Origin of the sequence: Vibrio sp. 10N.261.55.C5, from assembly GCF_041470505.1 — a bacterium.
Taxonomy (GTDB): Bacteria; Pseudomonadota; Gammaproteobacteria; order Enterobacterales; family Vibrionaceae; genus Vibrio; species Vibrio crassostreae_C.
The window spans coordinates 1-57,671 of record NZ_JBFRMS010000044.1 but is presented as its reverse complement, the minus strand read 5'-3'; the positions used below and the strand labels follow the sequence as shown (position 1 = coordinate 57,671).

Here is a 57,671-nt window from a genome sequence, read left to right as displayed (position 1 = left end):
GCCTTCGATTAGTCCTGGGATATCGGCAACAACGAAGCTCTTTTCAGGGACAACACTTACCACACCCAAGCTTGGGATCAAAGTAGTGAACGGGTAATCAGCCACTTTTGGTTTCGCAGCAGATACTGAACGAATAAAAGTAGATTTACCTGCGTTTGGTAGGCCAAGCATACCAACGTCAGCTAATAGAAGAAGCTCTAAACGCAGTTCACGAACTTCGCCTTTAGTACCCATTGTCTTTTGACGAGGAGCGCGGTTAACAGACGATTTAAAACGTGTGTTACCAAGACCGTGCCAACCACCTTTACCAACCATTACTTTCTTGCCGTGTTCAGCAACTTCAGCAACGATTTCGTTGGTGTGGATATCAACTGCACGCGTACCAACTGGTACTTTCAGCGTAATGTCTTTACCACGTTTACCAGTACAGTTACCGCCGCGACCATTCTCGCCACGCTCTGCATTGTAAAAACGTTGGAAACGGTAATCGATCAGTGTGTTTAAGTTCTCATCCGCTTGGATGTAAACATCACCGCCGTCACCACCGTCGCCGCCATCAGGACCACCTTTAGCGACGAATTTTTCGCGCCAAAAGCTAACTGTACCATTACCGCCATCACCGGCTTCTATTTTTACTACCGCTTCATCAACGAATTTCATTTTTTAACTCCGCACTTACGTTGCGTTACCACTCATCAAGGAGTGATATAAATTCTAGCAGATCCGTGTTTAGATCGATCACCTAAGATCTAGGCCGACCTGCAACCAAGGAACAAATAAGGAGAGGTTCTTTGCTTCTTATTTCTTAAAAACAAACGACTTCTTAAAAACTAATCTGTTTATCAAAAAATAAAACGGCTTCTCAAAACCAAAACAAGAGCGTCTGCTTTTTTATTCTTGCTATAAATAAAAAACCCTGCCGAATCGGCAGGGCTTTTGAATTCAGCTTGAAAGCTAATAAAATAATCTAGTTAAAGATTAAATTACTCAGCTTCGATGCTTACAAACTTACGGTTTTTAGGACCTTTAACAGCAAATTTCACTTTACCTTCAGTAAGAGCGAAAAGAGTGTGGTCTTTACCGATGCCAACGTTTGTGCCAGCGTGGAACTTAGTACCACGTTGACGAACGATGATGTTACCTGCAAGAACAGATTCACCACCAAAACGCTTAACACCAAGACGTTTGCTTTCTGAATCGCGGCCGTTATTAGTAGAACCGCCAGCTTTTTTATGTGCCATTGTTAAACTCTCCTAATACTTAAGCGTTAATGCCAGTGATTTTCACTTCAGTGAACCACTGACGGTGACCAGCTTGCTTACGCGAGTGCTTACGACGACGGAACTTAACGATTTTTACTTTATCGCCACGACCGTGTTGTACTACTTCTGCAGTAACCTTGCCACCTTCAACAAGAGGTGCACCAACAGCGATTTCTTCGCCGTTAGCAACAAGAAGAACTTTATCAAATTCAACAGTTGCACCAGTTTCAACGTCTAATTTCTCTAAACGAAGTGTTTGACCTTCGCTTACTCGGTGTTGTTTGCCACCAGATTGGAAAACAGCGTACATATTTTACTCCGCTTTTTCCGCACAGCCTATGGTTGTTAATTGTACAACTCGGGTGTGCGCTAAACTAATCAATAGGGCGCAGATTCTACGGGAATCATGGCGCTATGACAAGCCATATTTTTAAAAAATTGGCGAAAACCTGTTCGCCAAAGAAAAGTGTGGCAATCATGCCCTTTAGCGATGTATTAATCAACGTTTTTTAGTGTATTATTCAACAATTGAATACAACGTATAAGCCTTACAGGGTCTAACTTCAGCCGGATGAACAATGGATTTTAAAGCTATCCAAACGCTTACTGCCAATGATATGGCAAAAGTGAATGAAACAATTCAAGCCCAACTTAATTCTGACGTAAGTTTAATCAACCAGCTTGGTTTTTATATCGTTAGCGGTGGTGGAAAGCGCCTACGCCCTTTGCTTGCTCTTTTATCTGCCCGCGCACTTGGTTACCAAGGTGAAGCTCATATCACCTCTGCAGCCTTTATCGAGTTTATTCACACCGCAACCCTGCTTCATGACGACGTTGTCGACGAATCGGACATGAGACGTGGTAAAGCGACGGCCAATGCCGCTTTTGGTAATGCCGCTAGCGTTTTGGTGGGTGACTTTATCTACACACGCTCATTCCAAATGATGACAACGCTAGGATCCTTAAAGATCCTTGAGTTAATGAGTGAAGCGGTAAACGTGATTGCCGAGGGTGAAGTTCAACAATTAATGAACTGCAATAACCCAGACACCACAGAAGAAAGCTACATGCAGGTGATCTACTCTAAGACTGCTCGTTTGTTCGAAGCTGCGACCCAAATCGGCGCGATTCTTACTGAGTCATCACCAGAGATCGAAACAGCAATGCAGAACTATGGTAAATACCTAGGCACCGCATTCCAACTGATTGACGATGTGATGGATTACACTGCAGATGGTAAAGAGATGGGTAAAAACGTTGGTGACGATCTTGCCGAAGGCAAACCAACGCTTCCTCTACTTTACGCAATGCATAATGGCTCTCCTGAACAAGCAAGCATGATTCGTGAAGCGATTGAGAAAGCGAACGGCATGGAACGTCTTGACGACATTATGGCTGTAATGAAAGAGACAGGCTCTTTAGAGTACACAACAAATAAAGCCTACGAAGAGGCCGATAAAGCCATCGCTGAGCTTTCTGTACTTCCTGACTCTGAATATAAGCAAGCGCTAACCACGCTCGCACACTTAGCTGTTAAACGCAGTAAGTAAGCAGGTTAATAGACAACTCGCTTCTAGCTTCTAGCTTCTAGCTTCTATATAAATAACAAAAAGAGCCTCAGGGCTCTTTTTTTTGGTTTTCAACAAATATTTGTAGGTGAGCCAAATTCAATATCGACTGGCTTCTAATGATAACGGCAGTTGTGCTTCAATCTCTTCAAGCTCTTCCATTGGCACCGCGTACTGCTCTTGCCCGTTGTAAGTCTCTACTAGCGCGTACTGCTCTTGCTCATCAATTACCAATACTTTTCCTAAGTGCCCCAAATATTCGACATTCATACCCTTCTGAACAGTAGCCATAACATTTACCTTCACATTAATTGTAAAGCTAAATACGAGTAGCTTGAACTTCAGGATCAAAAAAGCCGATCATAATGACCGGCCCTTATTAATTAGCTTAAGTCTGAGTTAAATAGCGTTTCGCTTATTTAGCGAATTCAACACCAATCTCGATGTCACCATTTAGCGTTTCAAGCATGCTATCTAAAGCGTTACGTTCGAAGTCACTTAGCTCACCGTAGCTAAGGATCGCTTCAGCGCCCTCTTTGCCTAGTTTAACTGGCTGTGCGAAGAATGGAGCGTGCTCGCCTTCACCTTCAACGTATGCACATTCAATCACGTTTTCTTCACCTTGAAGTGCTTTAACTAGTGCAAGACCGAAACGACAAGCCGCTTGACCCATAGACAGTGTCGCACTGCCGCCGCCAGCTTTAGCTTCTACTACTTCAGTACCTGCATTTTGGATGCGAGTCGTTAGCGCTGCAATTTCTTCATCAGTGAACTCTACGCCTTCAACTTGAGAAAGTAGAGGAAGAATCGTTACGCCTGAGTGACCACCGATAACAGGAACACGGATGTCGCCTGGATCTTTGTCTTTTAGTTCAGCAACGAACGTTTCAGAACGAATCACATCAAGAGTCGTAATACCGAATAGACGACGCTTGTCGTAAACGCCCGCTTTCTTCAGTACTTCAGCCGCGATTGGCACTGTTGTGTTTACTGGGTTAGTAATGATACCAACACAAGCAGTCGGACAAGTAACTGCGATTTTCTCTGCAAGAGACTTAACAATGCCAGCGTTCACATTGAAAAGATCCGCACGATCCATACCAGGCTTACGAGCAACACCCGCTGAAATAAGTACAACATCCGCACCTTCTAGTGCTGGTGTTGGATCTTCACCCGCGTAACCTTTGATCGAAACAGGCGTTGGGATATGGCTAAGATCGGCAGCAACACCCGGTGTTACCGGAGCGATGTCGTAAAGTGCAAGATCTGAACCAGCAGGTAGGCGGTTCTTAAGTAGTAGGGCTAGGGCTTGACCGATGCCACCAGCGGCACCAATAACAGCTACTTTCATTGTTATTCTCCTTGAGAGCTTTCTCTTATAGATTCTTTGTAGGGTAATTCTTGAGCTAAATCTAAGTTAAAAAACTATATTAATCACAAAGTGATTACAATCAATTAACGCTAGCTTTGCGACTTCGCGCAAGTCAATAAAACCGTGCTACACAGCAAGTTCGCATTATGGCGATAATCGACTGAAATAACAAAATAAGTCGTCGCAAATAACACATTATTCTATTAAATATTTACAGTGATATGACTAACAAATTACAGGGATGTTTTGGCTAAAATTGAATATGTATGCGAGAATATGCAAACATCTTTGTTAATGAATAAGAATGACATATGCGCAATACAGAAAAGCAAGACAACTTAGTTCGTGCATTTAAAGCCTTACTAAAAGAAGAACGTTTTGGCTCACAAGGCGAAATTGTGGATGCCCTAAAACACGAAGGTTTTGAAAGCATCAACCAGTCTAAAGTCTCGCGTATGTTAACCAAGTTTGGTGCCGTTCGAACTCGTAACGCAAAAATGGAGATGGTTTACTGTCTTCCTGCTGAGCTAGGTGTTCCGACCGTTTCTAGCTCTTTACGAGAATTAGTACTAGATATTGACCACAACAATGCATTGGTGGTGATACACACAGGTCCTGGTGCGGCGCAGCTGATTGCTCGTTTATTAGACTCACTAGGTAAGTCGGAAGGTATACTGGGCGTAGTCGCAGGTGATGATACTATCTTCATTACCCCAACGTTATCGGTTACCACTAAGCAACTGTTTGATTCAGTGTGTGAACTGTTTGAATACGCAGGATAATTGATCGCTGTTTCATAACTATCAGCCTTATTAATGGATCACGAGTATCTATTTGCTTCGTGATCCAAATCACATCCTAGAATATCCATACCTCCCTTCCAAAATCACACTAAACCATTGATTTTAAAAACTCAGTAGCAAATCAAACACGAGATCAAGACATCATTTGTTAGATTTTTTAGCTATATCTTTTAACATTCGAGTAATTTTCTGCCAATTTTTGATATTATTCAGCCACTTTTTCATCACATGGATTGAAAAAGGTGCCGTTTCCAAATAGGAAACTCCTGAAGCAACTACACTTGTTTCAGGGTTAATAATGAATAAAGGAAGGGAAATTCATGGCATTTACCAAACTTATTAAAGTTGGTGCTATTGCAGCTGCTGTAATGGGCGCTGGCGCTGTTAACGCTCAAGAGTTCATCACGATTGGTACTGGTTCAGTTACGGGTGTTTACTACCCAACTGGTGGTGCGATTTGTAAGCTAGTGAACAAGGGCCGCAAAGACCACAACATTCGTTGTTCTGTAGAGTCTACTGGTGGTTCAATCTACAACGTTAACACCATCCGTGCTGGTGAACTAGATTTCGGTGTTGTTCAATCGGACTGGCAATACCACGGCTACAACGGTACAAGTAAGTTCAAAGATCAGGGCGAATACAAGAAACTTCGCGCGATGTTCTCTCTACATACAGAACCGTTCAACATCATCGCTCGTACTGATGCTGGCATCAACAATGTGTCTGACCTAGCAGGTAAGCGTGTAAACATTGGTAACCCAGGTTCTGGTGACCGTGCAACGATGGGTGTTGTAATGGACGCTATGGGCTGGACTAACGACAGCTTCAAGCTTGCTTCTGAACTTAAAGGTTCTGAGCGTTCACAAGCACTTTGTGATAACAAGATTGATGCATTCATCTACATGGTTGGTCACCCGAACGGATCAATCAAAGAAGCAACAACGTCTTGTGATGCAAAACTGGTTTCAGCAACAGGTCCACAGATCGACAAGATCGTAGCTGAAAACCCATACTACGCTTACAGCACAGTTCCTGCTGGTATGTACCGTGGTACTGACGCTGACGTAAACAGCTTCGGTGTTGCAGCTACTATGGTAACAACTTCAGACGTTTCTGAAGAAGTTGCATACAACGTTGCTAAGGCAGTATTTGAAAACTTTGACACTTTCAAACGCCTACACCCAGCATTTGCTAACCTGAAAAAAGAAGACATGGTTAAAGCGGGTATCTCTATCCCTCTTCACCCAGGCGCAGCAAAATACTACAAAGAAGTGGGCCTTCTAAAGTAACTCTACTTTAAGCCTACTACACCAATAAGGAGGCTAGCCCTCCTTATTGGCTTTTCACGTTTTATAAAAATAATTTAAGTGAAAAGAACAGCCCTTTAAGTTTCTCCAATTTGGAGGACTTACCTTCGTATCAAGCCTAAGACAAAGACGAACAAAAAACGCATTTCCCTATCCATTCACTACACTAGATAGGAAATAAATAACGTTTGGTTGTTCGTAAGAAAAGGCAGACCATCAATAATAAGGATAAAGTACATGACGCAGACAACATCACCGTCTCCAGATGTGCAAGAAATGGTGGCACAATCAGATACTGGTGCGCGTAGCCCTCGTGGTATCCAAGGCCGTATTTTATGGTTTGTGCCTCTATGTTGGTCACTGTTCCAACTTTGGTATGCATCTCCGCTGCCGTTCATTTTTAACTTCGCAATTTTAAACGACACTGAAGCTCGAGCAATTCACCTTACGTTTGCTATTTTCCTAGCCTTTACCGCTTATCCAGCCATGAAGAATTCGCCTAGGGATCGCATCCCCGCAGTCGATTGGATATTAGCGCTTGTAGGTAGCTTTTCAGCTTCTTATATCTATATTTTCTATACTGAACTCGCTGAGCGATCGGGCGCACCAACAACATTCGATATTGTTGCGGCTGTATTCGGTATGGTTTTACTGCTTGAAGCAACACGACGCGCTTTGGGTCCACCTCTTATGGTTGTGGCAGCAGTATTCCTACTTTATACCTTTGGCGGCCCTCACATGCCGGACGTTATTGCCCACAAAGGTGCGAGCCTGAACAAGGCAATGTCGCATCTGTGGCTAACAACTGAAGGTGTATTCGGTGTGGCACTTGGCGTATCAACGTCATTCGTATTCTTGTTTGTACTGTTTGGTGCAATGCTAGAACGTGCTGGCGCCGGTGCTTACTTTATTAAAGTTGCATTCTCACTGCTTGGTCACATGAAAGGCGGCCCAGCGAAAGCAGCCGTTGTCGCATCAGGTCTGTCTGGTTTGGTATCAGGTTCATCTATCGCGAACGTGGTAACCACGGGTACCTTTACTATCCCGCTAATGAAGCGTGTTGGTTTCCCGGGCACTAAAGCAGGCGCAGTAGAAGTCGCGGCTTCAACCAATGGTCAATTAACACCACCTATCATGGGTGCAGCAGCCTTCTTGATGGTTGAGTATGTGGGCATTTCGTATGTAGAAGTAATCAAAGCCGCGCTACTGCCCGCTCTGATCTCTTACATCGCTCTGATTTACATTGTTCATCTAGAAGCATGTAAAGCAGGTATGACTGGCCTACCTCGTCGCCACACACCAACTATCGTACAAAGCTTACTGTCTTTCACGGGTACCATTTTAGGTCTGTGTGTCATCAGCGCCGCGGTTTACTACGGTGTGGGTTGGACGAAAGATGTATTTGGCGATGCGGCAACACCAATCGTAACTGTGGCGCTATTGATCGCTTATGTTGCTCTGGTTCGCGTATCTGCAAAATACGCAGCTGAAGGCGGCATGGAAATCGATGCTGATCTAAAAGAAGTTCCGGATCCAGGCCCAACGATTAAATCAGGTTTACACTTCCTACTGCCTATCGTAGTGCTAGTTTGGTGTCTGACGGTTGAACGTTTCTCACCTGGTTTATCTGCCTTCTGGGCCACAGTATTCATGATCTTCATCTTGATCACCCAGCGTCCTTTGATGACTCTGATGAACAAATCAGACGATCTTGCAGAGCAAACCAAAGCTGGTTTCGTTGACCTAGCAGAGAGCTTGGTTTCAGGCGCACGTAACATGATTGGTATCGGTGTCGCGACAGCGGCTGCAGGTACGGTTGTAGGCGTGGTGACTCTAACGGGTATCGGTCTAGTAATGACGGACTTCGTTGAGTTTATCTCAGGCGGTAGCATCATTCTTATGTTGCTATTCACTGCAGTAATCAGCTTGATCTTAGGTATGGGCTTGCCAACAACGGCGAACTACATCGTTGTATCAACGCTGATGGCTCCGGTAATCGTGACCCTAGGCGCTGCGCACGGCTTGATCATTCCATTGATTGCGGTTCACTTATTCGTGTTCTACTTCGGTATTCTTGCAGATGACACACCTCCGGTAGGTCTCGCGGCGTTTGCAGCAGCGGCAATTGCGAAATCAGATCCGATTCGTACTGGTATCCAAGGCTTCACCTATGATATCCGTACCGCAATTCTACCTTTCATGTTCATCTTCAATACTCAACTACTACTGATGGGCATTGATTCTTGGTGGCACTTAGCACTAACGATTTTCTCATCTGTGACTGCGGTACTTATCTTCGCAGCTGCAACACAAGGTTGGTGGTTCACCAAGAACAAGTGGTGGGAAACGGTGCTGCTTATTGCATTAACCTTCACTTTCTTCCGCCCTGGCTTCTGGTGGGACATGATTTACCCAGAGAAAGTTCTTTCACCTGGAGTTGAGATCGCTCAAATCACAGAGAATCTATCTGTGGGACAATCACTTGAATTGAGAGTAGGTGGTGAAAACTTAGAAGGTAACTATTCTGAGAAGACAGTTCGCCTTCCGTTTGAAGATTCTGCAACAACAAGTGAAGACCGTATTGCTTCAATGGGCTTAATGCTGACACAAGCTGACGACAAAATGATTGTTGATATGGTTGAGTTCGGTAGCCCTGCAGAAGCCGCTGGTATTGACTTTGATTGGGAAATTAAATCCGTTATCCAAGATGCAGATCGACCAATGAAAGAGTGGGTGTTCTTGCCTGCCCTACTGATTTTGATTGGTTTAGCAATGAACCAAAGAAGGCGTGCTCGTAAGGATGAGATTAGCGCGTAATGGATAGAGCCAAGTAGCGCTCTACTCTATTTGGCTTTTTTACTACATGGAAAAGATAATTACAGCGTTTGGTGTTTACTTAGCGCTGCTCAAAAAGAGACGAATACATGTATAGACAGATCCTTGTTCCCGTAGATCTTAATGACAAAGGCTTTTCTGATAAGGCAGTCGAACTGGCGGTATGGCACGCAAAACACAGCAATGCTGAAATCCACATTCTGAACGTACTACCAGGCATTCACATGTCGATGGTGGCGTCTTACTTCCCGAAAGATGCAGCGAACCAAATGAAGCTTGATGTTAAAAATCAGCTGAAAGAGTTTGCTGACAAGCACATTGACGATGAAGTGGTTTACAAAGTTCATGTTGCTGAGGGTAAAACCTACGCGACGATTCTTGATTACGCAGAAAAGCTTGGCGCCGACCTTATCGTGATGCCTAGCCATAAGCGTTCAAAAATCGACAAAGTGGTACTTGGCTCGGTTGCAAGCAAAGTAGTACAGAACTCACCAATCAATGTATTGGTGGTTAAACCGCAAGGTTAAGTCATTTAATCGACACACAATCTAAAAAGGTTGGCCTACAGGCCAACCTTTTTTGTTTTGCGTTCGCACCATTTAATTCTTTAATCAACTCACTAAGTTCTGCGGATTACCCTCAACAAACCCATCAATATTATCGATTAAGATATCAGACAGTTTTTGAATTGAGCTGTCACTGCCCCACGCCACATGTGGAGTGAGTAATAAGTTCGGTAAGTGGCTATTAGCCAATAGTGGATTTGAGTTGTCGGCTGGCTCTTGTGTAAACACATCCATACCTGCGCCTGCAATCTCATGTTTTTTCAAAGCCTCAACTAGGGCTTGTTCATCTACTAGACCTCCGCGCCCGGCATTAATTAATACCGCGCTCGATTTCATCATTGTGAGCTCTCGCTCTGAAATCAGATTTTGGGTCGCATCAGTCAATGGGCAATGTAGACTGATCGCATCCGCTTGCTTCAATACCGTATCAAAAGGTAGATACCCTTCTCGACAAGACTCTGCTCCTTTTCGCTCGGCAAACATCACCTTCATACCAATCGCTTTGGCTAACATTGCGGTGGCTTGCCCTAAACTGCCACTACCAATTAAACCCAATGTACTACCAGCCACATCTTGAATAGGGTGAGTAAAGAAACAGAACTGCTTATCCTTTTGCCACTCGCCGGCTTCAATGTCTTGATGGTAGCCAACAAGATTTCGTTTTAGCGTAAACAGCATAGCAATCACATGTTCAGGTACCGACTGAGTCGCATAGCCTTGCACATTAGCCACTGCGATATTGTTACTCTTGCAGTAGTCGACATCGACATTATTGACGCCTGTCGCTGACACCGCGATCAGCTTGAGTTGTTGTGCTTGAGCTAAATTATCAGCGTTGAGCACAACCTTATTGGTGATAACAACATCCGCTCCCGCAACGCGCTCAGCAACGAGTTCTGGAGCAGTAAAGTCATACTCGACCCACTCATGTTCAAAGCTGAGAGGTTTTAAATGGATTTGAGATGGGATGGTGGCTCTGTCGAGAAAGACCACTTTCAACTTCGACATTGTACGTCCTTGAATTGGTATTGATGACTCCATTCTAAGCTTTTAGCTTACTGTAGTCTGGAAGCTCTGGCGCAATTTCAAAGTGCTGTTCGATTTGTGGGGATGCTTGAGGATAAAAGTCACAGGGAACAAAGGCTTTAAACAATTGATTATTCGCTGGATGATAAAAGCTCAGCTCACACGCATGCAAAGCCAACCTATCACTGTATTCAAATGCTTCTGATGTTGCGTAAAACTCATCGCCCACAATCGGTGCGCCTATTTCCATGCAATGCACTCTCAATTGGTGAGAACGCCCGGTAATTGGCAGTAACTTAAGTAAAGTCGTTTGGAGTTCTTGCTGTTCTACCACATAACGAGTCTGTGATGATTTACCATCCTCGAAACACACTTTTTGCTTCGGCCGGTTTGGCCAATCGCAAATAAGAGGGAGGTCAATCAAACCTTCTGCTTCTTCTACTGAACCCCATACTCGGGCGTAATAGAGTTTGTGTGTCAGTCGATATTGAAATTGCTTCTTCAAATGACGCTCAGCTTGTTTGTGTTTAGCGAGCAGCATCAAGCCCGATGTCGACATGTCTAATCGATGCACGACTTGAATCTCTGGAAATTCGACAACCAAGCGACTCCACATACTGTCGTAATGCTCAGGTAACCTACCCGGAACAGAAAGCAGGCCTGCAGGCTTGTTCACCACAAGAATATCGTCATCTTGATAAACAATATCAATCCACGGTTCACGTGGTGGTGTGTACTGTTCTAACGCCATTGAAGCCTCTTAATTGCTAGTGAACAAATAATTCACGGTTTATTCGTTTATAAATAAATACAATTTTCAATATTTTCGTACATAAAAGTTGACGGCCTTACAAAACATGGTATTGATAGGGTAACAGATAATAAGAAGTCAGCATCAAAGGAAAAACGATGGACAGTACGGTTAAAACCACCAACACAAAAACACCAACCTCAGCTCCCCTATCAAGTTTAATTAAGTCTCTTGGCCCAGGCATTATGATGGCCGCAGCGGCTGTAGGTGGTTCTCACTTAGTCGCCTCAACCAAGGCGGGTGCGATTTATGGTTGGCAGCTTGCCGCTCTCATTATCCTCGTTAACGTATTTAAATATCCATTCTTCAGAGCCGGCATCCAATACACGCTAGGAACGGGTCAAAGCTTGGTGGAAGGTTACTCTAACCTAGGCCGCCCATACCTTGTGATCTTTTCGATCTTGAGTGCCATATCTGCGGTCGTGAATACCGCTGCCCTGCTATTATTCAGTGCAAGCCTACTCAGTTACTTTGTTCCTTTCGATTTAGCCACTAGCACCTTGTGCATGATCGTTTTAGCGACCTGTTTGATCATTCTGTTTGCTGGCCATTATCGTGCTCTAGATACACTATCTAAAGCGATCATGGCGATCTTAACCATCACAACCTTAGCTGCAGTCGCCATTGCTATCGGCTCTCCAGTCGAACCTGATGCTGCTTTTGTTCCACCGTCGCCTTGGTCATTGGCTGCTATTGGTTTTATCGTGGTGACCATGGGTTGGATGCCTGCGCCTATCGAAATATCAAGCATCACCTCTATGTGGCTAAAAAGCCAAAAAGAGAAGCAGGAAGTGACCGCACAATCAGCGCTGTTCGACTTTAACGTTGGCTACATTGGTACGGCGCTGCTTGCTTTAGTATTCGTTGCGTTAGGCGCGCTAGTACTTCACGGTTCGGGAGTTGAACTGTCTCGCTCCGGTGTTGGCTTTACTCATCAATTGGTCGGCATCTACGCTTCGACAATTGGTGAATGGTCTCGCCCGTTAATCGCTCTTATCGCTTTCTTCTGTATCTTTGGTAGCACCATTACCGTTATCGATGGCTACTCACGCGTGCTTGCTGAATCACAACGTCTATTATTCAAAAAAGATTCAAGCCCAAGAATGCTGCAAGGCTGGATCATCATTGTCTCTATCGCGGCATTGGCTATTGTGATGTTCTTTAGCGCTGCACTGATGCCAATGCTTGATTTTGCGATGGTGCTTGCCTTTGCGACTACGCCATTCTTCGCGCTGCTTAACTTCATCTTAGTGAATAAGGCTAAGCTTCCAGAAGCACTAGCCATCGGCAGCAAACTAAAATGGTTGTCTGTAGCAGGTCTTGTTTACCTATTTGGTTTCCTAGCGGTATTTGTTTGGTGGAAGTGGTTAATGTAACCAGCTACTTGAATTGTTAATTAAGCTACAGATACAAATAAGGCCTTCATAATGAAGGCCTTATTTCGTTGAAGCATTTCGCTAATTCAAAACTAGTTGTGAGAAACCACAATCAAGCGTAATGAATCTAGCTGAACCTGAGCTTTGCTGATGTAACCGGTCAGTTCATTGATTTGAGCTTCGATTACCTCTAGCTCTTCATCACGAATATTAGGATTCACGGCTTTAAGCGCTTGTAGACGCTCTAATTCACCGTTCAGGTTAGTCTGCATATCTCGTTGAGCTTGTTCACGCACTTCTTCCACTTTAGGAAGTACGTGCGTCTCACCCGCTTCGATTAGCTTGTGAATCTCACCTTGTACCGAGTTAACTAGCTTGCTCGCTAAGTGACGATTTACAGGGCTTAATTGACGGTTAAAGCTATCGAACTCAACCTGAGCTGATAAGTCATTACCACGGCCATCCATCATCAAACGAATTGGCGTCTTAGGTAAGAACTGGCTGATACCGCTGCGTTTCGGCGCTTGCGCATCCACAAGGTAAACCAACTCAAGCAGGATAGTACCCACTGGCAGCGCTTTGTTTTTCAGTAGCGAGACCGCTGATGCACCCACACCTTCACTCAGTAGCAGATCGATACCGCCCTGAATCATTGGGTGTTCCCAGCTAATGAAGTTCATGTCTTCACGAGAAAGCGCAGTATCACGATCAAACGTGATGGTTGCGCCTTCGTATGGTAAGCCTGGGTAGCTTGGTACCATCATGTGCTCAGATGGTGTCACAACCAGCGCATTTTCACCTTTGTCGTCTTGGTTCAAGCCAATCGTATCGAACAGGCTCAATGCAAACGTCACTAGGTTAGTGTCGCCGTCAGTCGAGGCAATCTTCTCTGCAATTTCATGCGCTTTGTCGCCGCCGTTTGAGTGCATTTCTAATAGGCGATCACGGCCTTTTTCTAGATCTGATTTCAGGCTTTGATTTAGCTTGGCAGACTCTTCAATCACTTCATCAAGTTGCTCAGTGTTACCAGAAGCCAGCATCTCGATAAGAACATCTGAGTACTTATCGTAAACCGTGCGACCCGTTGGACAAGTTTCCGCAAATGCATTAAGACCTTCATCGAACCAACGCGCAAGGATCGCCTGTGATGTGCCTTTTAGGTAAGGAACATGAATGTCGATATCACGCAGCTGACCGATACGGTCCAAACGGCCAATACGTTGCTCAAGCAAGTCTGGGTTGAATGGAAGATCGAACATCACAAGTTGGTTAGCGAACTGGAAGTTACGACCTTCAGAGCCGATTTCACTACAGATAAGAACCTGAGCGCCGCCCTCTTCTTGAGCAAAGTAAGCCGCAGCTTTATCACGCTCTAGAATCGACATGCCTTCGTGGAATACAGTTGCACGTACACCTTCACGCTCACGCAGTGCTTGCTCTAATTGAAGAGCCGTACTTGCACGAGAGGCGATCACTAGGATCTTCTCGCTGCGCTTGTCTTGGATCTTTTCAATCAACCAGTTAACGCGTGAGTCGAACTGCCACCAGCTTGAATCTTCACCTTCAAACTCTTGGAAGATCTCTTCTGGATACAGCATCTTCATAGCACGAGCTTCGGGAGCCATCTTGCCACCGATCATGCCAGATACACGCATTGAGGTTGTGTACTGCGTTGGAATTTCCATCGGCAGTAGGTTTACATTTCGCTTAGGGAAGCCTTTGATTGCAGCACGTGTGTTTCTGAAAAGAACACGGCCAGTACCATGGCGATCCATAAGGTTATCAATCAATTCTTGGCGAGCTAACGCTTGCTCTTCTTCGCTGCTATCACCTTCAATCACACGGAACAGAGGCTCAACATCTTGCTCAGAAAGCAGTTCCGTAATCTGGTTCTTCGCGCTGTTTTCAAGCTTCACTCCAGAGAACAGAGCCGTTACTGCATCAGCAACCGGTGCGTATTGGTCTTCTTCTTCAACGAATGCTTCGTAATCGTAGAAGCGATCAGGATCAAGCAGACGCAGACGTGCAAAGTGGCTCTCACGACCAAGCTGTTCAGGCGTTGCTGTTAGTAGTAGCACACCAGACGTATTTTCCGCTAAGCCTTCAACCACTTGGTATTCACGGCTTGGTTTGTCTTGGCTCCACTCAAGGTGGTGCGCTTCATCGACAACCAACAAGTCCCACTCGCCTTCAAGTGCTTGCTCGTAGCGCTTACGGCTCTTACGTAGGAAGTCCAAAGAACACAGAACGTACTGCTGGGTATCAAACGGGTTGTCTGATTCAGCAAACGCTTCAATACAACGCTCTTCATCGAAGATAGAAAAATGCAGGTTGAAACGGCGCATCATCTCTACTAACCATTGGTGTTGTAGAGTTTCAGGAACCACAATCAGAATGCGTTCAGCACGGCCAGACAGCACCTGTTGGTGAATGATCATGCCCGCTTCGATGGTTTTACCTAGGCCCACTTCATCAGCCAGTAAAACGCGCGGAGCGTGACGACGACCCACTTCATGAGCGATGTATAGCTGATGAGGGATCAAGCCAGCACGCATACCACACAAGCCACGCATCGGGCTCTTGTGTTGTTGGTACTGGTTGCTTAGCGCACGGTAACGCAACACAAAGTTATCCATACGGTCGATTTGACCTGCGTATAGCTTATCTTGTGGCTTGTTAAAGCGGATCTGGTTGCTTAAGAAGATTTCACGCAGAGTGACTTCTGTTTCTTGGGTATCTTCGCGAGTACCTAAGTAGGTTAGCAGCCCTTTGTCTTCGATAACTTCTTCGACAGACAGAGACCAACCTTCTTGGCATTCGATGACATCGCCTACATTAAACGTTACTCGGGTTACGGGAGCATCAGTACGTGCATAAACACGGTTTTCTTCTGACGCTGCAAACATTAGTGTCACTGTGCGAGCATCCATTGCTACAACGGTACCTAAACCTAAATCGCTCTCCGTATCGCTTATCCAGCGTTGCCCCAAAGCAAATGTCATGAATCGACTACCTCAATCTTATAGTTGGAATTTGGTCTTCTTAACTGCAGTTTTAAACAAGAACATTATCGCTCCTGAACTAAAAATATAGCCAAAAATGTCTAGTTTGCAGCCACTTTTTAAGTGCGCTCTCAATAATAAATATCTCGAGAAAATGGTGCAGAAAAAGGTCGCTAATCTTACTCGATGCTGTGATTTAGGTCACGCCTAAAGGAGATGATTTCATGCTTTTTTTCTGTTTTCGCCAGTGCAATCAAACTGTCAAAAATTCATGGTTAATCTATAGGTAGCAGATTGCTGCTCTCAAACGAATACACCATATTCACTCGTAACGATATGGTGCTGTTCCTCTAGATGAAGTTTAGGTGAGTAGTTGACTATCACCAGAATCAGATACTAATCTTTATATGAGCTTTATCTACGTTCAATGAATGCAAGGCAAGCCGCACGTCGGCAAGGAGATGCTATGGGCGAGACCAACCGGAAGCTATTTGTTTTAGACACCAATATCCTACTTCACGAACCCTTCGCTATATTTTCTTTCCAAGAGCACGATGTCGTTATCCCCATGACAGTGCTAGAAGAACTCGACAGAATCAAAGACAGTAAAAGAGACGTTGCTCGAGATGCGAGAATTGCGATTCGAACGCTCGAAGACCTGTTCAGGGAAGCCACACCAGACCAAATATCGGAAGGCATCCCTTTTTCTAAAGACATAAATGCATCTGGCAGTATTTCAATACTCGCTGACTACGAACTTCAAGAAAGCATCAAAGCCTTTGCCGATGACAAGGCGGGCGATAACCGAATCCTCAACGCTGTCCTCTATCTTCAAAATAAACGCGCACCACGCGAAGTGGTTCTCATCACCAAAGACATCAATATGCGTTTACGAGCAAAAGGCGCCGGTGTACGTTTTGTTGAAGACTATCAAACTGACCAACTGATTGATGATATCCAATACCTCACCAAAGGCTTCCAACAACTGGAAGGCTCATTTTGGGATGGTATCGATAATGTCGAGAGCAGAAGTTTAGGCGGCAAGACGCTGCACACCTTAGCAAGAGCGCCGTTCGAGCCAACCTTCCTCAACCAATATGTGATTGACGAAGAAAGTGACTTTGCCGCTCGAGTCGAGGAGATTGAGCCGGAAAGCATTACCCTGAGAGACCTCAGCCGCGAAAGATTGATGAATCGCAGAGCATGGGACATCACACCAAAGAACGTCTATCAAGGCAGATTGATGCGCTGCTCGACCCTGATATTGATCTTGTGATTCTCACTGGCGCCGCAGGTAGTGGTAAGACACTGCTTGCTATGGCTGCTGCACTTGAACAAACCATTGAACGTAAGCAATTCGATAAGATCATCGTAACCCGCAACACCCCTGATATTGGTGAATCGATAGGTTTCCTTCCGGGTACAGAGGAAGAGAAAATGTTGCCTTGGTTAGCCGCAGTGACCGATACACTGGAAGCGCTGCACAAGAACGACCACTGTACAGAAGGCTCGATGAAGTACATCTGTGACAAAGCCAATATCCAGTTCAAATCAATCAACTTCATGCGTGGCCGCTCGATTCAAAATGCCTTTGTGCTTTTGGATGAGTGTCAGAACCTCACCGCTTCACAGATAAAAACCATCATCACCCGTTGTGGTGAAGGTACTAAGATCGTCTGCTCAGGTAACTTAGCGCAGATAGATTCTTCTTACCTAACCCCTGTGACTTCAGGCTTAACCTACATGGTTGAGCGTTTTAAAAACTTCGAAGGCAGTGCCAACATCCACCTCAATGGTGTGGTGCGTAGCCGACTAGCTGAGTTTGCGGAAGAGAACATGTAGTGACTCTATACGCTCACTGAATCAGTAATCTAAAAACAAAAAGCGCCTCACATTGGAGGCGCTTTTCAATTTAATCTTTTGAAGTAAGTCGGCAGAGGTTAGTCTGAATTACTCAGTACCACCAACGGTTAGCGAGTCTAGTTTCAATGTTGGTTGACCAACACCCACTGGCACACTTTGACCAGCCTTACCACACACACCCACACCACGGTCGATGCTTAGGTCGTTACCCACCATAGACACCTGCTGCATCGCTTCGATACCAGAACCGATTAGCGTCGCGCCTTTCACTGGGTGAGTGATCTTACCGTTTTCAATCATGTACGCTTCAGACGCTGAGAATACGAACTTACCTGATGTGATATCGACCTGACCGCCACCGAAGTTCGGTGCGTAGATACCTTTCTCAACCGTCGCGATGATCTCTTCCGGTGTGTGTTCGCCCGGTAGCATGTATGTATTCGTCATACGTGGCATTGGAAGATGCGCGTATGACTCACGACGACCATTACCTGTCGGTGCTACACCCATTAGACGAGCGTTCAGCTTATCTTGCATGTAACCTTTTAGGATGCCGTTTTCGATTAACGTATTGTACTGACCGTTAACACCTTCATCATCGACGTTCAATGAACCGCGTAGATCCGTTAATGTACCGTCATCGACAATCGTACATAGGCTTGAAGTTACTTGCTCACCAACTTTGCCAGAGAATACTGACGACTCTTTACGGTTGAAGTCGCCTTCTAAACCGTGGCCTACCGCTTCATGCAGCAGAACGCCCGGCCAACCAGAACCAAGAACCACAGGCATGGCACCAGCAGGCGCTGCAACCGCTTCAAGGTTAACTAATGCTTGGCGAATCGCTTCATCCGCAAATTGGTAAGCAACTTGAGTGCCTTTGTCATCACTTAAGAAGAAGTCGTAACCAAAACGGCCACCACCACCAGCGCTACCACGCTCACGACGATCACCCTTCTGTGCAAGTACGCTAATAGACAAGCGAACCAGCGGACGAATATCACCAGCGTAAGTGCCATCAGTCGCAGCAACCAGCATCTGCTCATGCACACCACTTAAACTCACCGATACTTCAGTCACCATCGGCTCTTTAGTGCGAATGTAAGCATCTAATGATTTTAGTAATTCTGTTTTCTGCTGTTTTTCCCAACTCGCAAGCGGGTTAACTGCATCATAGTAAGCTTGATTAGAGTTGCGTTTGAACGCTTGAACCTTGCCGTTTTGACCTTGTTTAGCAATACCACGAGCCGCAATTGCGCTCTGCTTAAGACCATCCAATTGGATTTGGTCAGAGTAAGCAAAACCAGTCTTTTCACCAGATACTGCACGAACGCCAACACCGCAATCGATATTGAAAGAGCCGTCTTTAATAATGCTGTCTTCTAGCACTAAAGATTCGTGCCAGCTTGACTGAAAGTAGATATCAGCATAATCAATTTGGCGGGTAGCAATACTCGCCAATGTATCTGCGATATTTTGCTCCGTAAGCCCTGTCGGGTTCAGTAGCGCTTCTTCAATTTGATTAATGCTCATAGATGGCTCTTGTTTGTAATTAAAATTGATTGGTAAATCGAGAGTGTTGCGCGATGGGCATATTTTGCCTAATGGACTCGCAACTGGATGTGTCTATCTCAACCACCATACTTTTAGGATCTTGGTCTAACTGTGCGACCACTCGTCCCCATGGATCAACCACCATTGAGTGTCCCCATGTTTCTCTTTGGCAAGGGTGTTTTCCGCCTTGACCTACCGCGACAATCCACGACTGTGTTTCAACCGCGCGGCATCTTAATAGTACTTCCCAGTGCGCTTGACCCGTTACCGCTGTAAAAGCCGCAGGCACCACAATGATTTGTGCCCCTTGCTTACGTAACTCTGAATACAAGTGTGGAAAGCGCACATCATAACAAATACTCAAACCTAAGCGACCAAAAGGCGTTTCCGCTGTCACAACTTGGTTGCCCGGAGTGAAAATATCCGACTCTCGATAGCACTTATGGGCGTCAGCGACATCCACATCAAACATGTGTAGCTTGTCGTAATGAGCAACGAGGCAACCAAAATCATCAATCACCAAGGTGGTGGTCGTCACTCCGTTAGTTGTGCTTATCGGCATACTGCCAATGACGATCCAAATTCTGTGAAGCTTTGCTAGCTCAGAGATTTTCTTTTGCAGTGGGCCATCATTAAAAGGCTCAGCACACTGGTGATAGTCGGCTTGACTGCCAAAAACTAACGCGTTTTCAGGGCAAACAACCCACTTAGCCCCCAACTCTTTGCACTTTGCAACTTCTTGAGCAAGGTACTCAAAGTTCAATTCAGGGCTGGGGCCAGATGTCATTTGAATCAACCCAACACAATCCATGTGTATCGCTCCTCCATTCATTATGATTCAGAAATCAGCATTTCACCGTATATTCGCTGACTCGGGCATAAGGTCTTTTCGGCTAATTTAAGGCCTATTCGGCTAATTTTCTCAGCTTCTCTGGCAGCTGAAACTCGCCAGAGCTACGAGAAAGTTCGCTCACCGTTGGTGAATCCAATGGTCCTTTCACCGAATAATTTACTTGGGTAAAGACTTCCACAACTGGCGAGATAACCGTGGTCACCGCCAATACGTACAGCGCCGTTTGAGGGGTTACCGCAAAGGCCGTTAATACGGGAATACCCGAGGTAATATCTGGGGTAAAGTTCACCTCAGCATCAACCTGACGCGTGTTGAGGTTAGCGATACCTTTGATTTTCATCTCACCTGCGACCGCATCCATGTTCAGATCATTGGTCAGGAAGATACCATTTTGAATCTCGCCCGTTCCGGTGATGCTGTTGAAGGCCATACCTTTATCAAACACATCTGAGAAATCGAGCTGCATCTTACGGATGATCGAATCTAGGCTAAACAGGCCAAGTAATCGAGCTGCGCCGCTCACATCCGAGATAATGCCTTTACCAAACTTGGTTTTAACGTTGCCATCAAGGGTATCCATTTTGATTCCCCAAGGCGAACCATCCCAATTTAGTTGACCTTCCAACGCGAATGGCGCTTTTTGAATCCCGGAAGTAATACCAAAGCGCTCCATGAGCTCGCTGTTGTTTTCACCTTCAACATCAACGGTTAACGATGAATGACTCTTGTCACCTTGCAGTTCCCACCAGCCACTCACATCCGCTTTGTTACCGCCGCTTCGCACCTGGATTTTGTTCCACTCGATACGATCTTCGTTCCTCGTCATTTCAACATCGACCTTACCCACCTTGTAGCCTTGCAGCCAAAAGTCGTTCAGCGTCAGGGTCAGGTTTGGCATCGCATCGTGGATCTCTCTATCCAATTTGGATATCAATGGCGCAGCTTGTTCTTTACGTTGCAGCAGTTGCTGATCTTGGTTGTTCTTATCACTCCACTCAGGAACAAACAGATGCAGACGATCCAGTGAAACTGTCAAATCATAAGGAGGCAGGTAGTTAATATCCCCTTCTAGCTCTTGGCTAGACACTTCCATTTGCCACGCCTGTTTGTTCTTACTAGCACTAAAATCGACGTCATTCCAAGAGATACCACCCAAGATCAGCTCTTTACTCTCAAAGGTAATACGGCTTGGCGCAGGTATGGTTGGCGTGTTCATTTGACTAAGTACAGCCGTTGAAGGCTTTACCGGTTCCATTACAACCGATAACCAATCATCGGCATTGAATTTGTCTGTACGAATCAGGGCGTGATGGCCCACCACCGGGCTAATTTTGTAGCCACCGCGACCAAGCACTAAGTTGGTCGCCGTTAACTCAGGCACGTCGCCTGTGATATCAATCTCAGCTTGGTACTTGGTGTTTGGCAATTGCAGGCGCGCGGTAATCGTCTCTTGGTTACCCGATGCCTGTAGCCTTGCAGAGCCACTTTCTAGTGATTTTTTCGCCAATGGATATGGGTAATCACTCGCCAAGTATTTTAGGTCTGACTGTAAGTCTAGTTGGTAGGTAAAGCCGATATCATTCAGCTGGATATCAATCTGGCTTTGCCATTGCGCATGACCTGATAAGCGGCTTAACCATTGCTCCCCGATGTAAGGTTCTAGAGGCTTGACGTCCCAATCACCTAACACATCAATATCAACTGCATAGCCAGGACCATCATTAAGGCCCTTAAAATCAAGCGAGATACCTTGGTTAAGAAGATCCGCAGCGAGGCCATTTGCCGTCACTACGTCATTATCAAATTCAATTCGACCCGTGGTGTTCTCGAGCACCATTGGCGGCGCTTCAATCTCAACATGGTTGCCACTTAAGTCGGCGTAACCCCATGCTCTTGCTTCTTTTTCAGAATCAAACGGAATATTCAGCTGGAACTCCGAAGATACATCACCACTCACTTGAAGTGCGGTTAAGGCTGCGCCTACCGAGCCCACCAGTGGCGAAGACGTCATGTAATCGCGTACTGCGTTGCCAGACGCCGTCGCTTTAGCTTCAATTTCAATATGGCCGCCTTCCCCTAAATAAGGAATGCGTCCTGTGATTCGATCTGCCGTCACATCCATCAGTTGAGCTGAGCGAGAATCCAGATGCATCGCATCATTTTCAAACAACAGATCAAGCTGAAGATCAGTAATCAGTGGCCACGCGGTATCAAAGCTGAATTTCGCATCTTCTAAGCCAACCCAAACCTGGAAAATACCATCGTGGTTAGTGTATGGATATTGAGACAAATCACCATGCCACAACAGTTTTACGGTATCCGCTTTACCGGCTTGAATCGCAGTTGAAAGGTAGTCTGTTAGATCTTGCCCAAGAGCCAGTGTAGGTAAGTAGCGCCATGTTTCACCGACATTGTAAGCGTCCGCTTCGCCGTAGAAGGATAAAAACGGGCTCGCATCTTTTGGGAAGTCTAAGCGGAATGCGCCTAGTACTTGTAAATCGGGGGTGGCAGCTGTGATTTTGTCTGACCACAGCTTCCAGCCGTTTTCATCTTGCTGCCAAACAATATCAACCTGACCTTGTTTGATATTCAAAGGCGCTTGGAATACGTCACCATAAGGGAACACATCGTCAATAACATGCAGGCTAGCTTTCGCTTCCGAGGCCGCACCAAACACACTACCAGACACTTGGCTAAAGCCTGGGACTAGTTCCCACTGCTCGATAGCAAGATCAGAAAAACTGGCTGAATAACGTAAACTGTCAATTCCCGAACCCATGGAAACACGGATATCAGAAACAGAGCCGCCCGGCGCCAATACGTTAATCATTTTGGTTGATTGTTCAGAGTCAGGCAGCAGCTTAATCAACGGAGTAATAGTCGCAATATCCAGCTCAGAAATGTTGAGTTGCCATGGACCTTGATTCCACTTGAACGCTACGTCGAGTTCCGGCCAAGGTGTGTCATCCGTTCTAAGGTTTAGTGAGTGACCATTTACTTGCCAACCATCATCAGTCGGCGACAACTTAAAGACACCGGACTCAAGCATGAGGTCATGCTCGCCATCTTCGTTCCACGCCAGTTCTGAGGGTAAAACCTCAACATAAGCGCTCACTGGCTTGCTATTTCGCAGCGTAAGCCAGCTATTCAAGCTCACAGTACCCGTTTCAATGCCGGATTCCGCCTGCATATAATGCGTAAGCCATGGCTTAACAGAAATGCTGTCGGCACTGACATAAAACTCACCAGTCACATCAGTCAGTGACCCACCATCAATAAAGTTAGCACTCACTGACAGAGAGTTTAGATTGGCATCTTTGATACTCACCACACCTTCAGCAAGGTGATGTTTGTCTGAATTTTGCCATTTTAAGGTTTCTATATCGAGCTGACGTTCTTCACCCGAAACAGAGTGATAAAGAATAGAAGAATCTTTTGCAGTTACATCGACGAGTGTTTTTAGCAGTAAATTATCGAGCTCTTGTATCACTCGCTTGGAAGACTCGGGATCTGTAGGTTCGTCTTTGCCATTTTGTCCGGCAAACAGATCAATTGAGCGGATATCAAGATACATTTGATTCATGACTAGATCGGCCACAACCGGGCGCATCTGCACGAGCGATTGAATCAAGTCAAACTCGACTTCAACACGCTCAACAGAGAAGGTCACATCTTCTGCATTGGGGAGGCTAGCTTTAACGCCTTGCAGAGCAATAGAGGGGTGAGTGTTACGCCAAAAACCGCCCACATCTTGAATCGAAAAATCAAAACCGGAGTGTTGGTTTACCCAAAGCTCAATTTCAGATTGATACTTGTTTAAATTGGGCAAGGCTACACGCAGTGTAGTAACGGCAATGGCTAGCGTTACTAAGAGAGTAACCACTAACCATAAACATGCACGTAGAATCAGAGTAACGCTTGAGCTCACAAAATTTCCATTACATCATAACAACATCAAACTGCTCTTGTATGTACAGAGGCTCAGCCTGGATTTTAACTTGCTTACCAATAAAGACTTCAAGCTCCGCAAGCGCATGAGATTCATCGCCCTCTAACGCCTCAGCTACGGCAGCTGCCGCATAGACCACAAATTTATCGGCGTCGTACGCACGATTCACTCGCGTGATCTCTCGAAGAATTTCATAACAAACGGTTTCAACTGTCTTCACACTGCCGCGGCCTTCACAAGCAGGACAGCTCGAACATAGGATATGCTCAATACTTTCACGAGTACGTTTACGAGTCATCTCAACCAACCCAAGCTGCGTGAAGCCATTAATATTGGTTTTCACACGGTCTTTGTCGAGCGCAGCCTCTAAAGAAGTTAGTACTCGCTTACGATGTTCCTCAGACAACATATCAATAAAGTCGATAATGATGATGCCACCTAAGTTACGTAGACGCAGCTGACGAGCAATCGCTTGAGTCGCTTCTACATTGGTGTTGAAAATCGTCTCTTCTAGATTACGACGACCAACAAACGCGCCAGTGTTGATATCAACCGTGGTCATCGCTTCAGTTTGGTCGATAATCAGATATCCACCAGACTTTAATTCGACTTTACGATCCAATGAACGCTGAATTTCGTTCTCGGTATCGTACATATCAAAGATAGGCTTATCACCTTCATACAGCTCAAGCTTGTCTGTCAGCTCAGGCACGTATTCAGAGGTAAACTCTTTTAGGTTTTCATATTCTAGACGAGAATCGACCTGAATCTTGCTCAGCTCAGTACCGACGAAGTCACGTAAGATACGTTGGCTTAAGCAAAGCTCACCATACAAACGAGTACGCGCCTTGTGCTTACCACGACGCTCTAATACTTTTAGCCATAATCGCTTCAAGAATGCAGCATCTTGTGCCAACTCATTTGAATCTGCACCTTCTGCTGCTGTGCGGATGATGAAGCCACCGTGTTCGTCACAGTAACGAGACACGACTTTTTTAAGACGGTTACGTTCAGACTCGCTGTCGATACGTTGAGATACACCAACATGACTTGCGCCCGGCATAAATACCAGATAACGAGACGGTAGAGTGATATCAGTGGTTAAGCGAGCACCTTTAGTACCAAGAGGGTCTTTGACCACTTGCACCACAATGTCTTGCCCTTGACGGACAAGCTCTGAAATATCACGAACCTGAAATTGTTTCTTTTCGTTTTCAGCGACACATTCAGTGTGTGGGACAATATCAGAGGCGTGTAAAAAAGCTGCTTTCTCAAGGCCTATATCCACAAAAGCCGCCTGCATTCCCGGAAGAACACGGCTTACACGTCCTTTATAGATATTTCCTACGATACCGCGTCGAGCATCTCGTTCGACATGGATCTCTTGAAGAGCCCCCCCTTCAATCATGGCCACACGAGTTTCACTCGGGGTCACGTTCAGCAACAATTCAGCACTCATGGTGCACCTCAGGTTAGTAATTATAAGAATTCTTGCAGTAGCTGGTCCGTTTCAAATAAAGGTAAGCCGACAACGGCGTAATAACTACCTTCGATTCGGGTGACAAAGCGTCCGCCCAAACCTTGGATCCCATAGCTACCGGCTTTATCGCATGGCTCCCCTGTTTGCCAGTATTGTTCTATTTCTTTTTCACTGAGGGGTTTAAACCATACGTCGGTAATAATGATTTCTGTTCTTTGTTTTTCTTCTGAAACCACAGAAACCGCCGTCATCACTTGGTGACGTTCATTCGCTAACTGAGTAAGCATGCGCTTAGAGTCAGTAAAATCGGTGGGTTTCTCAAGCACTTGCCCTTGGCTTACGACGACTGTGTCAGAACCAAGAACGACTATATCAGAGCCATGATCTACAGTATCAGAACTAGGAACGACATGCTGCCTTTCAGAAGGGTTATCTTTCAATAAAGACAACGCAGCTAAAGCTTTATCTAAAGATAGTCGCTTAACATATTCTTCGGCGGTTTCTTGAGCGTGTTTACACTCTTCAACATCGGTTACGAGGACAGAAAACTCATAACCGAGTTGAGATAGCAATTCTTTGCGGCGTGGAGAGCCGGATGCCAAAACTAAATGTTTCTTTTCCATCGTCACGCTACCTCACATGCCAATGGCGACGCACGCGTCTCATTAATAAAAACATCCAAGGCCAAAGTATACAGTTTATCAATGCGCTCCATAACGATAACGGATTGAAAACAACATCTTGGATCAAATATTCACCAAAGAAGATCAACACCTCAAACAAGACCGTTAACGCGGCAATGATCATCGCTTGCTGCCATAACGCCATGTTACGAATGACGAGGAAGTTCATCGCAATAATGTACATCACTATTGCCATCATCATGCCTCGAATACCCAGAGTAGAGCCGATCAAAAGGTCCCACAATAAGCCTAAAATCAAAGCACTACCCACGTTAACACGATGCGGTAGAGCCAAAACCCAGTAACACGTAACCAGCAGTAACCAAGATGGTCTAAATAAATCTAAGCTACCAGGCCAAGGGATCGTCTGCAGAATCAGTGCTATTAAAAATGAGCAGAAAATTACTACCTTGCTTCTCAAAACGCTATTGGCCATCTTCGCCCTCTAACAATGCTTGTTCTATGCTCGATTGATCCGCTTGCATCTGTTTGTTTTCATCAGGCCATACAAGCAGCAGGTATCTGAGCTTATCGAACTCAACCACAGGCTCTGCTTTAATCACAGCGAACTCACGTTTCGGGTCGTAATCAACGGCCGTAACATAGGCGACTGGATAACCTTCTGGATATACCCCACCAAGACCTGATGTCACCAACAGATCTTCTTCTTGTATATCGGTACTGGTTGGAATGTGCTCTAGCTGGATCTCATCAATCATGCCATTGCCCGAAGCAATCACACGGATGTCATTACGAATAACCTGAACAGGAATCGCATTGTTTGCATCAGTGAGTAGTAATACACGACTATTATGAGCAGCAACGAAAGTGACTTGGCCGACAATGCCTTTTTCGTTGATCACCGGCTGACCTTCATACACCCCATCAATCTGACCTTTGTCGATCACGACTTGATGGCGATATGGTGAAGTGTCTACCGCCATAACTTCTGTGACGACTTTCTTCTCATCACGGATAAACGGCGAGCCTAACAGCTTACGAAGGCGCTTGTTTTCTTCTTGATATTGCTCAAGCAGAATCAGCTCGCTCTTCAGACGCAAGACTTCTCGTTTAATATTATGGTTAGATTCAATTAACCCTTTGCGAGTGCTAAAACGGTCGTAAACACCATCGAACATAGTGCGAGGCAAGTTGGCTGCATATTGAATAGGCGCAACCATGCTGTTTAATAGATAGCGAACATTTGAGAAAGCATCTAAACGACTATCAGCCAGCATAAGGCTGGCTGATAAAATTACAGCAAAAAACAGGCGCAATTGTAGAGAGGGACCTCTACCAAAAATTGGCTTCATTCTATATTTGGTCCTAGAGCTACATTTGATCCTATAGACAAGGTCCTAGGCTCTTTACATAAAACTAGATAAGAAAAGAGCCTAACACTAGATATTATTCTTCGCTGAACAGATCGCCGCCGTGCATGTCGATCATCTCTAGAGCTTTACCGCCACCTAGAGCAACACACGTTAATGGCTCTTCTGCAACAACAACAGGGATACCTGTTTCTTCTGTTAACAGGCGATCAAGGTCTTTAAGCAGTGCACCACCACCTGTTAGTACCATACCGTTTTCTGAGATATCAGAAGCCAGCTCTGGTGGACACTGTTCAAGTGCAACCATGACTGCAGATACAATACCTGATAGAGGTTCTTGAAGTGCTTCAAGGATTTCGTTTGAGTTTAGGCTAAAGCTACGAGGCACACCTTCAGCAAGGTTACGACCGCGAACTTCGATCTCATTGACTTCATCGCCAGGGTAAGCTGAACCGATTTCGTGTTTGATCTTCTCTGCTGTCGCTTCACCGATCAAGCTGCCGTAGTTACGACGAACGTAGTTGATGATCGCTTCATCAAAACGGTCACCACCAATGCGAACAGAAGACGAGTAAACCACACCGTTCAGTGAGATAACCGCAACTTCAGTAGTACCACCACCGATATCAACAACCATTGAACCTGTTGGCTCAGAGACACGTAAGCCAGCACCAATCGCAGCAGCCATAGGCTCATCGATTAGGTAAACCTCACGAGCACCAGCACCTAACGCTGATTCACGGATAGCACGACGCTCAACCTGTGTTGAACCACAAGGTACACAAACCAAAACACGAGGACTTGGTTTAAGCACACTGTTGTCATGCACTTGTTTGATGAAGTGCTGAAGCATTTTTTCCGTTACGTAAAAGTCGGCAATTACACCGTCTTTCATTGGACGGATCGCTGAGATGTTACCAGGCGTACGACCAAGCATTTGCTTAGCAGCGTGGCCAACAGCAGCGACACTCTTTGCAGAACCCGCACGATCTTGGCGAATAGCGACAACTGAAGGCTCATCAAGAACAATGCCTTGGCCTTTTACATAAATAAGGGTATTGGCTGTACCTAAATCAATCGATAGGTCGTTTGAAAACATGCCACGAAGTTTTTTAAACATATTCTTCGCTCATCCTGCAAGAATTAGAAGACAAAAATTGCACTAAATGTACCAATGCCTTGCTGTTACGGCAAGGCATTGAAGTACAAACATGGACTGAAACCCGCAATTTCTTACAGATTCCTAACTTAAGGGGCAAAAATTATATTATTACTGACCTGTTAAGCCACTTTCACCTCGGTAGATCACACGATCGTTACCACGGTAGATACCAAATGTGACGACGGTGGATGGATCTTCATCACCCAGTTGGCGCCAGTTGTAACGTAGCCATGGTTGATCTTGATCGCTACCTGAACAAACAACAGGGTTTTCACCAGTATTAGCCGTTGGCGCAGAGGCATCCATTCTCAACCACAGACGAACTTGCTCACGCGGCGTATCTGTTCCCGTTGGCGTATTTTGGTTTGCTGTGACCTCTTCTTCACCGCCCTTTACATTTCCATCACCACTAAACATTGCAGACGTAATAGTCTTGCCTTCGCTGTGCCAAATCACCTGTCTACAATAATTTGCACCATTAAAACTACTGCTTCTTTTATTCTGGTCATCTTGATAGCTATCATCAGTGTTGAGAACAAACTCACTACCATTCCAGAATTCAACTCTTAGTGGGATAGTCAATGTGGCATTTGAGTTACCACCAATATCATCGAGCGCCATTCGACCATATCGGGCAGGAGGTTGAACTGGGAATGCAGCTGAATCGGTAACAGGGTCTGAATCCGTAAATGACACAGGATCAACTCCTGTCACTGTTAAACCAAAATTAGTGGCTATTGAGCTAGCATCACTGGTATTGAAAGGACCATCTCTGCGGCTAACGTCATCTGAATCCGTAACTCTTTGCAGCTCAGCTGCATTGTCATTCAGTAACCAATGTTTACGATCAACAGACCAAGACCCAGCATCCGTATCTAGCAAGAAGCCGTTATCTATATTGCTATCATCTAGAACACCAAACTTTGCTTGTAGTTCTGTATTAAAGAATCGGTAATTATTAAGCGCATTATCCGTATCACTCTCACCTGATGCCATTGGATATACTTGGTGAACTGTAGAGTCATAAGGTTGACTTAGGTACGCAATATTATTTTGATTTGTAACATTCCACTCAGGGTCACCTTGCATGAAGTATTTGGGGTAAAAACGGCCGATAGTTTTAGACCCAGTGACACCTGAATCACCATTTGGAGGGGCAATGGTGCTATAAAAGTTACCCGTTTCAATTGCAACCAATTCAAAACTTCCTACCTCTGAGTAGGTTAACCCATCAAGTTGGTACCCACCATTTGACTGATCACTAATTGAAATACTCGGAGATATCGTGTCGGGCATCAAATAGCCAAGTACACCCTCACTTGGTGTGTCTAAATAATGGGAAACACTGATCGAAGCTTGAGACACAAAATAATTCGAAGGAACACCTACATTATTTGAACATACGGAATTTACATTAGCTCCGGTAATCATGGGTTTCACGTCCACATCAAAGCTCTCCCCCGCTGCAACAAAGCCACTACTACTGGATTCTGTACTCGTTCCACTTGAATCGCTATCAGTACATACAGCAAACTCATAAGGTTTAGATTTGACAACAAAGCTACCAACCAACCCCGAACTTGCGGAATCAGGCTGTTCATAAATAGGACACCCTTCAATTTCAGAACAATCAAAGCTAGGATCATTGATAACTACATTAACTTGCCCAACATTGCTCCAATTTACTTCAGTTGTAGCACCACCATTATCAAAATTTAGATCTGTAACTGAGAAGTCATCAAGTGATCCATCTTCAGGGGTAGGCATTTCAAGAAAGTAATCTTTAGAAGCATCAAATGATAAGTTTTTAGTATAGCCATTTACTGGGCTAACAACGCCTTGATCACAAGCTTGAGCCGTCACCTCTACCACTAACTCTTGAGAGTCTTGAGCTGCATTCATATGTATTTGGCTTGGGCTTGTATCAAACTTATAGGGCACATAAAAAACTTGTGTCGATGTTGCGGGCTCTGAATCGTAGACTCCCCCAACACTGAAACTACCAACCGTATCAGAGTCTAAATACAAGGTTCGAATGCCACCATCAAACGTATAATCCGGAGTTTCACACGCATTGTTAGCTTCACCCTTACACCATCGCGTTCCCGTTGGGGTTACCGTCGCTTCAAACTGCTCATTAGAGTCGACCAATTCGCCATTCTCTTCTAGGCGAAACTCAACCGGAATTCGCTCACAGGTTAGGCTATATAATTGTTGAGGTTCTACAACCAATAATCCTTGCTGTACTGGGGGTTCACAAGAATAATCAGGTTTGATTATCGTTACACCATTATCAAGCACGGCGACTCTCGCTGTCACGGCACCATGAATAGCTGTCTGATTTAAATCTACAGTATCTGCGAGAATAAATCCTTTGAAAGTAGAGTTCCCAACGTCAAATATGACCTCACCTTTAGGAGCGTATATAATGGGATAAGCGAAGTCAGATTGTATATCAACTGCCAAGTTAAACTTCATACGTGTTATCACATTTATTTGAGAGTTGCCCTCAAAGGCATATACCAAATCTCCTGCATCATGCTCATAATTATCAAAGGTCACCGTGGAATTATCAGGAAAAACCAGTTCGACACCCGCCCCTCCACTAACTTTAACATCTGAGATATAACTGTCTTCATCTAAGACGACTCGAACTAGATTATAATCATTCCCCTGCTTGTTGATAACGAGCTTAGACAAGTTACTCTCAATGAAAACATCTATTGTTTCACCGTTAATTTGGTAAGAACATATCTCTGAGTCCGCTCCGCAGCTCTGCAAAATATCCGAAGCCTTGCCCGTAATGGTTAAACTTTCTGATGGATTTTTTTCTGCAATAGAGGTTACGTAACTGCCTTTAATCTTTCTTAATTCAAGTTGGCTATCATTATTACCAACATCACATTGATGTTCATCACACACTGGAAAATTATAAATATGATAAAACTCACTCGCATCATCAAAACCCAATAATAAAAAGTCATCTTTTGTTGTCCATTTATCATTAAAGAGCTCATAGCCTTCAGAGACCTTTTTTAAAGATTGATTAATATAGTTATTAGACCAGCCGCTAAATTTTGTTTGCTGGCTGGTAACCGTCAATGAGCTATTCACACCAGTCCAACTCTGAATGGGCTCGGGAAACAAGTTACACACGTTGGCAACAGGAACCACCTCAGGTAACTCAAACGCAAAGTAACCCACTTCTTCCGGAATATGCGTGCGGTCTCTAAAGTCCTCATCTACAACAAAGCTAACTTGGTTCGTGTTAATGTTACATCGACGTAGCCAGCCTCCGTGTCCACCAGCCCTCTCTTGTTTATTAGCTATGATCCCGTCAATATTCGTTAGAGAGGTGGTAGCATACTTATCCTCACAACCATCCAACATTGGGTCATTACCGCTTTGACTTGGCGTATCATACCCTCTTGCAAATTGAACCTTAAAACCATCAACATCAAGGTTAGTATTGGTGGCTAACGTCGCTAAAAACGCGATCTTCTCATCGTCATAATCATCGCTACTGCGGTGAGAAGCACTTAGCTCCAAAAACAAATCAATGTATGACGTTTCATCGGTTCGCCTAACCTTGCCAGAGGTCATCCATTTATCATTGTTATTTCGAGTTTGAATTTGATGCAATACCACCGGATTAGAAGAAAAGCCAGCTCCGCCAAAATCGCTATAAAGGACTCTATCATTACTATTTGAGCCTGATTTAGCACTGGCTGCATCGGTGTTCAAATAACCCGCTATGACTTCATGGCCATTAAAATCGGCCACACCGGGCTCAATCGCAAGGTAACTGACTTCTGTTATCGGTTGGCTATCTAAATCTGAACCACCGCCATTCTTTGGCGCCTTAATCTGCTTGATGGTCGCTTCGGTTTTGCTTACCTCGGTAACCATTAACGTTGCAGGAGCATCCGCGTCAGGGGCACTTGAATCAATGGTTGGCATCACAAACACCAGTGGCGTGTTGGTATAAGACTGAGTCAGTGGGATCTTACATTCTCCACCAGAGCACTGAACGATACCAAATTCATACTGAGCATCGTTTGAATAAACCGGCGGTGGCTCGATATCCGAGCTGTCACATTCTAGTTCAGTACTGTCCCCACTATTAATATCGACGCTTTGCGGGTGAATACCTTTAAAGTCTGCGGGGTAATTGCCTAAAAAAGTAAAACCCTGCCCATCGTCAACGTAGTAGTCTGCGGTTCCGGCATCATTTCCCGCTCCCGGCTGATAAATCAGTTGAACACTATAGTCTCCCCCACCAACCATGTAACGAGGATCGCGAATAAAGGGCGTATCTCCCACCGTAGGCTCATTAATATCATTGGTCCAGATGGTGTATTCCGGGCGGTTATTTCCGGGCTCTTGCTCTGCAAACACAGATTCAACAAGCTGGGCGGAATTGATATTAAATGATATTTTAAATTCACCGCTCGGATCTACGTTACAAGTCGACGCTGTCGCGATCAAAGGGAATAGGCAGAAACAGGCAACTAAAATATATCTACATGCTTTCATCGTATTGACTCATTCACCCACACTTCTTGATTACGTTGCACTTGGTTAATACCTGAACCACAAATGGCTGTTGATTCAATTTTGAAAAAGCCAACACCATCTAAAGTACCAATTTGACGGCAGGTTAATTGGTCAACAGTACAGATGGTCGACATACCACTACTCACTTGATTTGAGTTCAAGTTACTACACACGGTGCTCACACTGGTTGAGACCGCAGGCGAAACAGTTAATGGATAAACTTGAGTAAGTGCCCACTCATTTGCAGAATGCGCTAGAAGCCAAGCCTGAGTTCCCAGTTGTTTACGTGTCAATGTATCGTGATTTGACCACTGAACTTGCACTAAAGAAGTCGCGAGGAAGCCCATCACCACAATAACAAATACTGCGACGACCAAAACACTGCCTTTTTGAGATGATTTACTATGGCGCATTAAGTACCTGCACATCTTGTTGGTAAACACTTACTTCGTTGTTTTGCTCAAGTACAAGATCGATGTGAATCACACCACCGCGCTGTAAGCTTGGCTCTTCGTAACGAAAATTACTTTCAGAATAATTGATGCTATCCGCAACGGTAACTCCATTACGCTGGATTAGACCTTGATTTTGAATAGTATCGTTTACTAAACAGTAACTCACCGGAGCACTATCACTGTCATCGTAAATATAATGACGTTTAGCAATAGATTGACTACTCAAACTTACCGAAGAAGCGGTAAACACATTGCTCGTTGAGACTAACCCCGACACAGGAATTCGCTTAGTTGAACCAGCCACCAACTCCGAGTACGCGGTTGGGTTAATAATAAGGAAATCATCTGCATCGAGTATTGGGGAGTCTTGGCCGATAATAAAATTCAGTTCATCTGTCGCTTCATCAAGGTGATAAAAGCCTGAGTACTTAATAGCGTAAAAGGTAAGACATTTTTGAGCAAAAACCGAAGCCGGAGTAATACTCGAATCAAAACTATTAGGGACCGCATGACTGATTTCTCGCGACATTTTCTCAACAACAAACTGCCCTTTTACTTGCACCTTTTGTCTATCGATAGTGTCGACATAACCTTTCATGCCATATTCAACAAAGCCTGCGATCGCTAAACCAATCACACCTACGACGACAATCGTTACAATCATCTCAATTAAGGTAAAACCACGTTGCTTCATCAGTAGTTCCCCTTGTAAGCGATAACGCTGTAGCGGTTGTTGCCACCAAAGATCTGTAACTCAACACGCTTCATCGTGCCAATAGCATTATCGTTAATACCATCCATGTTTTGATCGTAAAATACGGAGACTTCAACTCTAAAATTGGCATAAGTGCCTTCAATATTTTCATCTAGGATATTAGCAATTGGGTACTTAATAGGAGATACACATGCTGATTCAGTGGTATCGGTGTACCAACAGCCAATATAATCATCGACATCATTAAAAGCAGCGGGCGTTGCCTCTGCCCCATCCACTCCGAGTTCATTAGGAGCAGAACAAGCAGTCGCATCTGCGTCCCCACAGCGCACCAAACCACCATCAAAATCACTATGTTCATCAAAACCACGTGCCAATATTTGATTCATCAAACTCTGGCCTAGCGCCACTGAACGGTTTTGATAATGTGGGTCAGCAGAACTTGCAACTTGTGGTGCTAAAAAGCTAGTAATAGTGACCATCGCAATGCCCAATACGATAATCACCACAATGCTTTCAATTAGAGTAAAGCCACGTGAACGAATCATAGACACACTCCCTCACGCACATAACCTTGAGAATTAATGCAGACTTGGGCGCTATTGCTCGAAGTGGTTGAGTCAATCGTAATATTCACACCTGCACTTACCGAAGGGTTACCCAACAGGTCAAAGTCGATAACCGTATTCGCTGGAGAAAATGAAATATCTGATTCACGCACATAATCACTACGTGCATCGGCCTGTGTTTTTTGAGCGCTATTCGAAAGATTTAAGTTACACGCGGCCACAGAGCCTAAACAATCACTATTAATAGCAAGGCGAAAACTGTCATTAGCCGCTGAAACGTTCGATTGCATTCGATTGACTTGGATTTGGCGAATTACGGAAATGGTTTGCTCTTGCGCAGTAAAAGTAGAAAAGCTAGATGTACCGACGAAGCGACTTGCGGCAAAGGTGGAAACAATACCGAGGATAATGATAACGATGATCAGCTCTACCAGAGTAAAGCCTTTGGATGTGGGGCTGTTATCCATAATGAGCCTCTAACTGCCAAGCGAATACTAATTATACAAGATAACGAATGTAGTGATCTTATGTATATGAATAGTTTTGATATTTATGTGCTTTGGATAGAAAAAAGGCCAGCATCTGCTGGCCTTCCATAATCATTTCAAATAATTACTCACAAGCTACCAAGTCAATTGAAGGTTCATCTCCCTCTGACTGAGCTTGTTGATAAGTAACGTGACAAGTAGCAGCATCATTTGCAAAACCGTAGGCAACGGTACCAGCAGATTGACCTGTTACTTCTGTCCAATCATCAGTCAAGCCAGATACAATTGCAGTTAATGCTGCAGATGTACCTTCAGGATAACCCCAAACCACATTAATAGTACTTTGACCAACTGAAATTGCAGTAGGCGCTTCAGTTCCTTCTTGCCCAGCAATAGCTGCCTTACCATAAGTAATACCCGCAGCTCCAGCCATAGCCCCCTTAAGGCCCTCTGCTGAAGCTCGTTTAGCATCATCTTGCAGATTCAAGAAACGTGGTGCCGCAGTTACAGCAAGAATACCTAGAATAACAATTACAACCACTAGTTCGATTAGGGTGAAACCGCCTTGTCTTTTCATAGTTAAGCTCTCTCTATGTTTAATTTTACGCAGACTTACTGCAAAGTTACGGTCACACGACCAGTTTTAATTTCGTAAACAAACTCATGCTCAGTACTGCCTTCTAATTGAACGTAAGTACACGTTGCATCACCTGAATTCGCTTGCGCTGAATATTTGTAATTTGAATCACTAGCAACAACTGAAACCTCACCAACTTTAGGTGGATTTTGCAGCAAGTTTTCCATCAACTCAGAACATGTTTCATCTGAAATATCTTGTGGAGCAGTGCTCGAATTATTGTTCAGAGTCCACGGATAGCCATCTCTAAAATCGGTATCGACATTGTTACTGTTTTTTGATCTCGTTAACCAAAAATCAACACCATCATAATTTACAGTATTGTATGTTTCAACACCTATCTTCTCTGATGGCCTAGCCTCTGCTTCCCACTGTGCTCTTGCCGACAGTACTGCTGTCGCAAAACCACCAGCGACACCTTCAATACTGGATTTTTTAGCCTCATCGGTCACATCTAAGAAGCGGGGTAAAGCCGCCACTGCCAATAAACCAACGACAACAATTACGATGACTAATTCGACAAGGGAGAAACCCTTTTGATTTTTAAGCATTTTCTACCTACTCATCTAATTACTAACGCGCATTATACATTTGCACACGTATAAAACCATAAAAACAGTGTCAATATTCTCACAAAGCCAAAATATTGGCTTTTACACTAAACCTTTCTCTTTCGAGTAATATATCTACCTGATATTTATCACCATAATGATAACTACAATAAAACTGTATGTTATCACTTTTATCTTCAACACTTGGAGAGCTTAGCCCTAAAATGCTCCCTTGAGGATATAATTGATCCAGCCAATAATTACAGTCTCGCTCCGTACCTTGGATAGGCATTACCCACCCAGTTCTGCTGTAGATCTTTGGGGGTTCCGAGCCTTCTTCTTGCCCAGCACCCGATAACAAATACTGCTGTTTGAACAAATTGGCTTGCTCTAAAATCCGCTTGCTCGCGACGATAAATGCCGTGTTAGTCGCTTCTTCTTCTACCGTTTTGAATGCCGAAAGTACACCGACAATAAGAAAAAGAATAACCACAGTCCAAATAACAAAACGTGAGCGTTGTAGGTTATTTAGCATTCCCTAGCCTTTGATCGCATCCAACATTCCCCACATCGGCAAGAAGATACCTAGCGCCAAAATCAGCACCATGCCTGCAACGATGGTTAACAAAATGGGTTCAATTCTGGCGGTTAAGGTTTTCAGATCGTAATCGACTTCGCGGTCATAAAAATCAGCCACTTCAAGTAATAGCTCATCAATACGACCCGTCTCTTCACCGACGGAGATCATTTGTATCACGAGCGGTGTGAAAATTTCGCTGTTAATCGCGGTCGACGAAACCGTACTACCGGCTTCAATGGCCGATTTCATGGCTTGAACTCGCAACTCTAGAAAACGGTTATCTAAAGCTTCCGCCGAAAGCGCTAGCGACTGGTTCAGTGGAACACCCGCTTTAAGCATCAAAGCAAAAGTACGCGAGAAGCGTGACAACAGTGCTCGATTCACTACCCCGCCAATGACCGGCATTTTTAAGCGTAATCGATCCCACTTTTCCAAGCCTTTGTCTGTCTTCACCCAAGCTTTAAAAGCGAAGATAAGACCAAAGATCACTCCAAGCATTAAGCCCCAGTAATTCACAAAGAACTCAGACATACCAATCAAGATACGAGTAGGCAGCGGCAAGTCGACACCAAAGCGCGCAAACATGCTTGAGAACTGTGGAATAACCTTGATGTTAAGAATGAACATTGCAATCAAGATAAAACTGATCACGAATGTTGGGTAACGCATCGCAGTCTTAATTCGTTTGCGAGTCTCAACTTCTTGTTCGTAATATCCAGCTAATTGCAGTAAAGCCTGATCTAGACGGCCTGTGTTTTCACCAACGCCAATCATCGAGACAAACAACGGACTGAATACCTTTGGGTGCATCTGCATTGACGCCGCTAAGCCGCGACCATTGGTTAGCTCAGCAACCACCTCTTCCAAGGCGGCTTTCAGCTGCTTATTTTCGCAGTTTTGAGTGAGGCCTTTCATCGATCTTAATAGTGGTACACCCGCTTTGGTTAGGCTGTATAACTGTCGACAAAACAGAACCAACACCTCTAACGGTACACTCGGAAAGAACAGACTCGATACATCCATATCTAAGACTGAACCACCACTTTTGCCCAGTTTGATAGAGGTTGGAATGATCCCTTTACTCATCAAGCTTTCAGCAGCAAGATCTTCGTTATTCGCGTCTAATTGCCCACTTACTTGACTACCATCAGAGCTGCGACCTACATAACGATACGTTGGCATATCATTCTACCCCTACAGATAAATTGGGTCAGTGGCACCGGACGCATCACCTTCGCCAAGATGCATTATCTCATCAAGACTCACGACACCTTGCAGAGCCAATTCCATCGCAGAAGCCAATAACGGTTTATAGTTTTCAGACTGTCTCGCCTTTTGAGCAAAACCTACCGCATCATTAGCTCTCAGTGCATCCATCATGTTTTGCTCTAGCTCCAACATTTCAAATACACCAATTCGCCCGCGGTAACCGGTTAAGTTACAGTTCTGGCAACCACGGCCTTTCATAAACGGCACACCTACTTGGTTAGGGAAACGGACGCTCAGCCATTGCTTGCGAGGTTCATCTAACTCATCCTCAACCTTACAATCTGTACACACTTTACGAACTAATCGCTGTGCGACTACTGCTCGAACAGCGCTCGCGACCAAGTAACCCGGAGCACCCATATCCATCATACGCAACGCGCTGTCTACCGCATCATTGGTATGTAACGTACTTAATACTAAGTGGCCGGTCAGTGCAGCTCTCAAGCCTATCTCAACGGTTTCGTGGTCACGCATCTCACCGATAAGAATAATATCGGGATCCTGACGTAGAAAGGTTCTCAAGATAGTAGAGAAATCGAGATTGATCTTAGGGTTTACCTGAACTTGATTCACACGAGGTAGGCGGTATTCCACCGGGTCTTCCGCAGTAATGATCTTTTTACCCGGTTCGTTTAATTCACTTAACGCGCCGTATAAGGTTGTTGTTTTACCTGAGCCGGTTGGGCCGGTAACCAAAATCATGCCATGTGGACGGCGCAATTGTTGACGCAGACGAACCAACAGATCACTCGGTATGCCCGACTCTTCTAGTTTACGTAGGCCTGCTGACTGGTTAAGAAGACGCATAACCACTGATTCACCGTGCTGTACTGGCATGGTCGACATACGAATATCAACCGACTGACCTTTAGCTCGGATATTAAATCGGCCGTCTTGAGGAAGACGTTTCTCTGAAATATCGAGGTTTGCCATCAGCTTCAAGCGCAGTACAAGTGCTGAAGCAATATTCACTTCATTCAGCAATGTTTCATGCAGCACACCATCAATACGCTGACGAAGACGCAATACGTTTGAATCTGGCTCGATATGGATATCCGAAGCACCAACCTGAATAGCATCTTCAAATAGTGAGTTGATCAGCTTAACGACGGTAACTTCATCACTGTCTTCTTCAGCGATATCGAAATCAAAAGCATCATTAACTTGGTGTTCAGCGTGAAGTTGCTCAGCAAACGAGGCAATCTCTTTGGTTCTTCGATAATAGCGATCGAAGCCATCAACCAATTGCCTTTCTTGAGCAACAACGAATTCAAGCGCGTAATCGCCGAGCTGACCAAGCAAAGACTCTTGGGCAAACAGATCCGCAGGGTCACTCATTGCAACACGCAAAGTGTCACCTTGGCGTCCAATAACCAATGCACGAAGGCGACGAGCATGTACTTCGGGTAAAAGCTGTACTGCTTCAACATCGACAACGGCTCGGCTTAAATCAATAAGAGGAATCGCTAACTGCTGCGACAAAAAGCTCAGCATTTGCTGTTCTGACAAGAAGCCAAGCTCAATTAGCGCATCACCCAGCTTACGCCCAGTACTTTTCTGAGCGGCCAGTGCTTGTTCAACTTGAGCCTCAGTGATAATGCCTTCTTCGACAAGCAAATCACCAAGTCTTTTTCTTAATCTAATTTGCATCGCCGCTCTCCTCTAAAGCATTGAGTATTTTTAACCGGTCACGCACAAAGCTTTGTGATTGAGATGAGATACCGACTCTAGTCAACGCACCTTGATATGATTGTTTTGCTGCAGCGAAGTCTAACTGGCGTTCTTGCTGAATCGCTAAGCCCAACCACCAGCGAGCGTTATCTGAATCGACTTCAACCAACTTTTGATAACTCTCGAGTGCGATTTCTTCTTGCTGTGATTTTTGGCTCAACGCCGCACGCATTGCTAGATACTCTTGAGTTGGATGCGGAGGCATGTGTACTAAAGGGCTCAGCGCCGCTTCTGCTTGGTTAGCTTTAACCAGCAGTTTAGATAAACCCAACCGTAGCTTTTCGCTGTTGATATTAAGTTTGATACCAGATTGAAACAGCTCGTAGGCTTTGCGAGTATCGCCTTTACCAAAATAGAGAATCGCAAGTTTCTGACGGACATCTTCATTTCGTGGCGTGTAGCGTAGAGCTTCAGTGTAGCCCTTCAACGCACCAGTAAGATCGTTCGCATCAAGCGCTTTCTGAGCTCGACCTTGTGCATTCACAGATAGCTGTTCCGGAGTTAACTCAACCTGTTCGATCAACATTCCGCTATTTTCTGAATCACCAGAGGCTACAGGCTCATTAGAGATAGACGCAGGATCTTTTTTGGCCACACTAGCAACGTAAACTGGTTGGGGGATGTCAGTCCTAATCGTTTTAGGCGTGCTTAGAGGTTTAGCCGGTGTTTGTTGTTTTGTCGCTTTTGGGGCAGACATAACAACTGATTCGGAAACACTAGGCTTAGATTGAGCGCTTTTTGCCATCGCAGTGTTTTCTGTTGAAAGGATCGCAGAGTCTAGTGTCACCAATTTCTTAGTTGGCGATGAGATAGGTTGAGCAACTTCCTGAATGCCATTTGAATCATCAACGACAGAGACTTGAACCTGTAAATCTCGAGTTGAGATTGACTGCTCAACAATAGACTGATCAATCACAGGGCCTTGCGATATCGCCCAGCCGCCCATCGCTAAACTCAAAGTAAAACCCGCAACAACCCAAACTAGGGGGGAACGCGTTTTTACTTTAGGTACGACTGCCGCTTCAATCGAAGTCGCTGACTTTTTCTTTGCCAATTCAGACAAGGCGTTGTTAATGACGCTCATAATTAATTCCAACCCCACAGTATTGGCGTTTTAAATTTAGGCTTACACACATCGTACGTTTCATGCATAGCTGAAAAAAGATGTTGGTTGTCGATACTTTTCTTATCTTCACTGAACGAAAGCAATAGAGCCTTATGGCAAAGTTGATTTATCAATCTAGGGATACCTAACGACGAACGACAGATCGCCTTTTTTTGATTCAAGCTGAATAACTCAGGGCTACCACCAGATTTAGCGATTCGATTATCAATATAAGCCACCGTTTCATCGAGATTCAGCGGTCTCAGTGTCGAACTAAATGTGATTCTTTGGCGAAACTGCCTTAGGTGGTACGCCTCTAATCGAGCATCCAATTCTGGCTGACCTAATAAGACAATCTGCAGCAGTTTTTTATCTTCCGTTTCAAGGTTACCAAACAACCTTAATGTTTCGAGCGCTTCATCCGATAGAGCCTGAGCTTCATCAAGAATAGCCACCACTCTTAAACCAGAATTGTGCAATTCAATGAGCTTATGCTGAATGTTATCAACCAAGGTTGCTTCATTATCGACAGCTAAACCAAGCTCTGTTGCAACCGCCTGGCGCAAGTCTGCCCCTGATAACACAGGGTTTGGTAAGTAGATCAGAGCTGTACAGTCATGTAGGTGATTGACCAACATCCGGCAAACCATGGTTTTTCCAGTGCCTACCTCTCCGGTCACCTTAATCACGCCCTCGCCCATTTCCAACGCCGAGATTACCGTCTGAATCGCTTCGAAATGAGGCGCTAAACCATAGAAGAAATCGGTATTCGGCGTTAAGGTAAATGGCAGTTGTTCAAAACCAAAGTGAGCTTGATACATACGACGACCTAGCTTAGTGAGACACTGCCACTCTATATTGAGAAAGTAAGCAATTACTCTTCATCAGGGAACCACTGCTGAAGAAGATCACGTGAACGCTCCAACTCATTTTGCCAAGTATTCACACCCACGATCGTTGGCTTAAGCAAGATCACGAGTTCAGTTTTTTGCGTTAACTGATTGGTGTTACGGAACAAATGACCTAAGGCTGGAATATCACCGAGGAATGGAACTTTAGAGGTCACATCACTGGTATTTGATTTCATTAACCCACCAATAACCACAACATCTCCATCTTTGGCGCGAATCACTGAATCAGACTCACGAATAGAGCTTTTCGCCAAAGGAAGTTGCACCAAGCCCGTCGTGGAACCTAGGTTGAGCTCTTTCACTTCTTCCTCTACCTCAATAACGGCTGGGTGTACATGTAAGAACACGCTACCTTTATCGTCTATCTGAGGGGTAACATCTAAAGAGATACCCGAAAAGAACGGAGTTAATTCAACTTCAGGTGCGACATTCGCGTCATCACCACTACCGACCGAACTTGATAAATCTGTTACGTAGTATTCGTCGGTACCCACTTTGATAACCGCTTTCTGGTTATTTGCCGCCGTGACTCGCGGGCTCGATAGAACATTAAGGTCACCTTGAGTGTCCATAAAGCTCAAAACTGCTTCAAAGCTGCCATCTGAAATCGTTACGTTAGTTTGTCCGCCTAACAAAGAGCTGATTGCATCTAACGGCGGTAAAGTACTTGCCGGACGATCAATTACAACGCCACCGCTGCCAATCGACTTAGACAAATTCGACCAGCTAATTCCCTGTTGGTAGCCGTCACTCAAGGTCACTTCCATGATTTTGGCTTCCAAGATAACTTGGCGCTGCAAACGCTTCTGAGAAATACCTAAGAACTCTCGAACCTCACGAATTTCGTCAGGGTAAGCACGCACTGTAATCACACTCGCTTGCGGGGTCACGACAACGCTTTGCCCATCACCCGAGCCAATTAAGTGAGCAACCGCCGCTTCAAGCTGTGGCCAGAAATCACTTTCAGAGGTCGTTTCAATCTCTGTTCCGCCATTCGATGTCGAATTCGATGAGTTAGAAGAGTTGGATGAATTTGACGAGTTTGAGTTCGAGCTTGAAGAGCTCGATGAATTCGAATCTGAGTTAGAGATCGTGCCGGTGGTGATCGTCGTTAGTGAGCGACCAGAACGCTTAACTTGTAAGTAATCGACAGGGATCGTTACGGTGCGAAGACCGGCAGGATAAACTTGAATCACTTTGCCACGCTTTTCAATATCGTAGCCATACATATCTTGAGCAACAGCCAGTACCTCATCTAACGTCACGTCCGTTAGATTAAGCGTAAGGTTTCCAGACACACTTGGGTGAATAGCCGCACTATATTCCGTACCTTTCACTAAGCTGGCAAAAAAAGTTCTCGCTTCAACGCCTTTTGCCTGAATACGAAAACGCTTAACCGTTTCCATCCCCGGAGACATCGAGTCAGAATTAAGCTGAGGCATAAGGTCATCTTGAACCGACGAAGGCAGCTCATGAAGCGCTCTGCTATTGGCTTCATTAATTGATTCGTTTAAAGACTCTTTAATCTCAACAGGATCTCTATGCCCCATCGAACAGCCGACTAAAGATGACACTAGGATTGCTACTACAAGTTTACGCATGTCTTCACTCTAACCTTAATTATTCTTAACATCTAAAGAGAACATCTCTAATTTCCACTGCTTAGAGCTTCTCTGCAGAGTGACGTATTCTGGATCTATGTTCTTAACTCGGTACCCTCTGATCGTTTCCCCTTGTCCGAGAATCTGACCATTCATAATCGCATAGCAAGGCGTATCTCCCTTACACACGATGCTTTCTAAAGAAGGCAAGCGATAACGAGTTGGTGCTTTCTTAGCAGGCGCCGTTTTCTGTTGAGGTGAAAGCCAGCCTAATGGCGCCGTGGGATCTTGCTCAGCCCACACAAAAGAGCTACTAAATAGCAAGGACAACAAAAGAGTTCTAACCACCGATAAACTCCTGTCTAGTACCTAATGTGTAAACCTCGAACACCAGTCGAGCTTTAGGATATTCTTCTACTGAGTATTCAAATGTGCGCCAGTAGTAACTCACAGGTAGAGACTCAAGTGCTTGAAGGTAAGCTGAGATATCAAAGTAACTGCCGGTTAGCTCCATTCTTACAGGGTGAAGAAAGTAGCCTGAATATTCGCTGGTCTCTTTATTGTTCGAAATCGCTTCTGGTTTTAATGACTCTAGCGATTCAAGCTTTAGTCCATTACCGGCGTTAAGAACGCTCTCCAGTAACTGCGACATTTGAGAAGGTGTGATTAATCCATCAACAATCTGAGAAAGCTGAAGAGAGAGATCTTGGCTCTCCACCAGCAGCTTTTTGTACTCTCGATTAATTTCTTTGTCTGGGTCTTTGTTTAACTGAGCTTGCAGAACAAGTAACTCACCTTGCTGCCTTTGATTCGATTGAGTCAGGCTGCTCGCCTTGGCATTTTTAGCTTGTAGATCGAGATACGCAGGCTCAACCAATAAGGTGAACAACAACATCGATAGGCCAACAAAACCACACACAAAAAGTAGCCATTTTTCTCTTTGACTTAATGCAAGAAACTTATCGCTCAGCTGGTTCCACTGCTGCATTATTTACTCTCCCGACGAGTACTTAGCTCAAACGTCACCACATCCTGATCATTACGGCCAATTTTTAGTTTTTCAAAAGTGCGTCCGACTAAATTAAGCTCACTTTTAAACTGACCAATCCAGTTCGGAACGACATTTGCGTTACGAGCCAAGCCACTAAGATCTAAAGTATCGTGGGTCATGTAGATGTGCGAAAGAGAAATGTCATTTCGGCCTAATTTAGCTAAGGAATTCATGACGCCAGAATACCCGACTTGTTGGGATTCGTCGTATTGTCCAACAGCCTTCAAAGCCTCTTTTTTAGCCTCAGTCTCACGTTTGAGACGCGCAACCGCCGCGACTTTCTCTGGAGACGGTTTATGCTGAGTTAACTTACTATTCAATTGGTTAACTTGCTTGTTAAGTTGATTCGAGTCTTGTTGCAGGGCTGTTAGCTCTTTATCTAGATTAGAAACTTGATACTGCATTGCGAAGTAACCACCAAGCATCAAAACACAAACTACTCCCCAGCTCGCAACAACATTGGTCAGCGTAAAATATTCTTTTTTAGGCTTAAGGTGTTCAGGGTAAAGATTGACCTTAAACGTCTCTTTTTCAGCTGCAAGTTTAAGCAACAAACTCTCTGAATTATCACGCTCACCTTCAACCAACAGTGAAACTGTCGAGCTCAATGTACTGTTTAAGGCACTTTGTAACTCTGCTTCATCTTCTTCGTCACAACAGATTTTAAGCTGGTGAAGCTGGGTGCCTTTAATTTGAGAAGAAAGGTAATCAATCGAGCGTTGAAGCTCTAAAGCGAGGCCATCTAACTGCAGAGCACTTGACGCAACACCCGTTAAAGGTGGCACAACACTGCGGATGGTTCTTTGAAAACAAACGGTATTTTCGACAAACGCACCCAATTTAAAGTGTGAATTGACGCTACGTTGTAAAAGAATGAAATTAGACAGTTCGCCTGCACTGTAACCCCAGATTTCATCTTCAGGAGCAACACCTATTAATTCAACCTGAGCCGAATTAGTGATATTCAAAAGCTTGTCCAACAGCTTTTTAGGCAGGACATATACTTGCAGCTTGTTCGACGTTGGTAACGCGACCGCACTCGCAGTAATTTCCGTGACTCTTTCTGAAACAAGATCTTTGAGTAAAAAAGGCAGTGCTACCGACCATTCACTCTCTGGAATGTCCGGTTTATCAATTTGGTAGGTTTGGTAGTAGTTAGCACAGACAATCAGTTGGACGCTATTACTGGTAAACGCCTCACTGCTAAGCGATTTTTTTAGCGCACTCTCCCAGTCCCCATTAACCACGGGAATGCTGGCTACTTGAGGATCTTGTTCTGTCGATGAAATATAAATGGCGTCATTGCCCAGCAAGACAACTTGCGAGCTACCTTTATTATTCGTTGGCTTTATTTTGTCTAAAATCGCTTTAAAATTCATTCTTAACTACTACTCTTACGCCATCGATTTCTTCGTCCAACTTTGACAACAGATTCCGCTTTCGCGGCTTTTTCTGCTTGATTAGGCAAAGGGATAATTTGTTGTTCTTCGTCGAAATATCTCCCTTGATAGCCGTTAATGCCTAACTCTATCAAGGTATTCTTTTCTTGTTTTGTCTCGACTCCAACGGCAATAACTTGAGTTGGAGAATCACCACACGCCCCAATTAAGCTTCGAACAAACAGTTGGTTCTCATGCCTTTGGTCGATTTTCTTTATTAGGCTTCGATGAAGCTTAATATAATTAACCTTCAAATCCTTTATATAGTGAGTGCTAACAATGGTTCGCCCAGCTTGGCCAACCACAACTTTACACCCTAAACCTCGCAACATCTTTGCCACCGGTCTCATATAATCAAGATGAGCAATCAAGTGCCCTTCTGGAAACTCAAACGCAAGCTGAGAGCGGTGTTGAGCAGAGAGCTGTAACAACTCACTCCTAAACCACTTAAAGTGCTGTTTATTAGCAAACGGGGTAACATTCAGATTCACTGAATAGTTGATAGGTTGAGTTGATTCTTTCAACGATTTCAACACAACCTTTAGAACCGATTGGTCCATTTGAGCTTGATAACCCACTTGCTCTACCGCAGGCATAAATCGAGACGATTTCAATAAACCTTTGTCAGGATCCTGAATTCTAGTAAATATTTCTCTATGCAATTCATTAACTTGACCAGGTTCCGGCATAAGATAACACCGCTGAGCAAAGATTACTAAATTTTCAGGAAGCAGCGCTTTATCAAGTAATGTTCTCCAACGAACACTGCCTCTATCAAGCTCATTCTTATTCTCTTTCGGGTAACGGCTCCAGTTATTAATACGCTCTAACTGAGCACTCTTTAGTGCCGTTTCCGTTTCATCCATGATCTGGCTATGACGCTCACCTTCGGTATACATGGTCACACCAATATGACACCAGTTATCCGACTCTAAAGGCTCTGGCGGAGTTAGCTTATCTAACTGCCTTAAACACTGAGCAGCCAAGGTCGCAATATCTTTTGCGCCCTGATGAGGGATAAATACAGCAAAGTCCGCTTCGTAATAGCGAGAAAAAATGACATCGGGATAGCGTTGAACGATATTCGACAGTACTTCACCGACTTCAATAATAAAGCCGTCTGTAGTTTGCTTATCGTTAGCATCACTAACTTGCTCCCATTCGTCGATACGTATCAGTAACACACCGCCTCGAGCACCACTTTCATGCAGTGCCGATTCCAGCTTATTATCGAATAAAACTCGGTTTGCCGTTCCCGTGAGTTTATCTAGGAAAGTATGGGTACGAATAAAGGTATCAAAGCGACTTCGTTCTTGACGAGCATCTTGCAGCTCTTCGATCAAGACATCCAAGGCTTCACTTGCCGTGTATGGCCATTCAAGTTCATCTCCCTTTGCATGAGCCTCAACTTGCCCTGCGAGGATCATTCTTCCTCGCTCTTCCAAGATCTCAGAACCCATCAACTGTTCCTTCAACCAACGAACACCACGAGCCAGACAGAAAAGGATCAATGCAACCGCCAAAGTAATTGACCACATTGCTTCCATTGAGTAGCTATAACCAATATAAGGAGGAAGTGCTTTAAATTCGATTCGGTAGCCTTGATTACGCTCTAAAATGAAGCTTTTCTCATAAAGACGATTGGGATCAATTTGTGGGGAGGTATCTTTGAAACGATAAACGATGCCGGTCTTGTTCGAGAGTTTCATCTCAACAATATTGCTCGCCTGCAACATCTTAGGCATCCAACGCTGCATTGAATACGCGGCGTCAGGGTCTTCCATCTCTTTATCTACAACGTCGACAATGCCAACCAAATAATGGTCTAAATATTCCTGTCCAATACGCTTAAAGGAAAGTGTGCCACCAATAAAAAGAATGAACATCGCACTGATCACTATCACGGTGACAAATGCGACCAATCGAGTGCTCAATTTTAGTGTCGGGGTATATCTCATGAATAACGAAATCCTTTTCAACTCACATTATACCGTATTGCTACTTATACTATAAATTGACGTTGTAAATAAAGCGTTAAGAATTGTAGGTAACAAAAAGCCGCGATGAACGCGGCTTTTTCCAATTTAATACTGTCTTTATAATATATTAAAAACAGGGATTAAAATGGGATGTCATCATCAAAATCCATTGGCGGCTCATTATATTGAGGTTGAGCCTGCTGAGGAGCTTGTTGAGGTGCTTTTGGCTGCTGTTGAGCGGGAGCACTGTATTGTTGTTGCTGTTGTTGTGGCTGCTGTGGCTGACCCCAACCACCTTGCTGTTGGTTGTTACCCATGCCACCTTGAGCAGGAGCACCACCTTGAGCACGGCCGCCAAGCATTTGCATTACACCATTGAAGCCTTGAACAACCACTTCAGTTGTGTAGCGATCTTGACCGCTTTGATCTTGCCATTTACGTGTTTGAAGTTGACCTTCAATGTAAACTTGAGAACCTTTACGTAGGTACTCACCAGCAACTTCCGCAAGCTTGCCAAACAGAGCAACACGGTGCCATTCTGTTTTTTCACGCTGCTCGCCAGTTGCTTTATCACGCCATGACTCTGACGTTGCAATGGTAATGTTCGCTACTGCGCCGCCATTTGGCATGTAACGAATTTCAGGGTCATTACCTAGGTTACCCACTAATATAACTTTGTTAACTCCACGGCTAGCCATGATTTGCTCCGTCTAAATTCATAGTCTCAGAAAATTTTAGCGCACAAGAATAGCATGCTTTTCTGCAGTGATAAATCGCATTCCTATTCTCTCCTCACTACAAAGAATAAAAACGTAACAAATCATGATATTCAGAGCGATGTTGCTTTTTTCTCCACTTACAAACCACTCATTTACTTTGATAATTGATATTCAACGCAAGTCACTATCAAGGCGCTAGAGAAGCTAAAGCCTGCATGACAACGTGGAATCTAATCCCACTCAAACAGGACGTTTCAATGAGAAAATCAAGATACGCTCGCACTTTACACTTTCTGTGCATCGACCCAAACGATACCTATCTACATGTAAAAGAGATAGAAAAGCATTTATCTATTGTTCTCTACAAAATGACACCCGACGAATTAATGCTAGTTGATAGAAAGCGGAGTAACCGGATCTTGCTCGTCGATTACAGAGAGGTACCACAACTACTGATTATTTGTCCTAACCTGACTGTTATGTGGAAAAATCACGAAATCATTTTATTCAATGTCCCCCAGCAACTTCCAACCTCAGAGCTTCTTACCTATGGGGTACTAAAAGGACTCTTTTACAACACTGAACAAAAGGACAAGATTGCTCGTGGTCTTCAAGAAGTCATTGATGGCGATAACTGGCTGCCAAGGAAGGTAACCAATCAACTGTTGTTTTATTATCGCAATATGGTCAATACCAACACCACACCAACCAATGTTGATTTAACCATTCGTGAGATCCAGGTGATTCGCTGTCTTCAATCCGGGTCTTCAAACACACAAATCGCCGATGACTTGTTTATTAGTGAGTTCACGGTTAAATCTCACCTCTATCAAATATTCCGTAAGCTTGCGGTAAAAAATAGAGTTCAAGCGATAGCATGGGCAAACCAGAACCTGCTTGCATAATCGACCCACCTCTTAGTCTGACGATAATTTTGAGGGAAGCTCTAGTAAACCATGGCTATTGTTGCTGAATTTTCGACATAACTTATGCTAGAGTTGCCCTCAGAAATATCAACCACTCAGGTTGAATCAATAATTATTATAGATAAAGGGTCTTATCATGATCAAAAAGTGCCTTTTCCCGGCAGCTGGCTACGGTACACGTTTTTTACCTGCAACCAAGTCAATGCCTAAAGAAATGATGCCTGTAGTAAACAAACCTCTGATTGAATACGGTGTAGAGGAAGCTATCGAAGCTGGTATGGATGGAATGTGCATCGTTACTGGACGTGGTAAGCACTCGATCATGGATCACTTTGATAAAAACTACGAGCTTGAGCACCAGATTAGCGGCACCAATAAAGAAGACCTATTGGTTAATATCCGTGAAACGATTGAAGCGGCAAACTTCACCTACATTCGTCAACGTGAGATGAAAGGCCTTGGCCATGCTATTTTAACGGGTCGCGAACTTGTAGGCGATGAACCGTTCGCAGTAGTACTTGCTGATGACCTTTGTGTGAACGAGCAACAAGGCGTGCTAGCTCAGATGGTTGCGCTATACAAACAGTTCCGCTGTTCTATTGTTGCTGTACAAGAAGTTCCAGAAGAAGAGACTCACAAGTACGGTGTTATCTCTGGCGAAATGATCAAAGATGACCTTTTCCGAGTTGATGACATGGTAGAGAAGCCAGAGCAAGGTTCAGCACCAAGCAACCTAGCGATCATTGGTCGTTATATTCTGACTCCAGATATCTTTGAATTAATCGAGCAGACAGAACCAGGTAAAGGCGGCGAAATCCAGATCACTGATGCATTGCTAAAACAGGCAAAAGCAGGCTGTGTATTGGCTTACAAATTTAAAGGCCAACGTTTTGACTGTGGTAGTGTTGAAGGCTATATCGAAGCAACAAACTACTGCTTCGAAAACCTATACAAGAAAGACCAGCAGCAAATCGAGCTAGGTAAACACTCGACCAAGAAAGAAGCATAACGACTGGTTAATCACTAACGTTACTGATTTTAGAAAGGGCGACTCTTTGAGTCGCCCTTTTTGTTTACTGTTTTTTTATCCAGTAAAACTTTGCACAAATCTCACTCTATGTAATACTTTAGCCACTTAAAATTACATGGTCTATTGAGATGGATAAAATAGAAATTAGAGGCGCTCGTACGCATAACCTCAAAGACGTCAACCTAACCATTCCACGTGACAAACTGACTGTCATCACTGGATTATCGGGTTCAGGAAAGTCGTCACTTGCGTTTGACACACTCTACGCAGAAGGTCAGCGTCGTTATGTTGAATCTCTGTCTGCTTACGCTCGTCAATTTCTATCTCTTATGGAAAAGCCTGATGTCGACCATATTGAAGGTCTGTCTCCAGCTATCTCAATAGAACAAAAATCGACTTCACATAACCCTCGCTCAACCGTCGGTACCATTACCGAAGTCTATGATTACCTCAGATTATTGTATGCGCGAGTAGGCGAACCTCGCTGTCCAGACCACAACATCCCTCTAGCAGCACAAACCATCAGTCAAATGGTCGATAAGGTCTTAGAACTGCCTGAAGGCTCAAAGATGATGTTGATGGCACCGATTGTCAAAGAGCGCAAAGGTGAGCATGTTAAAACACTGGAAAACTTAGCTGCGCAAGGCTTTATCCGAGCCCGAATTGATGGTGAAACCTGTGATCTATCCGATCCACCAGCACTTGAACTTCATAAGAAGCACACCATTGAAGTTGTGGTAGACAGATTCAAGGTTCGTCCTGATCTTCAACAGCGTTTAGCCGAGTCATTCGAGACCACATTAGAGCTCTCTGGCGGTATCGCTGTCGTCGGCTGGATGGACGAAACGGATCAAGAAGAGATCGTATTCTCTGCTAACTTCGCTTGTCCTAAATGTGGTTACAGCATGCAAGAGCTTGAGCCTCGCCTGTTCTCATTTAATAACCCGGCAGGAGCCTGTGGTACGTGTGATGGTCTTGGTGTTCAACAGTATTTTGATCCAAGCCGAGTGATTTTAGATGAGAACCTAAGCATTGCTGAAGGTGCGATAAAAGGTTGGGATCAAAAGAACTACTACTATTTCCAAATGCTAACGTCGCTGTCAGAACATTATGGTTTTGATCTGTATGCGCCATTTAATTCTCTACCGAAAAAGACTCAAGAGATCATTCTAAAAGGATCAGGTCGTACTGAAGTGGAATTCAAGTACATCAATGACCGAGGTGATATTCGGGTTAAGCGTCATCCATTTGAGGGCATTTTAAATACCTTGGAGCGCCGTTACCGTGATACTGAATCGAGCGCAGTGCGTGAAGATCTTGCTAAATACATCTCAACCAAATCGTGCTCTAGCTGTGATGGCACTCGCCTGAGATTAGAAGCTCGTAATGTTTTCATTGGTGATACAACACTTCCGGAAATCGTTGAACTTAGCATTGCTGACGCACTACAATTTTTCCAAGAATTGAAGCTAGACGGTCAACGTGGGCAGATCGCAGATAAAGTGATGAAAGAGATCAATGATCGTCTGCATTTCTTAGTCAACGTTGGTTTGAACTACCTTAACCTATCACGCAGTGCTGAAACGCTGTCTGGTGGTGAGGCGCAACGTATTCGTTTGGCGAGCCAAATCGGTGCCGGTTTAGTTGGCGTTATGTATGTACTTGATGAGCCATCAATTGGTCTCCACCAGCGCGATAATGAACGTCTATTGCAAACCTTAATTCACCTGAGAGACTTAGGTAATACGGTACTTGTTGTGGAACATGACGAAGATGCAATTCGTTGTGCTGACCATGTTATCGATATCGGTCCAGGAGCAGGGGTGCACGGTGGTCACGTGGTGGCAGAAGGTACCATGCAAGACATCATCGAAAACCCGAACTCTTTGACAGGCCAATACCTGAGCGGTGCTAAAGAAATTGCAGTGCCTGAAAAGAGAACGCCTATCGACAAGAAAAAGGTCGTCGAGATCGTTGGCGCAACGGGGAACAACCTAAAGAATGTGACCGCGACAATTCCTGTTGGCTTGTTCAGTTGTATTACGGGCGTATCAGGTTCGGGTAAATCAACGCTTATCAACGATACCTTCTTTAAAGTCGCCCACACTCAATTAAACGGTGCCACGACTGCAGTTCCAGCAAAGCACAAAAAGATTAAAGGGTTAGAACATTTTGATAAGGTAATCGACATAGATCAAAGCCCTATCGGTCGTACACCAAGATCAAACCCTGCGACCTACACAGGGATTTTCACCCCTATTCGTGAACTATTCGCGGGCACTCAGGAATCACGTTCTCGTGGTTACAAGCCAGGTCGATTCAGCTTTAACGTTCGTGGTGGTCGTTGTGAGGCTTGTCAGGGAGACGGCGTAATCAAGGTAGAGATGCACTTCTTACCCGATGTGTATGTGCCTTGTGATGTGTGTAAAGGTAAGCGCTATAACCGTGAGACTCTAGAGGTCCGCTACAAAGGTAAAACCATTGACGAAGTTCTAGAGATGACTGTGGAAGATGCTCGTGAATACTTCAACCCGGTACCTGTTATCGCTCGTAAACTGCAAACTTTAATGGACGTTGGCCTCTCTTACATTCGCTTAGGGCAAGCAGCTACAACCTTATCTGGTGGTGAAGCTCAGCGTGTTAAATTAGCGCGTGAACTGTCTAAACGAGACACGGGAAAAACCTTATACATTCTCGATGAGCCAACAACAGGCCTTCATTTCCACGATATCCAGCAGCTACTGACGGTATTACATAGACTGCGTGATCACGGTAATACAGTTGTCGTGATTGAGCACAACCTAGATGTCGTTAAAACAGCAGACTGGATCCTAGATCTTGGCCCAGAAGGTGGGCAAGGTGGTGGTGAGATTGTTGCAGAGGGTACACCTGAAGATGTGGCGTTAGTCGAAGGTTCACACACTGCTCGCTTCCTTAAGCCTATGTTAAATTTGAAGTAGGTGTAAAATAGCGCCCTGCGGGCAGACAGAAAAATGTTAAAGTAACAGAGCTTGTTTCAGAAGGAACAAGCTCTGTTTTTATAAGGTTAGGGATTTATGGCAACAATACACACTAGCGGTACTCAGCTAGAAAATCAGGTCACTCAGCTACCACTCAACAAAGCATTTCTGGCTTCTTTAGCTGTTGTATTCTTGTTAGCTATGCATTTTTTTATGCCGAATCCTGGTGGTTCGGGCCTTGCTCTATCCTTTAACCCTACCACTTGGCTAGCGCTAAGCTTCACGCTAGCGATTGGCTTTTACCAACTCGCGACCAATCGAGTACTCAAGTATTCCAAATTAACAATTGGCTTGTTGATTAGCTGCATCATACTCACGCTACCCATTTTATACAGCAATGCTGCACCTCAAGGAGCGTCAGGACGCTTGCTTGGATTGTGGGCGGGCTTTGCCTTATTTGTGGTGCTGCAGCAATTTAAGTTCAGCAATAAACACAAGCAACGTATGTTGTGGTTCATTGTACTTGCTGTTGTTATACAAGCACTATTTGGCTATGTGCAATATTTCTTATTAGAACCTGGCAACCTATTTGGCTACAACACTGCTGCAAACCGACCATATGGGATATTTCAACAACCGAATGTAATGGCAAGCTTTCTTGCTACTGGTTTTGTGCTGTCCGCTTACCTTTTAGCAAGGCAGCCGGCTAAATATAACCATAAGATCAGCGAATCATTCCTACTGTATTTAACTCCAACCTTAACCGTGCCCTTGCTGATCATCATTGCATCACGTACCGGATGGTTGGCCGCTGTCATTGGGTTTATCTGCATTCTGCCCTATCTATACAAGTTCTCGACCAAGAAACGCTTCTACGGATGGTGCGCATCAGTGCTCGTCGGTGTCGTCGTCGCTTTTTCGGTGATCAGCCTAAGTGCGACTGATAGCCTCGCTAGCAAGAAAGCGAACCTAGAAAGCCCGCGCGCTTATACGTTCCCGCAAGCTTTAGATATGATGATCGAAAAGCCATTTACAGGTTATGGTTACGGGAAATTTGAGTCTGAATACACGCTATATACAGCTCGCCAACATCAACTCAACTCGAACTATCATCCAGGTCTTCCTTCAATGGATCACCCGCACAATGAGTTCCTGTTTTGGGGAGTTGAAGGGGGGATTGTACCAATCATCGGAATCTTGATTGCTGCAATATTGGTGATGTCACGCATAACAAGTTCAGCAAAGGGAACACGTCTAGCCCTGCTCGCGTTATTTATCCCAATCCTTTTGCACTCTCAACTTGAGTATCCTTTTTACCACTCGGCGATTCACTGGATAACATTCATTATATTGATTTACTGGGTAGATCAGCGCTCTTCCCGACATTATCAACAGTCGTTCAGTATCATCAGCAAGACCCTATTTAGAGTGTTGAGCTTAGTGCTCCCTATTTTGGTCAGTTTTTATATGTTGAGCGCCCTGCACACCAACTATGTACTGACTAAGTTTGAACTGTCTAAGCCGAAAAATCCGGACATTCTTAAGCAGGTAACGAACCCAGTAGTGTGGAAAGATCGCTACGATTGGGATATATACAGCACTTACCTTAATATCGGCCTCTACAAAGCCGACCCGAGCCTTATACAGCCTTACATCGATTGGTCACTGGAGATCATAAAGAGTAAACCAAGACCGGCTTTCTACAGCAATCTGATTCTGGCGTATCAAGGCCTAGGAGAAGAAAGTAAAGCAGAGCAAATTCGTAGCGAAGCGAACTTTTTATTCCCTAACAGAGACTTTTCAAAGGTTCAGTATAAGAAAGTGTCACAAGCAGAAGATAACGTTTCGTCTGCAGAATAGCTGAGAGTTTACGAGATATTAACTCGTAGTATTACTTTTAGAGCAATCGAGTAGGAGGAGGCCTCGCAGCCTCCGTCCTCTCACACCACCGCACAAGCGTGGGTCGCATACGGCGGTTCCGAATATACTTTCAGTGACTCGTACCCATCTCGCAATGAGTACAGGCCCAACTCCTCGAACCATTTTATTGGCATGGCGTGATTTATCTGCGGCGTTAAGGCCAAGTGCCACCACCCTTTATCTGACATCGCTACCTTCCACGCATTGCGCTCCGTTACACCTTGTTGTTGTAACCATGTCGCTATGCCGTATCTGCGTTTGCGTTGTTTTAAGCGGTAACATCGTAGCCGTCGCCGTATCCATTCGTCTAAGCGCTGCAAGCTGCTTTTCCGTATGGCGAGTTTGAAGTAGTGTTGCCAACCTCTTAGGTATTGAGTTAATTCCGCTATGACTGCTTGCAACTCTCGCCCTCGGTTTCGCTTCGTTATCTGCCGCACTCGCTTCTTCATTTGAGTTTGTGCTGCCTTCGATAGATGGATTGTTCCATCTATCCCGAAGCGGTGGCTTAAGTAAGTCCGCTCTGTCACTCTTGTCGCACCACTTTTCTCTCGATTTACCGTGAGCTTCAGCTTTTGCTCCAAGAACTCCGTTATCGACTCTTTAACTCGATAAGCGGCTTCTTCACTATGAACGTAGATTTGGCAGTCGTCTGCATATCGACAGAACTTATGCCCTCTGCGCTCTAACTCTTTATCCAGTTCATCTAATACGATATTGGATAGCAACGGGGATAATGGTCCACCCTGTGGTGTCCCTCTTTGTCTCTGTTCAACCATCCCGTTTCGCATTATGCCTGCCTGTAGATATAACCTGATGAGCTTCAACACTCGTTTATCACTGATGTCCTGTGACAGTCTGTACATCAGTCTATCGTGATTCACTGTGTCGAAGTATTTCGCTAGGTCGATATCTACAACATAACCTCGACCTTCTCGGATGTAATGACTGGCTGCCGTTAATGCATGGTGCGCACTGCGGTTTGGTCTAAATCCGTAACTGCTATTGGAGAACTTGGGGTCATAGATATCTGACAGTACTGAGGTCATTGCCTGTTGGACAACTCTATCAAGCACGGTTGGGATACCTAGTTGCCTTACGCCACCACTAGGTTTAGGGATTTCTACACCAAGTACCGGTTGAGGTTGGTAGCTTCCTTCCAGAAGACTCTGGCGAAGCGCTTGCCCATTTGAAGCCTGTCGAAGTGTTGAGATAGTCGCATCTATGTCGAGTTTGTCGACACCTGCACATCCTTTGTTCTTCTTCACTCTTCGTAGAGCTTGATTCAAGTTGGTTGAAGAGCAGATTTGCTCCATCAACGACGTTGAGATCACCAAGACTCGTCCTCCTGTTTACGCCAATCATGCTTGTCATTCTTCATCACCATGAGCTTTACTTGCTGTATCGCCCATTGGGACGTAGAGATGGTTTTCATCTTGCTATGACCCCACATGATTGAGTGTCTAGTGACTGCTTCTTGATATATTCAGTTCGGGCCTTCCCTTAAGTTGTACTTCCTTAAGGTACTATGCCTTCTGCTGACTTCTTATTGCTCGTCATACCGCATCGCTGCTGTATTAGTCTCTATCGAGACAAGTAATAAGATCTCCCGAGGTAAGACGTTGCTCTTTCCCTTGGCCGTGCCTGATTTATCACTACACACTTCCCGTCGAGGCAT

General features: G+C 44.7%; 45 protein-coding genes and 1 pseudogene (1 of these 46 running past the window's edge). 11 read left to right on the top strand and 35 right to left on the bottom strand.

Annotated features, from left to right (window positions below; translation table 11 throughout):
• The 3 genes from cgtA to rplU form a co-directional block, all read right to left on the bottom strand.
• Positions 1–660, bottom strand: partial view of an Obg family GTPase CgtA gene (cgtA, locus tag AB4263_RS16240; protein WP_017061377.1) — the 5' portion only. It extends 513 nt beyond the left edge of the window; the window shows 660 of its 1,173 coding nt (coding positions 1–660); the start codon lies at positions 658–660; the stop codon falls past the left edge of the window.
• A gap of 323 nt (positions 661–983) precedes the next feature.
• Complete coding sequence (rpmA, locus tag AB4263_RS16235) at positions 984–1,241, bottom strand: 50S ribosomal protein L27 (protein ID WP_004735905.1); 258 nt, start codon at positions 1,239–1,241, stop codon at positions 984–986.
• Positions 1,242–1,260: 19 nt separating this feature from the next.
• Positions 1,261–1,572, bottom strand: coding sequence for a 50S ribosomal protein L21 (gene rplU / locus AB4263_RS16230; RefSeq protein WP_004740823.1), 312 nt, complete (start codon positions 1,570–1,572; stop codon positions 1,261–1,263).
• Between the two features lie 268 nt (positions 1,573–1,840).
• Between rplU and ispB the strand changes: the two genes are divergently transcribed.
• A complete protein-coding gene (ispB, locus tag AB4263_RS16225; protein WP_017061376.1) occupies positions 1,841–2,812 on the top strand; it encodes an octaprenyl diphosphate synthase in 972 nt (323 codons plus the stop codon).
• Between the two features lie 117 nt (positions 2,813–2,929).
• On the opposite strand, the gene AB4263_RS16220 is transcribed toward ispB, so the two are convergent.
• Together AB4263_RS16220 and mdh are read right to left on the bottom strand one after the other, a co-directional pair.
• Entirely contained in the window at positions 2,930–3,121 is a 192-nt protein-coding gene (locus AB4263_RS16220) for a hypothetical protein (RefSeq protein ID WP_017068805.1), read from the bottom strand.
• A 124-nt stretch (positions 3,122–3,245) separates the two neighbouring features.
• Positions 3,246–4,181 (bottom strand): malate dehydrogenase, encoded by a 936-nt coding sequence (mdh, locus tag AB4263_RS16215; RefSeq protein ID WP_009847834.1) that lies wholly within the window; start codon positions 4,179–4,181, stop codon positions 3,246–3,248.
• Between the two features lie 332 nt (positions 4,182–4,513).
• Here mdh and argR point away from each other — a divergent pair, with 332 nt between their 5' ends.
• The 4 genes from argR to AB4263_RS16195 all read left to right on the top strand — a co-directional run bounded on the left by argR (position 4,514) and on the right by AB4263_RS16195 (position 9,674).
• Positions 4,514–4,984: a transcriptional regulator ArgR gene (gene argR, locus AB4263_RS16210; protein WP_004740827.1), complete on the top strand. Its 471-nt coding sequence runs from the start codon at positions 4,514–4,516 to the stop codon at positions 4,982–4,984.
• A 341-nt stretch (positions 4,985–5,325) separates the two neighbouring features.
• Entirely contained in the window at positions 5,326–6,294 is a 969-nt protein-coding gene (locus tag AB4263_RS16205; protein WP_017061374.1) for a TAXI family TRAP transporter solute-binding subunit, read from the top strand.
• 255 nt (positions 6,295–6,549) lie between these two features.
• A complete protein-coding gene (locus AB4263_RS16200) occupies positions 6,550–9,129 on the top strand; it encodes a TRAP transporter permease (protein ID WP_372098529.1) in 2,580 nt (859 codons plus the stop codon).
• Between the two features lie 107 nt (positions 9,130–9,236).
• Positions 9,237–9,674, top strand: coding sequence for a universal stress protein (locus AB4263_RS16195; protein ID WP_017630727.1), 438 nt, complete (start codon positions 9,237–9,239; stop codon positions 9,672–9,674).
• Between the two features lie 84 nt (positions 9,675–9,758).
• Here the strand turns inward: AB4263_RS16195 and AB4263_RS16190 are convergent, their stop codons facing one another.
• Positions 9,759–10,721, bottom strand: coding sequence for a D-2-hydroxyacid dehydrogenase (locus AB4263_RS16190; RefSeq protein ID WP_372098528.1), 963 nt, complete (start codon positions 10,719–10,721; stop codon positions 9,759–9,761).
• Positions 10,722–10,755: 34 nt separating this feature from the next.
• Positions 10,756–11,490: a bifunctional tRNA pseudouridine(32) synthase/23S rRNA pseudouridine(746) synthase RluA gene (rluA, locus tag AB4263_RS16185; protein WP_017071551.1), complete on the bottom strand. Its 735-nt coding sequence runs from the start codon at positions 11,488–11,490 to the stop codon at positions 10,756–10,758.
• Between the two features lie 158 nt (positions 11,491–11,648).
• Here rluA and AB4263_RS16180 point away from each other — a divergent pair, with 158 nt between their 5' ends.
• The gene (locus AB4263_RS16180) at positions 11,649–12,926 is read left to right on the top strand and encodes an NRAMP family divalent metal transporter (RefSeq protein WP_017061369.1); all 1,278 of its coding nucleotides are present in this window, start codon (positions 11,649–11,651) and stop codon (positions 12,924–12,926) included.
• 92 nt (positions 12,927–13,018) lie between these two features.
• Here the strand turns inward: AB4263_RS16180 and rapA are convergent, their stop codons facing one another.
• Positions 13,019–15,928, bottom strand: a complete 2,910-nt coding sequence (gene rapA, locus AB4263_RS16175) for an RNA polymerase-associated protein RapA (protein ID WP_017062952.1) — start codon at positions 15,926–15,928, stop codon at positions 13,019–13,021.
• A gap of 466 nt (positions 15,929–16,394) precedes the next feature.
• Between rapA and AB4263_RS16170 the strand changes: the two are divergent.
• Positions 16,395–17,770 (top strand): annotated as a pseudogene (locus AB4263_RS16170) (PhoH family protein).
• A 108-nt stretch (positions 17,771–17,878) separates the two neighbouring features.
• On the opposite strand, the gene tldD reads toward AB4263_RS16170, so the two are convergent.
• The 26 genes from tldD to AB4263_RS16040 all read right to left on the bottom strand — a co-directional run bounded on the left by tldD (position 17,879) and on the right by AB4263_RS16040 (position 49,139).
• The gene (tldD, locus tag AB4263_RS16165) at positions 17,879–19,324 is read right to left on the bottom strand and encodes a metalloprotease TldD (RefSeq protein WP_017061366.1); all 1,446 of its coding nucleotides are present in this window, start codon (positions 19,322–19,324) and stop codon (positions 17,879–17,881) included.
• A gap of 19 nt (positions 19,325–19,343) precedes the next feature.
• Positions 19,344–20,156, bottom strand: a complete 813-nt coding sequence (locus tag AB4263_RS16160; RefSeq protein WP_372082785.1) for a carbon-nitrogen hydrolase family protein — start codon at positions 20,154–20,156, stop codon at positions 19,344–19,346.
• A 94-nt stretch (positions 20,157–20,250) separates the two neighbouring features.
• On the bottom strand, positions 20,251–24,126 hold the full coding sequence (locus AB4263_RS16155; RefSeq protein ID WP_372098527.1) for a YhdP family protein: 3,876 nt from the start codon (positions 24,124–24,126) through the stop codon (positions 20,251–20,253).
• A 10-nt stretch (positions 24,127–24,136) separates the two neighbouring features.
• Entirely contained in the window at positions 24,137–25,606 is a 1,470-nt protein-coding gene (gene rng, locus AB4263_RS16150; RefSeq protein WP_017061363.1) for a ribonuclease G, read from the bottom strand.
• Between the two features lie 20 nt (positions 25,607–25,626).
• Complete coding sequence (locus AB4263_RS16145) at positions 25,627–26,250, bottom strand: nucleoside triphosphate pyrophosphatase (protein ID WP_372098526.1); 624 nt, start codon at positions 26,248–26,250, stop codon at positions 25,627–25,629.
• A gap of 7 nt (positions 26,251–26,257) precedes the next feature.
• Entirely contained in the window at positions 26,258–26,746 is a 489-nt protein-coding gene (mreD, locus tag AB4263_RS16140; RefSeq protein WP_017061361.1) for a rod shape-determining protein MreD, read from the bottom strand.
• Positions 26,736–27,623 carry a rod shape-determining protein MreC gene (gene mreC / locus AB4263_RS16135; RefSeq protein WP_004735927.1) on the bottom strand — a complete coding sequence of 296 codons (888 nt, stop codon included), beginning with the start codon at positions 27,621–27,623 and terminating at the stop codon, positions 26,736–26,738. Before mreC ends, mreD begins: the two co-directional genes overlap by 11 nt.
• Positions 27,624–27,717: 94 nt before the next feature.
• Positions 27,718–28,761, bottom strand: a complete 1,044-nt coding sequence (locus tag AB4263_RS16130) for a rod shape-determining protein (protein ID WP_017068734.1) — start codon at positions 28,759–28,761, stop codon at positions 27,718–27,720.
• 150 nt (positions 28,762–28,911) lie between these two features.
• Positions 28,912–33,339 (bottom strand): DUF6701 domain-containing protein, encoded by a 4,428-nt coding sequence (locus AB4263_RS16125; protein WP_372098525.1) that lies wholly within the window; start codon positions 33,337–33,339, stop codon positions 28,912–28,914.
• Entirely contained in the window at positions 33,336–33,773 is a 438-nt protein-coding gene (locus AB4263_RS16120; protein ID WP_372098524.1) for an MSHA biogenesis protein MshP, read from the bottom strand. The genes AB4263_RS16125 and AB4263_RS16120 overlap by 4 nt, the downstream gene beginning before the upstream one ends.
• Positions 33,763–34,509 (bottom strand): prepilin-type N-terminal cleavage/methylation domain-containing protein, encoded by a 747-nt coding sequence (locus AB4263_RS16115; protein ID WP_372098523.1) that lies wholly within the window; start codon positions 34,507–34,509, stop codon positions 33,763–33,765. Before AB4263_RS16115 ends, AB4263_RS16120 begins: the two co-directional genes overlap by 11 nt.
• Complete coding sequence (locus tag AB4263_RS16110) at positions 34,509–35,078, bottom strand: prepilin-type N-terminal cleavage/methylation domain-containing protein (protein ID WP_372098522.1); 570 nt, start codon at positions 35,076–35,078, stop codon at positions 34,509–34,511. The genes AB4263_RS16115 and AB4263_RS16110 overlap by 1 nt, the downstream gene beginning before the upstream one ends.
• Positions 35,075–35,566 (bottom strand): prepilin-type N-terminal cleavage/methylation domain-containing protein, encoded by a 492-nt coding sequence (locus AB4263_RS16105; protein WP_372098521.1) that lies wholly within the window; start codon positions 35,564–35,566, stop codon positions 35,075–35,077. Before AB4263_RS16105 ends, AB4263_RS16110 begins: the two co-directional genes overlap by 4 nt.
• A 145-nt stretch (positions 35,567–35,711) precedes the next feature.
• Entirely contained in the window at positions 35,712–36,164 is a 453-nt protein-coding gene (locus AB4263_RS16100; RefSeq protein ID WP_102393510.1) for a type II secretion system protein, read from the bottom strand.
• 35 nt (positions 36,165–36,199) lie between these two features.
• Entirely contained in the window at positions 36,200–36,775 is a 576-nt protein-coding gene (locus tag AB4263_RS16095; protein WP_372082777.1) for a prepilin-type N-terminal cleavage/methylation domain-containing protein, read from the bottom strand.
• Between the two features lie 79 nt (positions 36,776–36,854).
• On the bottom strand, positions 36,855–37,310 hold the full coding sequence (locus AB4263_RS16090) for an MSHA biogenesis protein MshF (RefSeq protein WP_102393512.1): 456 nt from the start codon (positions 37,308–37,310) through the stop codon (positions 36,855–36,857).
• Positions 37,311–37,313: 3 nt separating this feature from the next.
• Positions 37,314–38,537 carry a type II secretion system F family protein gene (locus AB4263_RS16085; RefSeq protein ID WP_017061351.1) on the bottom strand — a complete coding sequence of 408 codons (1,224 nt, stop codon included), beginning with the start codon at positions 38,535–38,537 and terminating at the stop codon, positions 37,314–37,316.
• Between the two features lie 12 nt (positions 38,538–38,549).
• Positions 38,550–40,274 (bottom strand): GspE/PulE family protein, encoded by a 1,725-nt coding sequence (locus AB4263_RS16080; protein WP_017061350.1) that lies wholly within the window; start codon positions 40,272–40,274, stop codon positions 38,550–38,552.
• Positions 40,264–41,439, bottom strand: a complete 1,176-nt coding sequence (locus AB4263_RS16075; RefSeq protein ID WP_372098520.1) for a tetratricopeptide repeat protein — start codon at positions 41,437–41,439, stop codon at positions 40,264–40,266. The genes AB4263_RS16080 and AB4263_RS16075 overlap by 11 nt, the downstream gene beginning before the upstream one ends.
• A 2-nt stretch (positions 41,440–41,441) precedes the next feature.
• Positions 41,442–42,281 carry an ExeA family protein gene (locus AB4263_RS16070; protein ID WP_017061348.1) on the bottom strand — a complete coding sequence of 280 codons (840 nt, stop codon included), beginning with the start codon at positions 42,279–42,281 and terminating at the stop codon, positions 41,442–41,444.
• 53 nt (positions 42,282–42,334) lie between these two features.
• Positions 42,335–43,972: a pilus (MSHA type) biogenesis protein MshL gene (gene mshL, locus AB4263_RS16065; RefSeq protein WP_102321221.1), complete on the bottom strand. Its 1,638-nt coding sequence runs from the start codon at positions 43,970–43,972 to the stop codon at positions 42,335–42,337.
• 15 nt (positions 43,973–43,987) lie between these two features.
• The gene (locus AB4263_RS16060; RefSeq protein ID WP_017061346.1) at positions 43,988–44,320 is read right to left on the bottom strand and encodes a hypothetical protein; all 333 of its coding nucleotides are present in this window, start codon (positions 44,318–44,320) and stop codon (positions 43,988–43,990) included.
• Entirely contained in the window at positions 44,313–44,960 is a 648-nt protein-coding gene (gene pilO / locus AB4263_RS16055; protein WP_017061345.1) for a type 4a pilus biogenesis protein PilO, read from the bottom strand. The genes AB4263_RS16060 and pilO overlap by 8 nt, the downstream gene beginning before the upstream one ends.
• Positions 44,960–46,402 (bottom strand): MSHA biogenesis protein MshI, encoded by a 1,443-nt coding sequence (locus tag AB4263_RS16050; protein WP_017065934.1) that lies wholly within the window; start codon positions 46,400–46,402, stop codon positions 44,960–44,962. Before AB4263_RS16050 ends, pilO begins: the two co-directional genes overlap by 1 nt.
• Positions 46,403–46,404: 2 nt before the next feature.
• On the bottom strand, positions 46,405–48,420 hold the full coding sequence (gene csrD, locus AB4263_RS16045; protein ID WP_372098519.1) for an RNase E specificity factor CsrD: 2,016 nt from the start codon (positions 48,418–48,420) through the stop codon (positions 46,405–46,407).
• A gap of 161 nt (positions 48,421–48,581) precedes the next feature.
• Positions 48,582–49,139: a single-stranded DNA-binding protein gene (locus AB4263_RS16040; RefSeq protein WP_017061342.1), complete on the bottom strand. Its 558-nt coding sequence runs from the start codon at positions 49,137–49,139 to the stop codon at positions 48,582–48,584.
• Positions 49,140–49,417: 278 nt separating this feature from the next.
• Between AB4263_RS16040 and AB4263_RS16035 the strand changes: the two genes are divergently transcribed.
• The 4 genes from AB4263_RS16035 to AB4263_RS16020 all read left to right on the top strand — a co-directional run bounded on the left by AB4263_RS16035 (position 49,418) and on the right by AB4263_RS16020 (position 55,936).
• Positions 49,418–50,065, top strand: coding sequence for a LuxR C-terminal-related transcriptional regulator (locus AB4263_RS16035; protein WP_029235092.1), 648 nt, complete (start codon positions 49,418–49,420; stop codon positions 50,063–50,065).
• A 157-nt stretch (positions 50,066–50,222) separates the two neighbouring features.
• Positions 50,223–51,095: a UTP--glucose-1-phosphate uridylyltransferase GalU gene (gene galU / locus AB4263_RS16030; protein ID WP_102398232.1), complete on the top strand. Its 873-nt coding sequence runs from the start codon at positions 50,223–50,225 to the stop codon at positions 51,093–51,095.
• 149 nt (positions 51,096–51,244) lie between these two features.
• On the top strand, positions 51,245–54,076 hold the full coding sequence (uvrA, locus tag AB4263_RS16025) for an excinuclease ABC subunit UvrA (protein ID WP_017061339.1): 2,832 nt from the start codon (positions 51,245–51,247) through the stop codon (positions 54,074–54,076).
• Positions 54,077–54,172: 96 nt separating this feature from the next.
• Positions 54,173–55,936: a PglL family O-oligosaccharyltransferase gene (locus AB4263_RS16020; RefSeq protein ID WP_017061338.1), complete on the top strand. Its 1,764-nt coding sequence runs from the start codon at positions 54,173–54,175 to the stop codon at positions 55,934–55,936.
• Between the two features lie 80 nt (positions 55,937–56,016).
• Here the strand turns inward: AB4263_RS16020 and ltrA are convergent, their stop codons facing one another.
• Complete coding sequence (ltrA, locus tag AB4263_RS16015) at positions 56,017–57,309, bottom strand: group II intron reverse transcriptase/maturase (RefSeq protein WP_372098539.1); 1,293 nt, start codon at positions 57,307–57,309, stop codon at positions 56,017–56,019.
• Positions 57,310–57,671 lie beyond the last annotated feature (362 nt).

Excerpts from the sequence above, each read along its gene's own strand:
- rpmA (WP_004735905.1), bottom strand. The coding sequence starts at position 1,241 with ATGGCACATAAAAAAGCTGGCGGTTCTACTAATAACGGCCGCGATTCA.
- rplU (WP_004740823.1), bottom strand. The coding sequence starts at position 1,572 with ATGTACGCTGTTTTCCAATCTGGTGGCAAACAACACCGAGTAAGCGAA.
- ispB (WP_017061376.1), top strand. The coding sequence starts at position 1,841 with ATGGATTTTAAAGCTATCCAAACGCTTACTGCCAATGATATGGCAAAA.
- AB4263_RS16220 (WP_017068805.1), bottom strand. The coding sequence starts at position 3,121 with ATGGCTACTGTTCAGAAGGGTATGAATGTCGAATATTTGGGGCACTTA.
- mdh (WP_009847834.1), bottom strand. The coding sequence starts at position 4,181 with ATGAAAGTAGCTGTTATTGGTGCCGCTGGTGGCATCGGTCAAGCCCTA.
- argR (WP_004740827.1), top strand. The coding sequence starts at position 4,514 with ATGCGCAATACAGAAAAGCAAGACAACTTAGTTCGTGCATTTAAAGCC.
- AB4263_RS16205 (WP_017061374.1), top strand. The coding sequence starts at position 5,326 with ATGGCATTTACCAAACTTATTAAAGTTGGTGCTATTGCAGCTGCTGTA.
- AB4263_RS16200 (WP_372098529.1), top strand. The coding sequence starts at position 6,550 with ATGACGCAGACAACATCACCGTCTCCAGATGTGCAAGAAATGGTGGCA.
- AB4263_RS16195 (WP_017630727.1), top strand. The coding sequence starts at position 9,237 with ATGTATAGACAGATCCTTGTTCCCGTAGATCTTAATGACAAAGGCTTT.
- AB4263_RS16190 (WP_372098528.1), bottom strand. The coding sequence starts at position 10,721 with ATGTCGAAGTTGAAAGTGGTCTTTCTCGACAGAGCCACCATCCCATCT.
- rluA (WP_017071551.1), bottom strand. The coding sequence starts at position 11,490 with ATGGCGTTAGAACAGTACACACCACCACGTGAACCGTGGATTGATATT.
- AB4263_RS16180 (WP_017061369.1), top strand. The coding sequence starts at position 11,649 with ATGGACAGTACGGTTAAAACCACCAACACAAAAACACCAACCTCAGCT.
- rapA (WP_017062952.1), bottom strand. The coding sequence starts at position 15,928 with ATGACATTTGCTTTGGGGCAACGCTGGATAAGCGATACGGAGAGCGAT.
- tldD (WP_017061366.1), bottom strand. The coding sequence starts at position 19,324 with ATGAGCATTAATCAAATTGAAGAAGCGCTACTGAACCCGACAGGGCTT.
- AB4263_RS16160 (WP_372082785.1), bottom strand. The coding sequence starts at position 20,156 with ATGGATTGTGTTGGGTTGATTCAAATGACATCTGGCCCCAGCCCTGAA.
- rng (WP_017061363.1), bottom strand. The coding sequence starts at position 25,606 with ATGAGTGCTGAATTGTTGCTGAACGTGACCCCGAGTGAAACTCGTGTG.
- AB4263_RS16145 (WP_372098526.1), bottom strand. The coding sequence starts at position 26,250 with ATGGAAAAGAAACATTTAGTTTTGGCATCCGGCTCTCCACGCCGCAAA.
- mreD (WP_017061361.1), bottom strand. The coding sequence starts at position 26,746 with ATGGCCAATAGCGTTTTGAGAAGCAAGGTAGTAATTTTCTGCTCATTT.
- mreC (WP_004735927.1), bottom strand. The coding sequence starts at position 27,623 with ATGAAGCCAATTTTTGGTAGAGGTCCCTCTCTACAATTGCGCCTGTTT.
- AB4263_RS16130 (WP_017068734.1), bottom strand. The coding sequence starts at position 28,761 with ATGTTTAAAAAACTTCGTGGCATGTTTTCAAACGACCTATCGATTGAT.
- AB4263_RS16125 (WP_372098525.1), bottom strand. The coding sequence starts at position 33,339 with ATGAAAGCATGTAGATATATTTTAGTTGCCTGTTTCTGCCTATTCCCT.
- AB4263_RS16120 (WP_372098524.1), bottom strand. The coding sequence starts at position 33,773 with ATGCGCCATAGTAAATCATCTCAAAAAGGCAGTGTTTTGGTCGTCGCA.
- AB4263_RS16115 (WP_372098523.1), bottom strand. The coding sequence starts at position 34,509 with ATGAAGCAACGTGGTTTTACCTTAATTGAGATGATTGTAACGATTGTC.
- AB4263_RS16110 (WP_372098522.1), bottom strand. The coding sequence starts at position 35,078 with ATGATTCGTTCACGTGGCTTTACTCTAATTGAAAGCATTGTGGTGATT.
- AB4263_RS16105 (WP_372098521.1), bottom strand. The coding sequence starts at position 35,566 with ATGGATAACAGCCCCACATCCAAAGGCTTTACTCTGGTAGAGCTGATC.
- AB4263_RS16100 (WP_102393510.1), bottom strand. The coding sequence starts at position 36,164 with ATGAAAAGACAAGGCGGTTTCACCCTAATCGAACTAGTGGTTGTAATT.
- AB4263_RS16095 (WP_372082777.1), bottom strand. The coding sequence starts at position 36,775 with ATGCTTAAAAATCAAAAGGGTTTCTCCCTTGTCGAATTAGTCATCGTA.
- AB4263_RS16090 (WP_102393512.1), bottom strand. The coding sequence starts at position 37,310 with ATGCTAAATAACCTACAACGCTCACGTTTTGTTATTTGGACTGTGGTT.
- AB4263_RS16085 (WP_017061351.1), bottom strand. The coding sequence starts at position 38,537 with ATGCCAACGTATCGTTATGTAGGTCGCAGCTCTGATGGTAGTCAAGTA.
- AB4263_RS16080 (WP_017061350.1), bottom strand. The coding sequence starts at position 40,274 with ATGCAAATTAGATTAAGAAAAAGACTTGGTGATTTGCTTGTCGAAGAA.
- AB4263_RS16075 (WP_372098520.1), bottom strand. The coding sequence starts at position 41,439 with ATGAGCGTCATTAACAACGCCTTGTCTGAATTGGCAAAGAAAAAGTCA.
- AB4263_RS16070 (WP_017061348.1), bottom strand. The coding sequence starts at position 42,281 with ATGTATCAAGCTCACTTTGGTTTTGAACAACTGCCATTTACCTTAACG.
- mshL (WP_102321221.1), bottom strand. The coding sequence starts at position 43,972 with ATGCGTAAACTTGTAGTAGCAATCCTAGTGTCATCTTTAGTCGGCTGT.
- pilO (WP_017061345.1), bottom strand. The coding sequence starts at position 44,960 with ATGCAGCAGTGGAACCAGCTGAGCGATAAGTTTCTTGCATTAAGTCAA.
- AB4263_RS16050 (WP_017065934.1), bottom strand. The coding sequence starts at position 46,402 with ATGAATTTTAAAGCGATTTTAGACAAAATAAAGCCAACGAATAATAAA.
- csrD (WP_372098519.1), bottom strand. The coding sequence starts at position 48,420 with ATGAGATATACCCCGACACTAAAATTGAGCACTCGATTGGTCGCATTT.
- AB4263_RS16040 (WP_017061342.1), bottom strand. The coding sequence starts at position 49,139 with ATGGCTAGCCGTGGAGTTAACAAAGTTATATTAGTGGGTAACCTAGGT.
- AB4263_RS16035 (WP_029235092.1), top strand. The coding sequence starts at position 49,418 with ATGAGAAAATCAAGATACGCTCGCACTTTACACTTTCTGTGCATCGAC.
- galU (WP_102398232.1), top strand. The coding sequence starts at position 50,223 with ATGATCAAAAAGTGCCTTTTCCCGGCAGCTGGCTACGGTACACGTTTT.
- uvrA (WP_017061339.1), top strand. The coding sequence starts at position 51,245 with ATGGATAAAATAGAAATTAGAGGCGCTCGTACGCATAACCTCAAAGAC.
- AB4263_RS16020 (WP_017061338.1), top strand. The coding sequence starts at position 54,173 with ATGGCAACAATACACACTAGCGGTACTCAGCTAGAAAATCAGGTCACT.
- ltrA (WP_372098539.1), bottom strand. The coding sequence starts at position 57,309 with ATGGAGCAAATCTGCTCTTCAACCAACTTGAATCAAGCTCTACGAAGA.